Origin of the sequence: Flavobacterium sp. FlaQc-30, assembly GCF_044005885.1 — a bacterium.
Classification (GTDB): Bacteria; Bacteroidota; Bacteroidia; order Flavobacteriales; family Flavobacteriaceae; genus Flavobacterium.
In genome coordinates this window covers 461,373-502,266 of record NZ_JBIPCO010000003.1, presented here as the reverse complement: position 1 = coordinate 502,266, position 40,894 = coordinate 461,373, and the positions used below count along the sequence as shown (strand labels likewise).

Annotated in this window: 38 protein-coding genes (1 of these 38 running past the window's edge); 14 read left to right on the top strand and 24 right to left on the bottom strand. The window is 32.0% G+C overall.

Going from position 1 to position 40,894, the window contains the following annotated elements:
- Positions 1-738 precede the first annotated feature (738 nt).
- Positions 739-1,422 carry a DUF4294 domain-containing protein gene (locus ACHRV0_RS10235; RefSeq protein ID WP_395440775.1) on the bottom strand — a complete coding sequence of 228 codons (684 nt, stop codon included), beginning with the start codon at positions 1,420-1,422 and terminating at the stop codon, positions 739-741.
- An 81-nt stretch (positions 1,423-1,503) separates the two neighbouring features.
- Between ACHRV0_RS10235 and ACHRV0_RS10230 the strand changes: the two genes are divergently transcribed.
- The 6 genes from ACHRV0_RS10230 (at position 1,504) to ACHRV0_RS10205 (ending at position 10,231) form a co-directional block, all read left to right on the top strand.
- Positions 1,504-2,592, top strand: a complete 1,089-nt coding sequence (locus ACHRV0_RS10230; protein ID WP_129057009.1) for a M42 family metallopeptidase — start codon at positions 1,504-1,506, stop codon at positions 2,590-2,592.
- Positions 2,593-2,660: 68 nt separating this feature from the next.
- Positions 2,661-3,341, top strand: coding sequence for a response regulator transcription factor (locus tag ACHRV0_RS10225; protein WP_089055984.1), 681 nt, complete (start codon positions 2,661-2,663; stop codon positions 3,339-3,341).
- Entirely contained in the window at positions 3,338-4,696 is a 1,359-nt protein-coding gene (locus ACHRV0_RS10220; protein WP_395440774.1) for an ATP-binding protein, read from the top strand. The genes ACHRV0_RS10225 and ACHRV0_RS10220 overlap by 4 nt, the downstream gene beginning before the upstream one ends.
- 87 nt (positions 4,697-4,783) lie before the next feature.
- The gene (locus ACHRV0_RS10215) at positions 4,784-6,031 is read left to right on the top strand and encodes a TolC family protein (protein ID WP_395440773.1); all 1,248 of its coding nucleotides are present in this window, start codon (positions 4,784-4,786) and stop codon (positions 6,029-6,031) included.
- Between the two features lie 12 nt (positions 6,032-6,043).
- Complete coding sequence (locus tag ACHRV0_RS10210; protein WP_089055981.1) at positions 6,044-7,129, top strand: efflux RND transporter periplasmic adaptor subunit; 1,086 nt, start codon at positions 6,044-6,046, stop codon at positions 7,127-7,129.
- 3 nt (positions 7,130-7,132) lie between these two features.
- On the top strand, positions 7,133-10,231 hold the full coding sequence (locus ACHRV0_RS10205; RefSeq protein ID WP_129024298.1) for an efflux RND transporter permease subunit: 3,099 nt from the start codon (positions 7,133-7,135) through the stop codon (positions 10,229-10,231).
- Positions 10,232-10,394: 163 nt separating this feature from the next.
- Here ACHRV0_RS10205 and ACHRV0_RS10200 read toward each other — a convergent pair whose 3' ends face one another.
- Positions 10,395-10,775 (bottom strand): ankyrin repeat domain-containing protein, encoded by a 381-nt coding sequence (locus ACHRV0_RS10200; RefSeq protein WP_089055979.1) that lies wholly within the window; start codon positions 10,773-10,775, stop codon positions 10,395-10,397.
- Positions 10,776-11,124: 349 nt separating this feature from the next.
- Between ACHRV0_RS10200 and ACHRV0_RS10195 the strand changes: the two genes are divergently transcribed.
- Complete coding sequence (locus tag ACHRV0_RS10195) at positions 11,125-11,667, top strand: SRPBCC family protein (RefSeq protein WP_395440772.1); 543 nt, start codon at positions 11,125-11,127, stop codon at positions 11,665-11,667.
- A gap of 127 nt (positions 11,668-11,794) precedes the next feature.
- On the opposite strand, the gene ACHRV0_RS10190 is transcribed toward ACHRV0_RS10195, so the two are convergent.
- From ACHRV0_RS10190 to ACHRV0_RS10165, 6 genes are all read right to left on the bottom strand, one after another.
- Positions 11,795-12,748 carry a phosphoribosylaminoimidazolesuccinocarboxamide synthase gene (locus ACHRV0_RS10190; RefSeq protein WP_395440771.1) on the bottom strand — a complete coding sequence of 318 codons (954 nt, stop codon included), beginning with the start codon at positions 12,746-12,748 and terminating at the stop codon, positions 11,795-11,797.
- A gap of 143 nt (positions 12,749-12,891) precedes the next feature.
- Positions 12,892-15,240, bottom strand: a complete 2,349-nt coding sequence (locus tag ACHRV0_RS10185) for a prolyl oligopeptidase family serine peptidase (protein WP_395440770.1) — start codon at positions 15,238-15,240, stop codon at positions 12,892-12,894.
- Positions 15,241-15,433: 193 nt separating this feature from the next.
- Positions 15,434-16,270, bottom strand: a complete 837-nt coding sequence (locus ACHRV0_RS10180) for a Cof-type HAD-IIB family hydrolase (RefSeq protein WP_395440769.1) — start codon at positions 16,268-16,270, stop codon at positions 15,434-15,436.
- 138 nt (positions 16,271-16,408) lie between these two features.
- Entirely contained in the window at positions 16,409-16,771 is a 363-nt protein-coding gene (locus ACHRV0_RS10175) for a DUF1801 domain-containing protein (RefSeq protein WP_395440768.1), read from the bottom strand.
- A complete protein-coding gene (locus ACHRV0_RS10170) occupies positions 16,755-17,246 on the bottom strand; it encodes a hypothetical protein (RefSeq protein WP_395440767.1) in 492 nt (163 codons plus the stop codon). Before ACHRV0_RS10170 ends, ACHRV0_RS10175 begins: the two co-directional genes overlap by 17 nt.
- Positions 17,247-17,382: 136 nt before the next feature.
- Positions 17,383-18,333, bottom strand: coding sequence for a PhoH family protein (locus ACHRV0_RS10165; RefSeq protein WP_089055972.1), 951 nt, complete (start codon positions 18,331-18,333; stop codon positions 17,383-17,385).
- 280 nt (positions 18,334-18,613) lie between these two features.
- Here ACHRV0_RS10165 and ACHRV0_RS10160 point away from each other — a divergent pair, with 280 nt between their 5' ends.
- The 6 genes from ACHRV0_RS10160 (at position 18,614) to ACHRV0_RS10135 (ending at position 24,531) form a co-directional block, all read left to right on the top strand.
- Positions 18,614-19,441 (top strand): S-adenosyl-l-methionine hydroxide adenosyltransferase family protein, encoded by an 828-nt coding sequence (locus ACHRV0_RS10160; protein WP_129024307.1) that lies wholly within the window; start codon positions 18,614-18,616, stop codon positions 19,439-19,441.
- 215 nt (positions 19,442-19,656) lie between these two features.
- Positions 19,657-19,953 carry a putative quinol monooxygenase gene (locus tag ACHRV0_RS10155; RefSeq protein ID WP_370433715.1) on the top strand — a complete coding sequence of 99 codons (297 nt, stop codon included), beginning with the start codon at positions 19,657-19,659 and terminating at the stop codon, positions 19,951-19,953.
- 234 nt (positions 19,954-20,187) lie between these two features.
- Positions 20,188-21,549: an exonuclease domain-containing protein gene (locus ACHRV0_RS10150; RefSeq protein WP_129024309.1), complete on the top strand. Its 1,362-nt coding sequence runs from the start codon at positions 20,188-20,190 to the stop codon at positions 21,547-21,549.
- 29 nt (positions 21,550-21,578) lie between these two features.
- Positions 21,579-22,418 carry an ion transporter gene (locus tag ACHRV0_RS10145; RefSeq protein WP_129024310.1) on the top strand — a complete coding sequence of 280 codons (840 nt, stop codon included), beginning with the start codon at positions 21,579-21,581 and terminating at the stop codon, positions 22,416-22,418.
- A gap of 155 nt (positions 22,419-22,573) precedes the next feature.
- Entirely contained in the window at positions 22,574-23,494 is a 921-nt protein-coding gene (gene miaA / locus ACHRV0_RS10140; protein WP_395440766.1) for a tRNA (adenosine(37)-N6)-dimethylallyltransferase MiaA, read from the top strand.
- Between the two features lie 290 nt (positions 23,495-23,784).
- On the top strand, positions 23,785-24,531 hold the full coding sequence (locus ACHRV0_RS10135) for an acyl-[acyl-carrier-protein] thioesterase (RefSeq protein ID WP_395440765.1): 747 nt from the start codon (positions 23,785-23,787) through the stop codon (positions 24,529-24,531).
- Positions 24,532-24,735: 204 nt separating this feature from the next.
- Here ACHRV0_RS10135 and ACHRV0_RS10130 read toward each other — a convergent pair whose 3' ends face one another.
- From ACHRV0_RS10130 to ACHRV0_RS10055, 16 genes are all read right to left on the bottom strand, one after another.
- A complete protein-coding gene (locus ACHRV0_RS10130; RefSeq protein WP_395440764.1) occupies positions 24,736-25,263 on the bottom strand; it encodes a hypothetical protein in 528 nt (175 codons plus the stop codon).
- Positions 25,250-25,939, bottom strand: a complete 690-nt coding sequence (gene prfH, locus ACHRV0_RS10125; RefSeq protein ID WP_395440763.1) for a peptide chain release factor H — start codon at positions 25,937-25,939, stop codon at positions 25,250-25,252. The genes ACHRV0_RS10130 and prfH overlap by 14 nt, the downstream gene beginning before the upstream one ends.
- Positions 25,927-26,538 (bottom strand): hypothetical protein, encoded by a 612-nt coding sequence (locus ACHRV0_RS10120; protein ID WP_395440762.1) that lies wholly within the window; start codon positions 26,536-26,538, stop codon positions 25,927-25,929. The genes prfH and ACHRV0_RS10120 overlap by 13 nt, the downstream gene beginning before the upstream one ends.
- Before the next feature lie 10 nt (positions 26,539-26,548).
- Positions 26,549-27,940 (bottom strand): RtcB family protein, encoded by a 1,392-nt coding sequence (locus ACHRV0_RS10115; protein ID WP_395440761.1) that lies wholly within the window; start codon positions 27,938-27,940, stop codon positions 26,549-26,551.
- Positions 27,941-28,560: 620 nt separating this feature from the next.
- Positions 28,561-29,277: a response regulator transcription factor gene (locus ACHRV0_RS10110; RefSeq protein WP_071637402.1), complete on the bottom strand. Its 717-nt coding sequence runs from the start codon at positions 29,275-29,277 to the stop codon at positions 28,561-28,563.
- 3 nt (positions 29,278-29,280) lie between these two features.
- The gene (locus ACHRV0_RS10105) at positions 29,281-30,867 is read right to left on the bottom strand and encodes a sensor histidine kinase KdpD (RefSeq protein WP_089055961.1); all 1,587 of its coding nucleotides are present in this window, start codon (positions 30,865-30,867) and stop codon (positions 29,281-29,283) included.
- Between the two features lie 59 nt (positions 30,868-30,926).
- The gene (gene coaE, locus ACHRV0_RS10100) at positions 30,927-31,523 is read right to left on the bottom strand and encodes a dephospho-CoA kinase (protein WP_395440760.1); all 597 of its coding nucleotides are present in this window, start codon (positions 31,521-31,523) and stop codon (positions 30,927-30,929) included.
- Positions 31,524-31,526: 3 nt separating this feature from the next.
- The gene (locus ACHRV0_RS10095; protein WP_129024318.1) at positions 31,527-32,525 is read right to left on the bottom strand and encodes a glycosyltransferase family 2 protein; all 999 of its coding nucleotides are present in this window, start codon (positions 32,523-32,525) and stop codon (positions 31,527-31,529) included.
- 121 nt (positions 32,526-32,646) lie between these two features.
- On the bottom strand, positions 32,647-33,837 hold the full coding sequence (gene fabV, locus ACHRV0_RS10090) for an enoyl-ACP reductase FabV (RefSeq protein ID WP_089055958.1): 1,191 nt from the start codon (positions 33,835-33,837) through the stop codon (positions 32,647-32,649).
- A gap of 106 nt (positions 33,838-33,943) precedes the next feature.
- Positions 33,944-35,596, bottom strand: a complete 1,653-nt coding sequence (gene recN, locus ACHRV0_RS10085) for a DNA repair protein RecN (RefSeq protein ID WP_395440759.1) — start codon at positions 35,594-35,596, stop codon at positions 33,944-33,946.
- Between the two features lie 51 nt (positions 35,597-35,647).
- Positions 35,648-36,532, bottom strand: a complete 885-nt coding sequence (locus ACHRV0_RS10080) for a DUF4835 family protein (RefSeq protein WP_395440758.1) — start codon at positions 36,530-36,532, stop codon at positions 35,648-35,650.
- Between the two features lie 68 nt (positions 36,533-36,600).
- Positions 36,601-37,812, bottom strand: a complete 1,212-nt coding sequence (coaBC, locus tag ACHRV0_RS10075) for a bifunctional phosphopantothenoylcysteine decarboxylase/phosphopantothenate--cysteine ligase CoaBC (protein ID WP_395440757.1) — start codon at positions 37,810-37,812, stop codon at positions 36,601-36,603.
- A 9-nt stretch (positions 37,813-37,821) separates the two neighbouring features.
- Positions 37,822-38,139 (bottom strand): DNA-directed RNA polymerase subunit omega, encoded by a 318-nt coding sequence (locus ACHRV0_RS10070; protein WP_008463064.1) that lies wholly within the window; start codon positions 38,137-38,139, stop codon positions 37,822-37,824.
- Between the two features lie 8 nt (positions 38,140-38,147).
- Positions 38,148-38,942 (bottom strand): outer membrane protein assembly factor BamD, encoded by a 795-nt coding sequence (locus ACHRV0_RS10065; protein WP_129024323.1) that lies wholly within the window; start codon positions 38,940-38,942, stop codon positions 38,148-38,150.
- A 139-nt stretch (positions 38,943-39,081) separates the two neighbouring features.
- Positions 39,082-39,960 carry a 4-hydroxy-tetrahydrodipicolinate synthase gene (gene dapA / locus ACHRV0_RS10060; protein ID WP_129024324.1) on the bottom strand — a complete coding sequence of 293 codons (879 nt, stop codon included), beginning with the start codon at positions 39,958-39,960 and terminating at the stop codon, positions 39,082-39,084.
- Positions 39,961-39,973: 13 nt separating this feature from the next.
- The gene (locus ACHRV0_RS10055; protein WP_395440756.1) at positions 39,974-40,486 is read right to left on the bottom strand and encodes a DUF6913 domain-containing protein; all 513 of its coding nucleotides are present in this window, start codon (positions 40,484-40,486) and stop codon (positions 39,974-39,976) included.
- Between the two features lie 47 nt (positions 40,487-40,533).
- On the opposite strand from ACHRV0_RS10055, the gene ACHRV0_RS10050 reads away from it, so the two are divergent.
- Positions 40,534-40,894, top strand: the beginning of a protein-coding gene (locus ACHRV0_RS10050; RefSeq protein ID WP_129024326.1) for a 5'-nucleotidase C-terminal domain-containing protein. It continues 419 nt past the right edge of the window; only the first 361 of its 780 coding nucleotides appear in the window; its start codon is at positions 40,534-40,536; its stop codon lies beyond the right edge, outside the window.

The following is a 40,894-nucleotide window of genomic DNA, read 5'->3' as shown; positions in this document are numbered from 1 at the left end:
TTCGTTCCCTTTTTCTCATTTTCCTTACCAGTCTTTCAAATAACTTTCCGCATTTTGCGGGGTGCAAATGTAATATCCGTTTTCCATTCTCACAAGCTTTTTCTAATCTTTTTTTTGAAAATTTCTTTTCTCAATAATTAAAACTCTTGTCAGTATTTCGGTGAACGTTTATCGCTGTTGCGGGTGCAAAAGTACCACCTTTATTCAGTTAAACAAGCTTTTTAACCGCCTTTTTTTACTCTTTTTTCAATCTTTTTCTTAACTCACTGATAACAGATTATTTACAGATCAACTTTTTTTCAATACTTGTGAGGCTTTTCCTCGTTTCACTGCACTTTCTTTATTTTGCCGCGAAGGTGCCAAGCCGAAAAGTCTTATTTTCTGCTCTTTTTGACCTAACAGAGTCGCCAAGATGCTGAGTTTTTAATTTTATCTCTTATGAAAACGGATGCCCTAGCCCCGATAGCAGCGGAAATCCTTTTGCTTTTTCCTTTAAAAAGCAAAAGATTGCAGCGGATAGCGGGATTTAGCTCCTTATACATACTAAAATTCCAAATCCCAATTCTGATCATTTAAATCAAATTTTCAATTTTATCTATCTTATACATTAGACGCACTGCGGTGCATCTTTACAAGAAAATTAGAATTTGATTAATCCTATACATATATATGTATACAAAAAACAAACCCGGCAGGTTTCGAAAACCTGCCGGGCTGTGATTACTATATATAATAGTATTAGTTTTTATTGACTGCTTTTGCTTTGGCTTCCCAATGCTCCATCAAATTATCATAATTTACAGGATTAGCTGGTGTTTGATTCAGCAAACGTCCAGATTCAAAAGCACGAACCAGAATTGTTTCTATTAGATAGTCTTCATTTACTCCATATGGCTTATACTCGGTTTTCAAGCTTATATCAAATAAATTCGCAGTTGTATTTGACACAAATGCTTTGAAACCACTTTTTAATGTCTTTATCAGCTCATAGGTTGTTATCCCAGTTTGGCGATGAATCAATTTTACAAGAATCTGACCTTGCTTTCTGGATAACTTCTTTAACCTGTCTTCAAATTCATTATTAAGATAGTCCTCAACAATCTTAAAATACTTTTTCTTTTCGCGATTGCTACTCAAACGAGCCATACCTTTATTTAATGCAGTTAGTCTATCTGATGCTAATTTTGCATAGGGGTAAACTTTATAAACTCTATTCTGAAGAATCTGAAATTGCTTTTGCTCTTCGGGACTTAATTTTTGACCTTTTGAAACAATAATTTCAGGTAGTTGTATTGTATCGTTAAGAATAGAATCTTTCTCGGTTAATATATAACCCATTTCTTGATTTTCTTTCGGAGTAACTTGTGCAATACTGGAAAACGAAATCATTAATAAAAATAAAATACTGCAGGTAAATCTCATGGAGTCTTAATTTAAATGTAAAATTATATATTTATATACAACTCTAATACCAAATTTATAAATTAGCGCAAAAATATTTTTATGAGTACAAAATCTATCTTAAATGATGCCTCTCTTTCTTTCTTAGAAAGTTATCTAAATAATGCTTCTCCGACGGGTTACGAAAGTGAAGGACAAAAGCTTTGGATGAATTATTTAAAACCATATGTAGACACTTTTATAACTGATACATATGGCACAGCAGTTGGAGTTATTAACCCTGATGCTCCTTTTAAAGTTGTTATTGAAGGACATGCTGATGAAATTTCATGGTATGTAAATTATATTACTGATGATGGTTTATTATATGTAATTAGAAATGGTGGTTCTGATCATCAAATTGCGCCATCGAAAAGAGTTAATATTCATACTAAAAAAGGAATTGTAAAGGGTGTTTTTGGCTGGCCGGCAATTCATACTCGTTTACGAGACAAGGAAGAAATTCCAAAATTAAGCAACATTTTTATTGACTTAGGCTGTGAAACAAAAGAAGAAGTCGAAGCGATGGGCGTTCATGTTGGCTGCGTAATAACGTATCCTGATGAATTTATGGTTTTAAATGAAAATAAATTTGTCTGCAGAGCGATCGATAATAGAATGGGCGGCTTTATGATTGCCGAAGTTGCTCGTTTATTGCATGAAAACAAAAAAACACTTCCTTTTGGATTGTATATTGTAAATTCTGTTCAAGAAGAAATCGGTTTGCGTGGTGCTGAAATGATTGCCCAAACTATTAAACCAAATGTTGCAATTGTAACTGATGTTTGCCATGATACTACTACTCCAATGATTGACAAAAAAGTTGAGGGAGATCTAAAAATGGGTAAAGGTCCTGTTATTGCTTACGCTCCAGCAGTTCAAAATAAATTACGTGACTTAATTGTTGATACGGCTGAGGAATGTAAAATTCCTTTTCAACGTCATGCAACTTCAAGAGCTACAGGAACGGATACTGATGCATTTGCATACAGTAACGGCGGTGTAGCATCTGCATTAATCTCACTGCCTTTACGTTATATGCATACAACTGTAGAAATGGTGCACAGAGAAGATGTAGAAAATGTAATTCAGCTGATTTACGCTTCAATATTGAAGATTGAAAACAATGAAACTTTTTCTTATTTTAAATAAGAGAACCTACAAAATGTCAATTTGGTTGCTTCAAAAGCAGCCAAATTGACTAATACTTAAAAAACATCATGAAAATTTTACTACTCGAAGACGATTTTACTTTATCTAAAGAAATTTCAGCATTTTTCGCCACAAAAAAAATCGAGTGTTTTCCATTCTATGACGGAACTTTACTTCTTAAAAAATATTTCCCTTATGAATATGATTTAATCATTCTTGATATAAATGTTCCAGGAACAAATGGAATTGAGGTTTGCAAAGGTATTCGTGAGGTTGATAAAAAAACACCAATAATAATGCTTACGGCATTTAGTGAAATTGAAGATAAATTAGCTTCTTTTGACAATGGTGCTGATGATTATCTGGTAAAACCTTTTCATTTTGAAGAATTATACGCGAGAATTTCCTCTTTATTAAGACGAAAGGAAATTCCGCAGCAAACAGAACAAAAAATTCTTATTGAAGATTTAGAAATTCAAGAAGATGAAATGAAAGTTTTTCGTGCTGGAGAAGAAATTAAACTGACTCCGAAAGAATTTAATCTGATTCTAATTCTAGCTCATGCTAAAGGTAAAGTATTATCAAAGCAGTTTATTGCCGAAAAATTATGGGATTATCATATAGAAACGAATCAAAACACGATTGAAGTTTACATCAATTTTCTGCGTAAGAAAATCGATAAGGATCATGAAGTAAAACTTATACGAACTAAAATTGGTTACGGGTACTATTTAAGCAATCAAGAATGACTTTAAAAAACAGAATATCACTTTTAGTAAGCTTGTTGTTTACAATCCTTTTTGGATTGGCTTCAACTGTGATATTTGTTTTATATTCTAATTTTAGAAAAGAAGAATTTAGAGATCGACTAGAAATAAAAGCGCTTTCAAACATTAAGTTATTGGTTAATGTTAAAGAAGTTGATGACCAACTTTTAAAAATGATCGATCAAAATTCTATAAATAAACTGTATGACGAAAAAACACTGGTATTTGATTCGCAATTTAAACTCATTTACAGCAGTATTGATGACGCTAAAATTAATTGGTCTGTTGATGATTTAAAATATCTTAAAAAGCATAAAACCTTCTTTAAACAACAAGGGGACTATGAGGTATACGGTGTTTTCTATGATACTAAAGATAAAGATTTTTACGCTCTAATATCAGCAACAGATGATTACGGTAAACGAAAATTGCTTTTTTTACGATATACCTTAGTTATATCTTATATCTTCTTTACTTGTCTTTGCTGGGTATTAACCTCTTTTATGGTTAAAAAAGCGATGAATCCGTTAGGTTTATTTCATCAAAAAATAAAAAACATCAACGAGAACAATCTCGATACTCGCATAAAATCAAAAAGTAATAAAAATGAAATTGATTTAATTGCCAATGAATTTAATTTCATGATGGATCGAATTGAAATTTCTTATCAAAAACAAAAAGAGTTTACTGCGCACGCATCGCATGAACTTAGAACGCCATTATCTAGAATTACATCTCAAATAGAAAATGTAGTTGCAGATCCTAAAACAACTCCTGAAAATAAAAGCTTCTTAAAAACAATTTTATCAGATGTAAATCAACTGACAGAGTTAATTACTTCATTACTTACTCTTTCTAAAATTGATACCAAAAATCAGGAAAATAATGAAACTCATCGTTTAGATGAAATTTTGTTTTCGGCAATTGAAAATCTAAACAAAAGCTTTCCTGACTTTGTTATTCTTTTTGAAATGGAAGAAAGCGAAAACTTAGATTCTGCATTGGAAATTAAGGGAAATAAAAACCTTTTAGAAATTGCGATAAGCAATGTTTTAAAAAATGCCTGTGTTTATTCGGATAACAAACAGGCAAAAGTAAAAATAAGTACAGTAGGCGATTCTCTAGTTATTTCGATTTCAAACACTGGAAAAACGCTGACTGAGAATGAGCAGAAAAATCTTTTTCAACCTTTTATGCGCGGGGAAAATTCAAAAGGAACAACAGGATTCGGACTTGGTTTACGCATTGTAAACCGTATCTTAAACTTGCACCAATCAAGCATAACTTACAGTGTTACAGACGAAAACATGAATTTATTTCGATTAATTTTTCATTAATAATTTATTTTAAGGTATTTTTAAGGTAGATTTTAAGGTGTCTTAAAGTCTACTGATAGCATATTTGTATAAAATAAATTTGATACAATGAAAAAACTATATGCATTGCTGTTACTTGCATTCTTCAATCAAGTAATTGTGGCTCAGAAAACAGTTACTCTTCAAGACTGTGAAAGCCAATTTCTTACAAAGAACCTTTTTTTATTGGCATCTCAATACAATATCGATGCCTCGAAAGCACTGACCATCCAGGCAAAAATTTGGGACAACCCAACTATTACTGCGGAATTAAATGCTTATAATCCTGAAAGGAATCAGTATTTTGATATAGGAAAAGATGGTCAAAAAGCATTTGGTATAGAACAGTTAATTTACTTGGGCGGAAAAAAACGCAATGAAGTAAAACTGGCAAAAACTAATGAACAATTAGCAGAACTCCAATTCAACGATTTGCTTCGAACATTAAAGCTGCAGCTGCGTAAAAGTTTTTACACTGTTTACTACAATACAAAAAGCCTTGAAACGACAGATAATCAGCTTGCACATATTGAAGACTTAATCAATTCATATTCTGTACAAGTACAAAAAGGAAATATTGCATTAAAAGATCTTGTTCGTTTACAATCACTTTATTTAAACTTTAAGAATGAAAGAATGGAAGTTGTAAATAATAGTATTGAAGAGCAAGCGAACTTAAAATTGCTATTAAACGAAACTGAAACTATTATTCCAAATGTTTCAAAAGATGATTTCAATAAATACTTAAAAACAATACCATTTGATTTAAAATCTTTTCAAGATGAAGCAATTGCAAACCGTCCTGATTATTTAGCTCAGCAAAAAGAAATTGAAGCAAATGAATTAAATGTCAAATGGCAAAAATCACTTTCTATTCCTGACATCACTTTAGGTGCAAACTATGATCAACGAAGCGGCGCTTTTGAAAAAGAAGCAAATCTATCAATTGGAATTCCGCTCCCACTTTGGAACAAAAACAAAGGAAACATTAAATACGCGCAAACCATTCTGGCGCAGTCAAAAGTAGAAAAGCAAAATTTTGATCTGCAACTGCAAACTGAAATTACATCGGCTTGGAATAAATGGAATGAATCTAGAAAAAATTATACTGTAATTAAACCAACTGTTAACTCCGATTTTGAAGCTGTTTACAACGGAATTTTAGCCAATTTTCAGAAAAGAAATATCAGCTTATTAGAATTTACGGATTTTATGGAAAGCTACAATCAAGCAAATCTTCAAGTTAACGAACTAAAGAAAAAACTAGCCCTATCTGGAGAAGAATTAAACAGTACAATCAACAAGGATTTATTCTAAAACTAAATAATAATGAAACATACACTAATTATAGGAATTGCAATTGTTAGTTTATCACTGACAAGCTGCAAAAAGGAAGTAGAGAATCCTCAAACAAATTCTTCATTTGCTCTAAGCGACAGCATGCTTAAAACCACAAGCACTGCAACTGCAACGACTCAAATTGTAAAAAATGAATTAAGCTTTTATGGAAAAATTACGGCCGACAATAATAAAATGATAGATGTTTACCCTCTTGTTGGCGGTAATGTAATCAAAGTTAATGTAGAGCTTGGTGACTATGTACATAAAGGACAAGTTTTGGCTATTATAAAAAGTACTGATGTAGCTGATTTTGAAAAGCAATCTATAGATGCTAAAAGTGATTTATTAGTCGCTAAAAACAATTTAAAGGTGGCGCAGGAATTATTTGACGGAAAGTTAAATTCTGAAAGTGACGTACTTCAAGCAAAATCAGAAGTTAACAAAGCACAATCGCAACTAAGTAAAATTCAAGAAACTTATAAAATCTATAATATAAAAGCAGGTTCAATTTACGAAGTAACTGCTCCAATTAGTGGTTTTATTATTCAAAAAAGCATTAATCAAGATATGCTTTTAAGATCTGACCGCTCTGAAAACATTTTTGACATTGCAGAAATCAGTGAAGTTTGGGCAATGGCAAATATCAACGAGATTGATATTAATAAAGTAAAACTAGGTATCGATGCCAGCGTTACAACTTTAAGTTATCCTGATAAAATCTTTAAAGGTAAAGTAGATAAAATATTCAATGTAATTGATCCGCAAACTAAGGCGATGCAGGCGCGAATAAAACTTCAAAATCCAGGATTTTTGCTAAAACCTGATATGAATGCAAACATAAAATTATCTTTTAATGAGGATAAATCAATGATAGCAATTCCTAGTGATGCCATTGTTTTTGATAAAAGTAAAAACTTTGTTATGATATTTAAAGATCGTCATAATATTGAAACCAGACAAGTTGAAGTTTTTAGAGTCGTAGGCGATACAACTTACATCTCAAGCGGTTTAAAGGAAAATGAAAAGGTCATTACTAATAATCAGTTATTTATTTATCGCGCATTAAACGATTAAGACATGAACAAATTCATAAGAAACATTATTGCTTTCTCTCTTAAGAACAAAGCATTTACCTTTTTTTGGGTGGGAGTACTGGCCGTTGCAGGATTTATTTCCTTCAAAAATATGCCAATTGATGCTTTTCCTGATGTAACCAATACGCAGATTATTATCATCACACAGTGGAATGGAAAAAGTGCCGAAGAAGTTGAACGTTTTGTGACTTCGCCTATCGAAATTTCGATGAACTCGGTTCAAAAAAAGACTAGTGTACGAAGTATTACAATGTTTGGTTTATCTGTTATCAAAATTATTTTTGATGATGGTGTAGATGATACTTTCGCTCGTTTTCAAGTAAACAATCTACTTAAAAATGTAAAACTTCCCGATGATGTTGAACCTGATGTTCAACCTCCGTATGGACCAACTGGAGAAATTTTTAGATATATTGTAAAAAGCGACAGCAGAGACAGCCGTGAATTACTAACCTACCAAAACTGGATAATTGATAAACAATTGCGTGCAGTTCCAGGTGTTGCCGATTTAAATGTTTTTGGAGGTCAAGATAAAACGTATGAAGTTGGTGTTGATCCTATAAAACTGGCAAAATACAACATTACACCACTTCAAGTTTACAATGCTGTAAATGCAGGAAACTTGAATGTTGGAGGAGACATTATTGAAAAAAACGGACAGGCATTTGTAGTTCGAGGAGTTGGTTTACTAAAATCTATTTCTGATATCGAAAACATAATTGTCGACGACGCTGGAGGAAATCCTATTTTGGTAAAAAATGTAGCATCTGTTTACGAAAGTGCGATGCCTAGAGTTGGTCAAACCGGTATAGGCAAAAATGATGATGCTGTTGAAGGTATTATTGTAATGCGAAAAGGTGAAAATGCACAAGAAACACTAGCCTTAATTAAAGACAAAATAAAGGATTTAAATGAAAATGTACTTCCTAAAGATATAAAGATAGAAACTTTCTATGATCGTGATAATTTAATGAATTTCACTACCGAAACGGTAATGCATAATTTATTTGAAGGAATCATACTTGTTACTTGTGTTGTATTTCTTTTTATGGCCGATTGGCGAACAACTTTTACGGTTTCAATTGTAATTCCGCTTTCCTTATTGTTTGCCTTTTTATGTCTAAAAATGATGGGAATGAGTGCCAACCTGCTGAGTTTGGGAGCGGTCGATTTTGGGATAATTATTGATGGCGCGGTGGTAATGGTTGAAGGATTGTTTGTAGTGTTAGACCACCGTGCGCATCAATTAGGAATGACTGCGTATAATAAAATTGCCAAAGGAAGCATTATTAAGAAAACGGGAACTGAAATGGGTAAAGCCATCTTTTTCTCTAAATTAATAATTATTACAGCTTTACTTCCAATATTCTCTTTCCAGAAAGTAGAAGGAAAAATGTTCTCTCCTCTAGCCTATACATTAGGTTTTGCTTTAATGGGGGCATTACTTTTCACGCTGACTTTAGTTCCAGTTTTATCTCATATTTTACTGAACAAAAATGTAAAAGAAAAGAATAATCCGTTTGTGAACTTTTGGGATAGAATTGTAGGTAAAGGATTTGCATGGACATTTAAACACAAAGTAAAAACATTAGTTCTATCAATAGGAATTATTGCTGCTACATTTTTTTCAGCTACTTTTTTAGGAACTGAATTTCTACCTCAATTAAATGAGGGTGCTTTATGGGTAACTGCCGAATTACCAATGAGCACATCATTACCAGAAAGTGTAAAAACTGCTGCAATGATAAGAAAAGATCTAGAAACTTTTCCTGAAGTTAAAAAAGTACTGTCGCAAACAGGTCGAAGCAATGACGGAACAGATCCTAATGGTTTTGGATTTATTCAGCTACAAGTTGATTTAAAACCAAAAGCCGAATGGAAGCGAAAAATTACAATGGATGATTTAATTAATGAAATGGACGAGAAACTAAAAGTTCACCAAGGAATTACCTATAACTATTCGCAGCCTGTTATTGACAACGTAGCAGAATCTGTCGCTGGTTTTAAAGCTTCGAATGCGGTGAAAATTTATGGAGATGATTTAGATAAACTTGACGAGCTTTCTAATCAGGTTTTAGCAAAAATTAAAGACATTCCAGGAATCAAAGATGTTGGAATTCTGCGAAATGTAGGTCAGCCAGAAATAAGCGTCGTTTTAGATCGCGAAAAAATGGCAGCATATGGCGTAACTTTAAGTGATGCTCAAGCTGTTTTAGAATTAGCTTTTGGAGGAAAAACGGCAACAGAAAAATATGAAGATGAGAAGAAATTTGATGTTCGAGTACGTTTTTCTAAAGAGTATCGAAAAGACGAAGAAGATTTAGCCGAATTAAAAGTTCCAACTATAAACGGTGTAAAAATTCCATTGAAAGAAATCTGCGACATTAAAACGATTACAGGACCTGCTTTTATCTATAGAGATAATACAAAACGTTTTATAGGAGTTAAATTTTCTGTGAGAGATCGAGATTTAGGAAGTACAATTGCAGAAGCACAAAAGAAAGTAGCCGAAGTAAAAATGCCAACTGGTTATACAACTGGCTGGACTGGCGAATTTGAAAATCAAGTTCGTGCAAGTGCACGTTTAGCGCAAGTTGTACCAATAAGTTTAATTGGAATATTTGTACTGCTGTTTATTTTGTTTGGAAATCTAAAAGACTCACTGCTTGTATTGGCAAATGTTCCCTTTGCCGTAATTGGAGGAATTATTGCTTTGCATCTTACAGGTATGAATTTCGGAATTTCTGCCGGAGTTGGATTTATCGCTTTACTCGGAATTTGTATTCAGAATGGAGTAATCTTAATATCTGAATTTCATCACAATATCAAGGCAAAATTCTCACTCGAAGAATCGATTTTTAGAGGTGTAAAAGCACGAACAAGAGCGGTAATTATGACAGCATTAATGGCATCAATTGGTTTAATGCCAGCTGCAATCTCAACTGGAATTGGATCTGAATCTCAAAAACCTCTTGCGATTGTAATTATTGGAGGATTAGTTACAGCAACAATTCTAACGCTGTTGGTCTTCCCTATCTTATTCTGGATTTTTAATCGCAGAAAACATGCGCCTATCGAATAAAGATTTTAAAATTAATTAGTGGTTAATTAAATACGTTCAAAAAGAAAAAGCATCATTTTTAATGATGCTTTTTTGATTTCTAGGTACAAAAAAAAACGACCTTCTGCTCAGGAAGGTCGTTTCATTTACTAACTCAAACTCTTTAAACTTTTAGAACAAATGTTTATTTTGCTTCTTTCAAAATAGCGATAGCATCTGTCGCATTTGATAATTCAGCATATTTTAATGCTGTATAACCTTTTTCATTTTTTTCGTTTATGCGAGCTCCATTTGCTATTAAAACTTTCATAATTTCAGCTTTGTTATAGCGTGCTGCTGTCATTAAAGGTGATAAATCTTCAGACATTTCGTTTACATCTGCTCCGTACTCAATAAGTTTTTTTACAAATGCAAGATCTCCTTTACTAACTGCCACATTTAATGGCGAAGAGAAAATTTTTGTAATTTCCATTTGTGGTTTTACAAGTGATGTTTGATTTGATGCCATTGAAACATTGGCAAACGCTACTAAAGCAACTCCTAAATAAATGATTGAATTTTTCATAATGATTGATTGTTAATTGATTGATATTGATGATTTTTAAATTCTATGTAAATGTAAGTAATTTTATGTATTATGTATTACAAGGTAATATGTTTTAACAAATTACTAACATTCAGTTAATGAAAGGCTTATAAATTTAATCTAATTGTTATTAAACTTATTTGCCTACACTTATATAGACGCAGAGATTACAAAAATGTTACACTAAAAATGAAATTTTATAAAAAAAATCTTCAAAAAAAATTAAACGTGTTAAAATACAGCGTTTTACTTTTATAACTTTACAATCATTAATGCTTATTATTTAACTAATTTTCAAAAAAGTAATTAACTATCTAAACCAAAGATTATGGGACTTATCAAAAAAATTCTGGTTATCTTAATTTTAGTTTTTTCTATTGTACTAATTGCAGCTTACTTCATGCCAAAAAATTATGCGGTCGAAAGAGAAATTACGATCAACAAACCTGTTGATACCGTTTTTAATTATGTGAAATATCTAAAAAATCAAAATCGATTTAGTGTCTGGGCAAACATTGACCCAAAAATGAAATCAACTTTTAAAGGTGTTGATGGAACAGTCGGTGCAATTTCAGCATGGGAAAGTAAAGTTAAAGAAGTTGGTGTTGGAGAACAGGAAATAACCAAAATTATTCCTAACTCACGTCTTGAATTTGCACTTCGTTTTAAAGAGCCAATGGATGACACCGCCAATGGTTTCATGTCAACCGAAAGTTTGGGCGGAAATCAAACTAAAGTAAAATGGGGAGTCAATGGTGTTATTCCTTTTCCTATGAATATAATGCTGCCAATGATGAAAATGGATCAAATGATTGGAAACGATTTGCAAAAAGGTCTTGAAAATTTAAAAGATCAAATGGAACAAAAATAAAATCTAATTCTAATTTCGTAGAAAAATAGTCTTTTAAAATATAAAAAATGCCTTGCGATCATAAATCTGCAAGGCATTTTTAGTTTGAGAAGCCTGGTTTAAAAATAAATTAAAAACCTTTGACTTATTATTTATTACTTAGATAATCTAATACATTTTTATTAATACGCTGATCAATATTGTCGATATCAGCTTTAACAAATTTTTCTCCCAAAATATTTTCGTATAATTCGATATATCTTTCAGAAACTGATTCAATATAAGCCTCTGTCATATCAGGAATCTGTTGCCCTTCTTGTCCTTGAAAACCATTTTCAATCAACCAGCGACGAACAAACTCTTTAGATAATTGTTTTTGCTCCTCCCCTTTATCTTGTCTTTCCTGGTATCCATCAGCATAAAAATAACGAGAAGAATCTGGTGTATGAATTTCATCAATTAAAACAATAACTCCGTCTTTTGTTTTTCCGAATTCGTATTTTGTATCTACTAAAATCAAACCGCGAGAAGCCGCAATTTCGGTTCCTCTTTGAAATAACGCTCGTGTATATTTTTCTAAAACCAAATAATCTTCTTCAGAAACAATTCCTTTAGATAAAATATCCTCACGAGAAATATCTTCATCATGTGAACCGTTATCAGCTTTTGTAGTTGGCGTAATAATTGGCTCAGGAAATTTGTCATTTTCTTTCAAACCTTCGGCCATTGTTACACCGCAAATTTGTCTTCTTCCTGCAGCATATTCACGTGCAGCATGACCAGAAACATAACCACGAATAACCATTTCAACTTTAAAAGGTTCGCATAAATGTCCAACAGCAACATTTGGATCTGGAGTAGCAATTAACCAATTTGGAACAATATCAGCTGTAAGCTCCATAAATTTTGTTGCAATTTGATTCAAAATTTGTCCTTTGTATGGAATCCCTTTTGGCAAAACCACATCAAAAGCCGAAAGTCTATCTGTTGCGACCATTACCAAAAGCTCGTCGTTGATATTATAAACTTCTCTAACTTTTCCGCGGTAAACTGACTTTTGATTCGGAAAATTAAAATTTGTAGTTGTGATTGTATTACTCATTATCCTAAGTTGTGTTGTTTTTTATGAATGCAAATTTAAAACTAAATAAAAGAGCAAGCAAATGTTTATTGTTTGTAGTTGATGGTTTTTGGTTGATGGTTGGTGATTTTCACACTAACAACCATAAACCAAAAACTAAACAATTATTTCTTCAGCAAAGTCGAATTGAATAAATTCAGAATTCTGCTGTACTCATCTATCCAAGAATAAGTTTCCTTAAATCCGTGTGCTTCAACAGGGAAAGAGGCTAATGTCCAATTCTTTTTCTCCAACTCTATAAAACGTTGTGACAAACGAACAATATCTTTGTACTCTACATTATCATCAACCATTCCGTGAAGCATCACTAAGTTTCCTTTTAAATTATCTGCAAAATAAATAGGAGAGCTTTTTTTGTAAGCAACTGGATCTGTTTCTGGGAAATTCAAAATATTCCCTGTATATCCGTGATTGTAATGTGCCCAATCTGTAACCGAACGTAAAGCTGCGCCTGAAGCAAATTCGCCAGGAGTAGTAAGCATTCCCATTAAAGTAATAAAACCTCCATAAGACCCGCCGTAAATACCAACTCTATCCGCATCAATTCCGTACTTCTCTACCAAATATTTTTTACCATCCAATTGATCGGTCAAATCTTTTCCGCCCATAAAACGATAAATTCCAGTTCTAAAATCCCTTCCATAACCATCACTTCCTCTATAATCAATATCTAGAACGGTATAACCTAAATCAGTCAGCATATTATGAAACATATACTCTCTATAATAATTACTCCAATAATTATGAGCATTTTGCAAATATCCTGCACCATGAACAAAAATAACCGCAGCTTTATTCGAAGTTTCCGTTTTTGGCGTATATAATCTAGCGTATACAGGAGTTCCGTCTTGTGCTTTAAAAGTTACAACTTCAGGCTCTCTCCATTTATAATTTTTGAAACTTTCAGAAACCGAAGAAGTAATCTGTTGCAGTGAAGTATTTTTTTTGTTATCAGCGATGTATAAATCCCATGGAATATTTTTATATGAATAACGTACTAGCAGCGTTTTTTCATCTGGTGAAACTACTACTTCATGCGCTCCATCTTTAGTTAAAACAGGCTCTAAAGCACCGCCAGAAGCAGCTAGTTTATAATAATTCCTATTTCCTGGATGTGTGGTATTGGTTGTTAAATAAAATGTTTTTTTATCGTTAGACAGTGTCACATCGCGAACTTCCCAATTGCCGCTTGTAAGCTGTGTTTTTTTATTCGATTTAAAATTATAAGTGTATAAATGTGAATATCCTGTTACTTCAGATTGGAAATACAGCGTTTCATTATCTGCTAAGAAACCTAAAATTCCAGAATCAAAAGAATAAGATGGTATTCCTGGTCCTGCAATCCAAGCTTCGTCATGCTGATGCTCAATTTCTTTAAATGTTCCATTCTCAAGATTTAAACTCACCAGCCATCTATCTTTGTTATCTTGGCTTCTGATTTCAACAATTCCAATTGAACCGTTTTCGTTGTAAACTGGAGCCTGAGCCACAATTAACTTATCCTCTTTTGCCTTGCTTTTCAAGTTATCGTACGATTCATAATATTTAGGAACATCATGAATGTGGCTCAATTTTGAAAAATCGACAAAATAAACAGAATCCTTAGCAACAGAATAAATTCCGAATTTTGTTTTAACCAAATTTGCCGTAGATACTTTTTCCTTTGTCTCAGGTGATTGGTTATAACCGTCACTAGTTACAAAAACTTCCATTTTTTCTTTTTTAACATCTGCTTCTTCTACTAAACAAAACGTTGCAAAATTCCCGTTTGGATTCGCTTTTAGATTGTAAAAATTATCCTTTCCATAAAAATACTCTTTAGCAAAATCAGATTTAACAGCTTTGTTTTTGGCTAGATTCCACTGTTTTTTTGCTTCAGCATCTCTAATAAACTGAAATAATTCTTTCTGTTGTGTTTTTAAGAAAGAATCTTTCTCAGGTGTTTTACTTTTTTTCTCTCCTTTACTAAAATTGGTAATTTGCAAAACACTTCCCTCTTTTGCATTGTATTTAAAAATATTATCATTTTGCTCAAAAAATACTATTCCAGATTCGCTGCCTAATTCAAGATTTGAAATTGGTGCATTTTGCTGATAGATTTTTTTTGTTGTTTTTGAAGCAATAGAGTACGAAAACAATCTTCCGCTATCTAAATAATAAACTAAATCTGATCCCGGTTTTCTTTTAAAATCAAGTTTAGAAAAAGCGGCTTCCTTTGGTTCAACCAAAACTGGCTTTGCAGCTCCTTTTTGCCAAGAATAAGTACTTGCGCCTAAATCATTAGTTGGATTCCAATCAAAATAAACTTTTTTGCTATCTAAAGACCAGCGTCCGTTTGTGGGTTGATTTCCTATAAAAGATTCGCCCTTCATTATTTCCTCTAATTTCAATGTTTGGTTATATCCTTTTACTGAAAAAATTAGAAAGGCAGCAATAAAAATGTTTTTTGTCATGGTATTAGTTTTTATGAGAAAACAAAAATACACGTTGAAAATTACTAAAAAAACATTTTTGTAATTTCCTTGCAAAATCTTCTACATAATATCCATTTAACAATAAAATCCTTGAAGAATTACCTTCAAGGATCTTATTTTTATCAAAAGTCTAAAATTCAAAATTCTAAACCTTGTATATCTATTTTAATAATTACGCTTCGTTTGCAGCAAATTCTTTATTCAATATTTTTGAAGCAATATACTTTGCCACACCATCTTCGGCATTTGCAGTTATCACTTCTAAATTAGGCAATGTCTCTTTTAATAAAGCTGGAGCGTTGCCCATAATTAATCCTTTTCCGGCTGCTGCCAACATTTGTACGTCGTTAAAACCATCACCAAATGCAACTGCCTGATCTAAAGTAAAGCCTTCTTTTTCTAGAACTTTTTCGATTGCAACAGCTTTGTCTACAGATTTATCCATAAACTCTAAGCAAGTAGGCAAACTAAAAGCATGATGAAGATTATCTGAAGAATTAGCCAAAACAGCATCTTTTAATGCCACTAATTTTTCGTGATTGTCACATGAAAAGAAAATTTTAATTGCGCTAAAATCTTCAAGAATTTTGTAATCAACCAATTCAGGACGATATTTCAATTCAGCCTGAAAAGCATTTAACCTTTCATTTACTCTATTAGTCTGCCAAACATTTTCTTTGAATAAAACTACTGTAATTTCAGGGTCGATTTCAACATTTAAGGCTGCTTTAACTACATCGCTTTCTAAATCAAAAGCAAAAAGTTCTTCCTTTTCCGGCGAATGAATTCTAGCTCCATTTGAACTTACTAAATAAACAGGAACTTCAAGAGTTTCGATAATTGCCATTGCATCAAGATGATGACGCCCTGTAGCCACTACAATAAGATAATTTTGATTGTGAAGTTCTTGAAAAATTGATTTTGTATAATCTGAAATTCGGTGTTGAGGATTGAGTAAAGTTCCATCTAAATCACTTACTACAACTTTTATATTTTTAAGATTTGTCATATTAATAATCAAATATTTATGATGTGCAAATTTACGGCTTTAAGCCCAGCCACACAAAGTTTAAAGGGTTCTAAAGCCCAAAATAAGGTAAGTTTATTATTTATTTAACTATTTCGTTAAATAATACTATTTAAGCATTTAAACTTTAATAATACCCGTTTTATATAAATTTAAAGCTTTCTGAATTACTGATTCAATCTGCTCCAAAGGCAAATCTTCATCCGAATTAAGCATCATAATTTTCATTCTCGACCGTTTTTCCTGAAGCAAAAAAGGTTCATCAAAATGTTTTCCTTCTACAATTCCTATGTAGGGTTGCTTATTCTTTTTATGCTTCCATAAGTAGCAGAACATTTTTCCTTTATAGCAGAAAAAAGGCATTCCGTATTTTAGAACGTGCGTAATGTCTTTGTCTTGTTTTAAGATGATTTCTTTTAATGCTAGAAATGCCCCTTTTATGGGTTCTTCTTGGTTTAGGTAGAAATCATCTAGTTCTTTCATTTTTTTGAGTTTTAGCAAAAACAATTTTCAAAGTGTCACTACATTTTGATTCTGGCTTTACTTTGAAAATTAAAGAATCATTTTTAAGATAAAATTTTTCCTTTGAAAAAAGACAAAAACTTTTCAATTCATTAGGTTCGCAATTAGGAATTGTTAGCAAAGTTTTTTTTTCTTGTCTATCAAAAAAAATACAATCAGCAAAAGGGAAGGCTATATAACAAGTATCTATTTTTGTGCTATTTAATTCGATCGAATCTCCAACAATTTTCCATTTTCCTATAGAAAAAACTCTCCAATCGCAACCTGCACTTCCATAATCAAAAGTACTATCTGCATTTATTTTAATACTCGATTTTCCTGGAACTATATACTCTGTATCATACCAAGTTCCGATAAATTTACTAGGCAGACTTTCTGATTTTTTACACGAAATCAAACAGATAAACAATAAGAGACTAAATTCTTTACATTTCATTCATAACTTATTTGAAATTCAAAAAAATATTCGTTTTACTCACTTCTAAATTAATTAGAATTATGAATAAAACGAATATCAATAAATGTTAAAACACACTTTACGATTTACATTTAACATTTCACAAAAATTAAACTTAATCGTGATTTTCTATTTGCTTGTAAGCATCGATTACCTTTTTCACTAATCTGTGTCGAACGATATCTTTATCATCCAAGTAGATAATTCCAATTCCGTCAATATCTTTCAGAACCAAAATCGCTTCTTTAAGTCCCGAAATAGTGCGTCGCGGTAAATCGACCTGCCCAGGATCTCCCGTAATCATAAACTTAGCGTTTTTTCCCATACGAGTCAAAAACATCTTCATTTGTGAATGCGTCGTATTCTGCGCCTCGTCTAAAATTACAAAGGCATTATCAAGCGTTCGTCCGCGCATAAAAGCTAAAGGCGCAATCTGAATAATTCCTTTTAAAATGTAATCTTCGAGTTTTTCATTGGGTAACATATCGCGCAAAGCATCATAAAGCGGCTGCATGTAAGGATCCAGTTTTTCTTTCATATCGCCGGGTAAAAAACCAAGATTTTCACCTGCTTCTACCGCCGGACGAGTCAAAATTATCCTTTTTACTTCTTTGTCTTTAAGCGCTTTTACCGCCATTGCAACACCCGTATATGTTTTACCTGTTCCAGCTGGACCAATGGCAAAAACCATATCATTTTTTTTGATCGTATCCACCAGCAATTGCTGATTTGGCGTCATGGCTTTAATTATTTTACCGCCAACTCCGTGAACTAATATTTTGTCATGATCGTATGCTTTTTTTTCATCCTGACCATCACTCATAATTACGCGTTCAATTACATTATCATCAATGTTGTTGTATCTGGTAAAATGAAGCATAAGCCTCTGAAATCTCTTTTCGAATTCATCTAAAACTTCTTTTTCGCCAAAGGCTTTCAAAGTGGTCCCTCGCGCTACGATTTTAAGCTTTGGGTAATACTTTTTAATAATTTCAAGATGAGAATCCTGCGCGCCCCAAAAGTCTTTTGGAGCGATGTCTATTAGCTCGATAATTCTTTCGTTCAAAGGAGATAAATTTAAATTAAAAATAAATTTGTTTTGTAAATCTATTGCTGTCGGGTATTTTTTTATGTTATGGTTTTCAGCTGTACCTGTACTTTTAAATACCAATTAAAATAACTTTTTGTTAAAAGACTGAAAACTGAAACTGAAAATTGAGACTCTATATATTTTATTACAATTTGTCTTTTCTTTCTTTCAATTTGTTTTTACTATTCTTAGATTTGCATTTCTCAAATTTAATGAAAATTAGATTTAAATACTACCAATAGTTATAAACAAAATGATGTCAATAATTACCCTTACTACTGATTACGGCTTAAAAGACCACTTTGTTGGTTCGCTGAAGGGTAAAATACTTTCAGAGCTTTCTGAGGCAAAAATCATTGACATTTCGCACGATATTGATCCATTTAACACTGCCGAAGCAAGTTATATAATTGGAGCATCGTATTTAAGCTTTCCAAAAGGCACCGTTCACTTGATTGGTGTTGATATTGAACGCAACAAAGAAAACCAGCATATAGCCATGCAATGGAACGATCATTTCTTTATCTGTGCAGATAATGGAATTTTAAGCATGCTTACGCAAAAAATCGTTCCGCAGAAAATTGTAGCTATTAATATTCACGATCGTTTCCCAACGGAATATACTGATTTAGATGTTTTTATACAAGTTGCCTGCCACATAGCAAAAGGCGGATTACTAAACGTTATTGGCAAGGAAATCCCTGCTGTTAAAGAAGTAACCGAATTACAGGCAATTGTATCTGCCGATGGAAATACACTGAAAGGATATGTTATTTATATCGATCATTTTGGAAATGTCGTTACCAATATCTCTAAAAAACAATTTTTAGAAGTTTCACGCGGACGCCCATACGAGATCGTCATGAAACCAAAAAGTATCAAAACAATTCTGCCCAATTATTCAGATATTGCAACTTCAGACAAATATCCTATAAAGACCTATGAAGGCGAAAAACTAGCTATTTTTAATGAAGCAGGATTTCTCGAAATAGCCATTTTTAGAAGTAATCCATCAAAAGTAGGTTCAGCAAATAGTTTATTAGGATTGAATTATCGCGATGTAATTACTATTGTGTTTTCTTGATTATATATCAAATTACACAACGATTTTGCTGATTAAGTAAATTTACGCGAAGACTTCTGTTGTTTTTTATCAGAAATGACAATATTGTAAAAAACTATGATTTTATAATATTTTACTTTTTCCTAAAAAGAACAATCCCTTTTGGTATTTTTGCCCACCTATAAGCTTTCAGATTTTCAATAAATCTAAAAAACAACAATCTAAAATTTGAATACATGTTTGTCAGAATAGTAAAAATGAGTTTTCATGAAGACAAAATCTCTGATTTTCTAGAGAATTTTGAATCTGTTAAAGACAAAATACGCAATGCGGAAGGAAATCGTTTTTTAGAATTGTATCAAGATAAAAACGATAAATGTATCTTTTTTACCTATAGTTATTGGGAAACAGAAAGCGATTTAGAAAATTATCGACAATCTGAACTTTTTAGCAGTGTCTGGACTTTTACAAAAAAACTATTCAATGCCAAACCAGAAGCTTGGAGCGTCGACAAAATTGTGACTTTAATTTAGTTTAAATTCGATTTTCAATTTTAAACTTACAATAATTTTAAAAAAAAGAATGGTTTTTCGAGTACTATTTTCTATCTTGAAACCTGAAAAAATATTATAATTAAAGAATAGATATTCTCTAATAAAAGAGAATACAGAAGCAAATAAACCAACCGTTTTTAAAGTTCTTTTTAAAGGATAAAAAAACAAATTATTTGATTTTCATTTTTATTCATTGACCATTGACATTTAAGAATGTACGCAATACTAGACATAGAAACTACCGGAGGCCAGTTTAATGAAGAAGGAATTACTGAAATTGCCATCTATAAATTTGATGGTCATGAAGTAGTTGATCAGTTTATCAGCCTAATTAATCCCGAAATTCCAATTCAGCCATTTGTGGTTAAATTAACTGGAATCAATAACGCTATGTTGCAATCAGCTCCAAAATTTTTTGAAGTTGCCAAGCGAATCATCGAAATAACTTCAGACTGCATTATTGTCGCTCACAATGCATCGTTCGATTACCGTATTTTACGCACAGAATTTAGACGTCTGGGTTATGACTTTCAAGCAAAAACACTTTGTACTGTTGAACTTGCAAAAAAACTAATTCCAGAACAGCCTTCATACAGTTTAGGAAAACTAGTGCGCGCTCTTGGAATTCCAATGGCAGACAGACATCGCGCCAGCGGAGACGCAATGGCAACTACAAAGCTGTTTAAAATGCTTTTAGAAAAAGACTTAGAAAAAACAATCGTAAAAGATTTTATAAAGCTGGAAGTAGAAAAAGGAATTGCACCAAAATTTCTAGATCTATTAAACCAAATGCCTGCTAAAACCGGCGTATACTATATTTACAACGAAAGCGGGACTTTAATATACATTGGCAAAAGTCAAAACATTAGAAAAAGAATCAATCAGCATTTTACAGGAATCACAACAAAAAGTAAAAAAATTCAAGCCGAAGTTTTTACTATTACATACGATGAAACCGGAAGTGAATTAATTGCTCTTTTAAAAGAAAGCGAAGAAATAAAAATAAACAGACCTCGATACAATCGTGCTCAACGCAAAACAATTTTTCAATATGCCTTATATTCTGAGAAAGATTCTAACGGCTATATTAATCTAAAAATTGAAAAAACCGATGGTCGCAAACGAGAAATTACTTCATTTGTTACCCTGCAAGAAGCGAAAAATGCTCTTTTTAGATTTACCGAAAAATATCATTTGTGTCAAAAACTGACAGGACTTTATCAAACTAAAAAAGAGTGTTTTCAATATAAAATAAAACAATGCGACGGAGCTTGTATTGGCGAAATTACTCCAGAAGTTTACAATGCCCGAGTGCAGCAGTTTATCTCTGAAAATAGTTTTGAGAATAAAAGCATGATTTTAAAAGACAGAGGCCGAAATGTAAATGAAAGAAGTGCCGTTTTAATCGAAAATGGCATCTACAAAGGTTATGCATATTACGATCTAAACTATCAAATTACGAATATCGAAATTCTAAAGAATATTTTAATACCAATGCAGCACAATCGAGATGTAAAAAATATTATACAGAACTACATCCGTAAAAACAAGAACCTCAAGATTCTTCATTTTTAACGCTCGAAACTATCATTAGCTTCGCTGATATGAAAAACAAAAAAACGAACTACGAAATATTCAGAGAACGAATAAAAATCATTCTATACGGTACTAATACCATATTAGGACGAATGTTCGATTTGGTTTTATTGGGATTGATATTACTAAGTGTCCTACTTATTATGCTTGATACCGTCGAAGGAATCAGCCAAAAATATCATAACCAGCTGCTTATTTGCGAATGGATAATTACAGTATTTTTCACAATAGAATATATCTTAAGAATCATCTCCATTCAAAAACCAGTTAGATACGTATTCAGCTTTTACGGAGTAATTGATTTACTTGCCGTTTTACCTATGTATTTATCAATATTTTTTCCCGGAGCAAGTGTTTTATCCGTTGTCAGAGCGCTGCGTTTTTTCCGATTGTTCAAAATATTGCATATTCCCCAAATATCGCATCAATCTGCCCAACTTAAAGACGCAATAGAAGCCAGCAAAGAGAAAATTTTAGTTTTCATCTATTTTGTACTTATCAGCACGGTAATCATTGGTACAATTATGTATTTGGTCGAAGGCAAAGAATCAGGATTTACAAGTATTCCGATGGGAATTTACTGGACAATCGTAACCCTGACAACAGTTGGGTACGGCGATATTTCGCCACAATCTCCTTTAGGACAGTTTATCGCTGCATTTGTAATGATTTTAGGTTACGGAATCATTGCTGTTCCAACAGGAATTGTAACCGCAGAATTTGCAAAAAGCAGTCTAAAAAGCAGTTCCGTAAACACTAAAAAAACATGCAAAAAATGTCAATCGCAAGTTCACTTCGATAACGCCAAATATTGTTACGAATGCGGAACTCGATTGCCAAATAGTTAAATTTAAGAAGCTGATCCGGCTGTACATTACAACTCCTCCTTATCTTTGTTGTTTTTTAAAGGCATAAAAAGAGCTTCTGAAGTCGCTTTTTTATCCCCAAAAAAACGAACAAACATAAGTCCGGGGTTTTCATTTCCATCCGGGCTAAAAATAATATGAAATACCTAATTACCATTGTCGGACCAACAGCAATAGGCAAAACAGCCTTAAGTATTGCTTTGGCACAACATTTCAAATGCGAAATCGTTTCTTGCGACAGCCGTCAGTTTTTCAAAGAAATGACCATTGGAACCGCAGTTCCTAATCAAGAAGAATTAAGTGCTGCCCAACATCATTTCATTCAAAATAAATCTATTTTCGAAAATTATACCGTAGGCGATTACGAAAAAGAAGCTTTATCCAAAATTGAAGAACTATTTCAAACCAATGATTTTGTCATTCTTATTGGCGGTTCAGGTTTATATGTTGATGCCATTTTAAAAGGTTTCGATGAATTTCCTGAAATCGATCCTCAAGTTCGTTCTCAAATAAATTCTAACTATGAAAAACTTGGAATTGAGTATCTTCAAGAACAACTGAAAAATTTAGATCCTGAATATTATCAAAAAATAACTATAGAGAACCCACAAACACTACAAAATCCACAGCGAATGATGCGTTTTGTAGAAGTTTGTATTGGAGCTCAAAAACCCTATTCATCATTTCTAAATCAGAAAAAAAACAATAGAGACTTTACTCCTATTTTAATTGGTTTAGATGCAGACAGAGAAGTTATTTACAACCGAATCAACCAGCGTGTTGATATTATGATGAACGAAGGTTTGCTAGAAGAAGCCAAAGAATTGTATCCTAATAAAGCGTTAAATGCACTTCAAACCGTTGGTTATAGAGAATTATTTAGTTATTTTGATGGAGAATTCACTTTGCCTTTTGCCATAGATGAAATCAAAAAAAATACACGACGATTCTCCAAAAGGCAATTAACTTGGTTCAAACGAAATGAAAACACAAAATGGTTTGATTACGCAACAGATAGAAAAGAAATTATAATATATATAGATTCTTTAACAAAATGAAGTTTTTAAAACTAATAGGAAATATTTTCTTTCTTTTTTGCACAATGACTCTAACTTTCATATTTTCATTGGCATTAAAAGAAAAAATTGAAAAGCCGCATTTTAAAAATTTAAACACGACAGAATTTATAGTTTTCGGAATAATTGTATTTGGTTTTATTTTCATTAGTTTTAAAATAATATCAGCATATTTCAAAAAATCTAAAATTTAAAATCTATTTTCTTTCATCTTTCTTCTATTCTCTGAAAGATGAATCTAAAATCAACAATCTAAACTCTAAAAACATCAAATGCCAATATCTCCAAATTTTACATCCGTTTTAAGTAAAGACTGGGAAATCAATTTTACACAATGTACGCCAACAGGTTTCTTAAAATATACCGATTTGTGTAATATTTTACAATTAACCGCTGCCGCACACTCTGAAATTGGAGGAATCAGCTTTTATGATATGCAGGAATTTCACCAAGCTTGGGTTTTAAGCCGAATGCGAGTTGAAGTTCACGCTTTACCAAAATGGCAAGATGTAGTAACTGTAAAAACATGGATTAATAGTCTGGAAAACTCACGCTCCGTTCGTGCTTTAGAAATGTATGTAAACGGAAAGAAAATCGTAGGCTGCGAAACCTATTGGGCAGTTTTTAATACACAATTACGCCGCCCCGAAGCTTTAGCGTTACCTTACGAACATTTCGAATTATTTCCTGAAAATAGAGCAACTGAAGAAGGCTTTTCTAAAATAAATATCAATCACGAAAAAGAAGCCGTTTTTGAAAAAATAGTTTATTTATCTGATTTAGACATTATAAACCACGTAAACAACGTAAAATACCTCGAATGGTGTCTTGATCATGTTGACCCAAAAAGAATCATGAAACAGGAAGTAAAAAGCTTCGAAATGAATTTCATGAAAGAACTTTCATTAAAAGATAATGTTGTGATTCATGAAAGCGAAGATGACGATCACACTACAGCAACATTCAGCATTACAAAAGGCGACAAAACCTGTTTTGCGTTGGAATTACATTGGAAGTAAAACAAGTTTATAAATAAGTTTTCTTTCTCCTATTTTCCCGCAATATTGTCATTTCGACGAAGGAGAAATCTTCGCAAGAAGCTCTACAAAGATTGGACATTCGTTACGGAGTTACTCGCGAAGATTTCTCCTTCGTCGAAATGACAAACTTTATCTAAAAATCAAAAAAAACGATGCAATGTTGCATCGTTTTTTTATTTAAAATCATTTCGATTTCTCTTTAGAATTCTTTTTAGATTTCCTTTTCTTCTTTAACAAATCTATTTTTCCTTGAATTCTTTTCTCTACTTCACTAATATCAGAATCAAAAGCAAACTGTAAAGTACATAATTTTGCATTTTTAATTTCTTTTAATGCTTTTTCAAATTCCTTTTGAGCTTCAAAAAGAATCGCTTTCTTTACATAAATATCAGATTTATTAATTCCTTTTATCGTCAAAGCAAAATCGATTAACTTTTGAGCTTCTTCAAAATCTTCATTTAAAATTAAAGTCTGTAAATAATGCGGGTACACTTCAAACGCATAAATATTAATAGCCAAAGCCTCCTGAAAATAGGATTTTGCATCTTCGTAATTCATTAACTGCTCAGCCTGAACTCTTCCGTACAAACACAAAACCATAGTATTTTTTGCATCATAAGAAAAAGCATAGTCCAAAGATTCAATCGTTTCTTCAAGCGAATACGGATAATTATCCAAAGCCTGAAAAAGGTATTTATCAATTGTTTTCATTGCGTAAATCGTTTTTTAATTTCTGACGAGTTCCTTTATAACTTTTCTCTATTTTATTCTTCTTAAAATCACTTCCAGCAAAAACTCTGATAGGATTCCCACGCTGAATATTCAGCTGATTTTCCCATTGTTTCCCTACATGATTTTTAAGCTGAGTTAGTTTTTCGTCTTCTAATTTTCTTAATAATCTTTCTGTTGCCAGTTTTTTGTTTTGGTGCTGCGAACGGCTGTCCATTGCCACAACTGCAATTCCTGTTGGAATATGTGTTGCACGAATTGCTGAACTTACTTTGTTTACATGTTGACCTCCTGCTCCAGAACTTCGCATTGCCTGATACTGAATATCATTTTCTGAAACTGACACATTTTTTTGCGGTTCGATTTCAAAAATCCCAATAAACCAGTTCTTCCGTTTATGCATTTTCCTAAACTGACTCTGACCAATCCACTGAATCGTACCAACCCAAGAATTCACAAAACTATCTGCATTTATTCCTTTTACGGCAATTGATGCTGTTTCAACCGTTCCATTTTCCTGACCCGCTTCTCGCTGAAGCAAAACAACATCTAATTGCTGATCTTGTGCTTCTTCCAAAACTTTTTTTAGCACTTGGGCAGCAACCCAAGTGCATTCTGCAGGTCCGCGACCTGCTGTTATTTGAATTATTCTTTCCATTTTCTTAAAATTTTAAGCAGTTTTTCTCTGTTTTTTGCTGCTTTTACAAATTGTGGCAAACGTGCCACTAAACTTGATGAATAGTTAACTTTGGAATTCCGTTCTCTCAAATCAGCTTGAATATATCTTTCTAAATAATCAATATGATCCTGATTATAAGCCCAGAAAATATTGTCGCCTACTTCTTTTTGAAACCATAGCGGTAAATTATACCAACATTCTTTAACCAAACCATCATCTTGTTTTGATTCCTTTCTAACTCTATAAGCCTTTGTTTTCCATTCTTCTTGAAAGTTACAATTCGGGCATTTGGTTTTATACATTAACGGTTTTTCCTTTAATGGCTGAGACTTATATTCAAACTTTTCAAAGCAATTATTACAATACTCTTTCCCATAAGCCACATATTGATAAATAGGCTCATCCATTTTGCAAAAGCAATGTTTACACTCAAAAGTCATTGTTATGCATTTTCCACATTCACAATTTTTCTTAGGTATGCTCTTTACAATGGCGCTAGATTCACATTTTGGGCATTTTACAAAAATCTCATTGTAGAAATTCCCTAACCATTTATTTTCATCTTGAAATCTTTCCATAATCTACTTTTTAACGATCCATTCTAACAATCTTCGGCGTAAAAGTTCCTAAAACTTCAACCAAATCAGTTTGATTTGCCATCACTTTTGTAATGTCTTTGTATGCCATTGGCGCTTCGTCAATATTTCCTCCAATCAACGTTACATCATTAGCTTTCAAAACCTTTTTAATTTCGCTTTGAGTGAAAGTACTTTTACATTTCGCTCTAGAAAATAAACGTCCAGCACCATGCGAAGCCGAATTTAAACTTTCGGCATTTCCCTTTCCTTTTACAATGTAACCTGGCGCAGTCATTGAACCAGGAATAATTCCCAATTGTCCTTTTGCTGCTGGCGTAGCACCTTTTCTATGTACAATGCATTCCTGACCGTTTACCATTTCTTTCCATGCAAAATTGTGGTGGTTTTCAATCGTTACCACTACTCTTTTTCCAATCGCTTTGGCAATTCGCCTGTGAATATCGTCATGACATGCTTTCGCATATTCTCCTGCTAAATTCATCGCCAGCCAGTATTCCTGACCATCGTGCGTATTTAAATCTAACCAAGCCAAATGCTGTACATTTTTTGGCAGCGGACACTGTTTTGTTGCCAAATACGTGTAATGCTTCGCAATATTTGCACCTAAACCACGAGAGCCACTATGCGAAAGAACAGCAAAATATTCGCCTTTATCAAGCTTCCATTCGTTCTCTGGATTTTCAATTTTAGCGATTCCAAACTCTACAAAATGGTTTCCTCCGCCTGAACTTCCTAATTGTTTATAAGCTTTTGGCAAAAGATTCTTCAGTAATGGAATATCCTGAAATTCGCTTTTATAAAACACTTCATGATCAACTCTTGAAGCATGCGTTTCATACATCCCAAATTTTGTATTGTCTTTTAAAATTGCTTCTAATTGATACTCTTTTCCTTTAAAATGACAAGCTGGCAAATCGAAAATTGAAAGACTCATTCGGCATCCAATATCAACTCCAACTCCATATGGAATTACAGCATTATCTGTTGCTAAAACGCCGCCAATTGGCAATCCATATCCCGAATGTGCATCTGGCATTAATGCTCCAGCAATTGAAACTGGCAGTTTCAACGAATCGTACAATTGAAATTTTGCCTGTTGATCTATTTCATTTTCACCAAAAATGGTAAAAGGCGCTCTTGTTGTTTTAAGCTGATGCATTCTTACTTGAACTGGTTTTATTAAACCTTCAGCCACTTTGCCCCAAGTTCCATTTCCTTCGTACTTTTCCGGATGTAACAAAACGTCTTTTGCTTCTGTTAGAATAGATTCTTTTTTTTCTCTTTTTCTATATCTGTTTATCTGCCCTAAGGCAATATTTATTGAATTATTCTTTGGAAAACCTAATTTAATCAGGTCTTTTCCAGTTAATTTATTTCCCATAAATTATTTAATTATTTGTTGTGCAAGCTCAAATCAAATCGAACTCAAAATGGTTCAAAATGAAATAAACATGCGAAATCTTTAATCCTTTCGGATAGTTGTTAAATTATTCTTTCGGGAAAATTTGAAGTGTCTAGAATAAAAAAAGCCCGAAACTAAATGTCTTCGGGCTTTTTTATATATCTAAAAATGTATTTCTAAGATTGAAATAAGCCACGAAGAGTCGCTGCACCAAATCTGTTTGGTGTGAAGCTTTGTGATGTTGATGTAAGTACAAACATTTTTCTTCGTTTTTAAAAGGGTTATTATTTTTTCGTCTGCAAATATTCAGAATTGTTTTTTGAATTTCCAAATTTATTTTAAAGAAAATTCTTTAAAATAAATATTTCCGCTCTTTAATGCTACTCAAAAATGAAGTTATTATTTTAATAATAAACACTTTAACTCCAACACTAAATAATTAGTTTCTTATCGATATTGCCAACTATTTCAATCGTTGATGCGTAATGAATTATCGTAATCCGTCTCTCAAGGTTGAAACCTTCGCTATATAAATTCTAGTTTTAAAGCATAAAAAAAGCTCTGATTACTCAGAGCTTCTATTTTTTCGGATGAATTTATTATTCAGATACTTTGCTTTTAACAACTAATCTGAAACCTTCTCCGTGAATATTTAAGATTTCTACATCTTCATCTGCTTTTAGATATTTTCTAAGTTTTGCGATGTAAACGTCCATACTTCTTGAAGTAAAGTAATTGTCGTCTCTCCAAATCTTAGTCAAAGCTAATTCTCTTGGCATTAAGTCATTTTCATGAAGAATCAACATTTTTAGCAATTCGTTCTCTTTTGGAGATAATTTTATTGGTTCTTCGTTTTCAAAAGTTAAAAATCTAAGTTTAGAATTAAGGTGGAATTTACCAATATTAAACTCAAATTGAACTTGTTCTGCTTTTGTATCAGCAGATTTTCTTTGAATAATAGCTTTTATTTTCATCAATAAGACTTCTGAATCAAAAGGCTTATTCAAATAATCGTCAGCACCAGCTTTGTATCCTTTTAACACATCCTCTTTCATAGATTTTGCTGTTAAGAAGATAATAGGCACTTCACTGTTTTTTTCTCTGATTTCTTTGGCTAAAGTGTAACCATCTTTATAAGGCATCATTACATCCAGAATGCATAAATCATATACATCTTTTTTGAATTTCTCGAAACCTTCCATACCGTTTTTAGCTAAAGTAACTTCAAAGTCATTTAACATTAGATAATCTTTAAGAACTGCCCCAAAATTAAGGTCATCTTCTACTAAAAGTATTCTTTTGTTATTATTTTCCATATTTTAATTTATTAATGGTATTTTTATTATAAAGGTGCTACCTTTTCCTTTTTCACTTTCAACATATACTTGACCATTGTGGTCTTCTACAATTCTTTTTACGTAAGCAAGACCTAAACCATGTCCTTTTACGTTATGTAAATCTCCTGTATGTTCTCTGTAAAATTTCTCAAAAACCCTTTTCTGAGCAATTTTACTCATACCTAATCCATTGTCTTTTACTTTTATCAGAATCATGTCTTTAACATTCTCTGTAAAAATTTCAATTTCAGGAATATCTGGTGAATATTTTATTGCATTTTCTAAAATATTAACCAATACGTTTGTAAAATGTACTTCATTTATCAAACAAGTGGTTCTGGCCGCATTATAATGTCTTACAACAGTCCCTTTTCTATCTTCTAAAATTAAATTTACGTGCTCAATTGCATCATCAATTATCTCAGTAATTACAGTTGGCTCTTTTGTAATATCTAATTCTCGTTTTTCAAGTTTAGAAATACGCAATACATTCTCAACTTGCGCATGCATTCTCTTATTCTCATCCCGAATCATTTGAAGATAGCGATAAACCTTTTCTTTATCTTCAATAATTTTTGGATTCCGAATTGCATCTAATGCTAAATTTATTGTCGCAATTGGAGTTTTAAACTCATGCGTCATGTTATTTATAAAATCAGTTTTAATTTCAGAAATATGTTTCTGACGCAGCAACTGATTTAATGCACTAGTATAAGCTATTATAATAATTAATGTAAAAACGATTGATAATATCGTAATGCTTAACAATTCAGATAATAAAAATTTCTTTTTATGAGGAAATGTAACCGATAACTGATATTTACTATTTCCTTCGTTATCTGTAAAAATTGGAATACTGTACGTTGCCTCTTTGTCGTAATGAAATCCATCCGACTTTATTTTAGTTGGAACGCCGCTGCTGTAAACTCCAAATTCAAATTTGGTTTTAACGCCGTATTCTTCTAATTCTTTCCTTAAGAGTTTATAGAGTTTATCTTTTGTAATTCTGCCATCAATTGGGGTTAATGACGCAATATCTTTATATTGAATTTGCTGTTGAACTTTATTAAGAATATCTAAACTACCTGATTTTTCAATCTTTAGATCAGGTATTAAACTCTGTCCTAAATTATTATTATCAATACCGTTATTATTGTTATAAACTTCAGTTACTCTTTTTGTACTAAAATTTTTAAATCGTTCACTGCTGAATTTTTTATTAAAAAGCGAACCGCTTATATCATAATCTTCAGAAGTTAATGTATTCGAGTATATAATAGTTTTATTCGTCTTTGCATTTCTCTGAACATAAAAAACCTGCAATAAATCTTCTTTTTTTGGAATTTTTCCGGTACTGTCTTTAATGCGATTATATTTATCGTAAAAACTGTACTCTTCTTGCTGTTCAAGCTTATCGGCAACATTCCCGATTACCTGTGTAACGTGGTATTTAAACTGTTCTTCGTTATTTTTAAACGAAGAATTGAACCAAAATACCTGTACTAGAATTATCCCTATTAAGGACAAGCTCATCAATAAAACAAGTATTCTAAAAAATAATTTATTCATCGAAACAAAATTAATATTTTAACAATATACTAAATAATACATTAACCAAATATTAACATTTAAGACTGATTTTGTTTTATATTTAAAATTTTAAGAATTTTAACAACTTCTTCGTTAGCAATTTTAAGATTACTGTTATTAATAACAAAATTGCTCAAAGAAATTCGTTTTTCATCATTCCACTGCATTTCCATTCGACTTAAAACCTGTTCTCTTGTGGTATTGTCGCGTTTCATTACTCTTTCAATACGTACTTCGATTGGGGCTATTACAGTAACAATGTAATCACACTCTTTATATCTTCCGCTTTCAAATAAAATAGCTGCTTCATAAACCACAAATTGATCGTTTTTATGCTGCTGGAGCCAATTTTCAAAATCCTTTTTAACAGCTGGATGCACAATAGCATTTAGCTGAGCGAGTTTATCTGCATTATTAAATACGATTTCAGCAAGTTTTGCTCTATTTAAAACATTGTTTTCAAAAAGAGTTTCACCAAAAGCGCTTTTTATTTTATCGATAATTTCAATCGACTGCATTACTTTTTTGGCTTCGTCATCGGATATATAAACCGGCACCCCTTTTTCTTTAAAAAAATTGGCAATTGTAGTTTTACCGCTTCCAATTCCGCCCGTTAAACCAATGACTTTAACCATGAATTATACTTTAAAAAACATACGAGGAAAAGCTTCTTGTGGTTTTCTTTTTAACAAACCAACTTTTATGAAAGACTCTAAAAAACCTCTTCCGTAGCCGTAAAACTGTTTCCAAACTGCAATTACAGATAGATACCCAATTTTAATGCTTTTATTCTGAATAGTTGCTGTAAGAAAAATTATAACGAAATATACAAAATATAATTGTAATAAAATATCAATATTGAATATTAATAGTAAAAAAGCTAATAATAGACCTAATATAAATAAAGTCGGAAACCAGAAAGTCAGCTTTTTATGCTCTGGATACCAACTGTTTAATATTGGACGGGCTTTTCCGAACTTATTAACTTGTATCGAGAATTTTTCCCAATCGATTCTTCGCTTATGATACACATAGGCATCTGGAAATAATCGAGTTTCAAATCCTAAATTCCACAAACGAATGGATAAATCTGGATCTTCTCCCGGATGTATATTACCAAATCCTTTAGAAGCTTCAAATGCTTTTTTCGAAATTCCCATATTAAAACTTCGAGGCTGAAACTTATTAATTTTTTCAGAACCACCGCGAATTCCTCCTGTTGTCAGGAAAGAAGTCATGGCAAAATTGATTGCTTTTTGTATGTCTGAAAAACTATCTAATGCTTTATCTGGACCACCAAAACAATCCACATAATCTTCATTTAAAGCTTTACGAACTTCACTTAGATAATTTGGCGGAATTATACAATCTGAATCGAATATGATAAAATAATCTCCTCTAGCCTTCTGCATTCCAAAATTTCTAGAATCACCCGGCCCGGAATTTTCTTTAAAATAGTATGAAATATTTAATTTTCCTTGATAAGTCATTACAACATCTTTACAAGGAATTGTCGACCCGTCTTCAACAAGGACAATCTCAAAAGCTTCATTATAATCAGATTTTGAAAGACTTTCTAAAAGTTCATCTACTTCATCTGGACGATTATACACAGGTATAACTAAAGAAAAAATCATAATGGGAATGCGGTATTAAATTGTATATTTTAAACTTTAAAAATTTTAACAAAGATATGCTATATTCATAAAAAAACCATCAACTTTTGGTTGATGGTTTTTTACTTATGTTAATTTTTATTTATTTGATACTTTCAATATTAACTATCTCATTTGCTTCAGCTTTGTAGTCAACTCCAGCAAATTCAAATCCAAATAAATTTAAGAAATCATTTCTATAACCTGCTAAGTCTCCAATAGCTGGTAATGTTTCTGTCGTAGCTTCTTTCCAAAGTTCAGCAACTTTTGCCTGAACATCTTCACGCATTTCCCAATCGTCAATTCTAATTCTTCCTTTTTCGTCTGTTGGAACTTCAGAACCAGAATACAATCTATCTTGAAATAAACGCTGAATCTGCTCGATACAACCTTCATGAATACCTTCTTCTTTCATGATTTTATAAAGAAGCGAAATATACAACGGAATAACTGGAATTGCAGAACTTGCTTGTGTAACTAATGCTTTGTTTACAGAAACATAAGCCTTTCCTCCTATAGATTTTAAACTGTCTGTAATTGTAAATGCAGTTGCTTCTAAATGATCTTTTGCGCGACCAATTGTACCTTTACGATAAACAGCTTCTGTAAGTTCAGGCCCAATATAAGAATAAGCAATTGTTGTAGCGCCGTCTGCCAATAAATTTTCATTTTTTAAAGCATCCATCCACATAGCCCAGTCTTCACCACCCATAACTGCAACTGTATTTTCAATATCTTCCTCGTTTGCAGGAGCGATTGAAACTTCGGTTACATTTCCTGTATGAAAATCAACTGTTTTATTTGTAAAAGTTTGTCCAATAGGTTTTAAAACCGAACGGTGTAAAACTCCTGTATTAGGATTTGTACGCACTGGTGAAGCTAAACTATAAATTACAAGATCTACTTGTCCTAAATCAGCTTTTATTAAATCTAATGTTTCTCTTTTTATTTCGTTTGAAAAAGCATCTCCGTTAATACTTTTTGCATATAAACCTGCTTTATGAGCTTCTGTTTCAAATGCAGCAGAATTATACCAACCTGGAGAAGCTGTTTTTCCTTCAACCGGCGGTTTTTCAAAAAACACTCCAATTGTCGCAGCATCAGATCCAAAAGCACTTGTAATTCTTGAAGCTAATCCAAAACCTGTTGAAGCACCAATAACTAGTACTTTTTTTGCACCAGCGATTGCGCCTTTTGATTTGATATATTCTATTTGATTTTTAACATTTTGTTCGGCTCCCTTTGGGTGGGCTGTCAAACAAATAAATCCTCTCATTCTAGGCTCTATAATCATACTTTTTTTTATTTATTCGTAAATCAGCTTCTCATAAATAATCACAAATGATAAACTGATTTCGTTTGTTTAATACGTTTTTAGATGGCAAATATAAATTATTTCTTTAGTTCAACAAGGCTTTGGCATGATTTAAAGCTGAATCTGAAACTACTGCCCCAGATAACATTTGCGCAATCTCTATAACTCTTTCGTCCTGAGACAAAAGCTTTAATTCTGACTGTGTTGCATCATCAATTATTGATTTAAAAACTTTAAAGTGCGAATCGCCTTTTGCAGCAATTTGAGGTAAATGCGTAATGGCAAAAATTTGCATTTTTAAACTCATTTCTTTCATGATTTCACCCATTCTAATAGCTATTTCTCCAGAAACTCCGGTATCAATTTCATCAAAAATTAAAGTCGGTAATTTTGAATACTGAGCTAATATTGCTTTTACTGCAAGCATAATACGAGACATCTCTCCTCCTGATGCTACTTTTTTCAGTAATCCAAAATCAGTTCCTTTATTGGCTGCGAACAAAAACTGCAATTCATCTTTTCCATTCTGAAAATAAGTTTCTGATGGAATCAATTCAATTTTAAAGCGAACATTAGGCATTCCTAATGTATCTAAAATAGTTATTAATTGATTGGATAAAACCGGGATTGCATCAATTCTATTTTTATGAATTACAGTTGCAAATTCATTCAATTCTACCGCTTTTTGTTCTATTGCTTTTGAAAGAGATTCTATTTCTTCTTCAATATTATCCAATTCAAGCAATGTATTTCCTAAATCTTCCTGAATTTGAAGCAATTCTTCTACAGTAGCTGCGTGGTGCTTTTTCTGTAAATTAAAAATTAACTGCAATTTTTGACTTATTGCTTCTAATTGCTCTGGATCGTTTACTAATTTTTCAACGGCATTTTGTAACTCTTTAGAAATATCATCAAACTCAATAGATAAACTTGTTATCCTTTCGAATAAATTTTGATATTCAGATGAAAAAGGTGCAATTTTTTGCAATGATCCTTTAATCTCATTCAAATTATGAAAAACGCCAAATTGCTCTTCGTTTGCAATAACAAGCGATTTATCAATTGATTCTTTAATAATTTCGACATTATTCAACTTTTCAAAATCAGATTCTAATTCTGCTTGTTCACCAGATTTTAATTTAGCCGAAACCAATTCATTCAGTAAAAAAGTATTATACTCTTGTTCTTTTCCTGAATCGCTTTGTTTTTTAAGCAAAGCATTAAGTTTTGACTTATCTGATTTATAAACTTTTAATAAATCTTGATACGCTGCAATTGTATCTCCATTATTCGCAATCGCATCAATAATTTTAAACTGAACGCTTTCCTCAGATAATTCCTGAGTTTGCTGCTGCGAATGAATATCTATTAAAAATAAACTTAAATCTTGTAATTCCTGCAAATTCACAGGACTGTCATTTATAAAAGCGCGAGATTTTCCAGAAGGTAAAATTTCACGACGAATTATGGTTTCGTCTTCGTAATCTAGATCATTTGTCTCAAAAAACTCTTTTAGATTGTATTTAGAAATTTCAAACTGAGCTTCTATGACACATTTTTCTTCTTTATTTTTTAACGAAGTAAGATCTGCTCTTTTTCCTAAAACCAAACCAATTGCACCTAGTATTATAGATTTACCAGCTCCTGTTTCTCCTGTAATTATAGAAAATCCTTTTGAAAAATCAATTGAAAGCTTTTCAATAAGGGCATAATTTTTAATTGACAGTGAAGTTATCATAGGGGGAATTTATAAATATTTAAGCTAATGAAAAAACAAGAAATAAAGCTATTAAAACTTTATTTGAGACCATTTTGAAGAATTTAATGGCGAAACTTTATTTAAAACATCTGTTAAATCAGAAATTGGAATACTTGGACCTCCAGAGAAAATAGAAACAATTTCATCTGATTTTGCATCAAAAAATATTCTAGTTAAAAAAGCATTTGGTTTAACTGTATTTAACCTTCCAATAATTAAAATTGAATTTTTCACTTTCTCTTTTGACGTTTTCAAATCAAGACTCATTCCATCTAAACCAGTGTGATATGCATAAGTTACCTGACGCAAATCACTAAACATTGGAGAAACCATATCATTAATTAAATAATAACGGTTTTGAAGTCCATCAGACTGATTCCATCCTTTAAATCCTCCTTGCTGCGCAACGTTTGCAATATTTTGAGCGGTTTCAAGGTATTGATTTCCTGCTCCCATTTGAAACGTATCTGCATCCATTCCTAAAATTAAATAACTGTAAAATGATATTACAGAAACTAAATTAGATTCATAAACAGATGGATTAAACAATAAAGGTTCGTATTCTGTGTATTTAAAGTTGAAATCTTTATCATTATAATTCAGAACTGGTGAAGAATAGGTTGAATTAAAAATCAATCGAGAAGACTGTACTTGTATTGTTCCTGTAAATTGATCTGAGCTGTTAGATGAAAGCGTAATATACATTGAACAGTTAATTCGCTCATTCTGCTTTAAAACAGAACCAGTCCAATCTGTTTTGTTTACAAATTCGGACAAAGCTGTTTGAAGGGTTTTAAAAACCTGCTGATTGGGATTTGGCAGTCTTTCAGTATTAATAGTTACTATACAATTTAGTTGTTGTGCTTGTGTAAAGCCAAAAATTAAAAACGCTAAAAGAGTAACTATTTTATTCATATAAAAAAATATTAACTGCTATAAACAGTAATCTCAAATTTGCTTTAAGATGCTGTATTAAATCCTAACTATTTAGAGAAAAACGAAACTACTTTCTTTAAAATATCGATTGCTACAAATTCCTTAGATTTTAATTCCATTGGCTCGATCTTGAAGTTTTTATCAATAAAAGTAACTTTATTGGTTTCTTTTTTAAATCCAGCTCCTTCATCTTGTAAGGAATTTAAAACAATCAAATCTAAGTTTTTTTTCTGAATTTTCAGCTTAGCATTTTCAATTTCATTTTCAGTTTCTAAAGCAAAGCCAATTAAAAACTGTTTTTCTTTAGCTGCTCCCAAAGATGACAATATATCTTTTGTTTTTTCCAGCTCGATAGAAAATTCGTCTGAATTTTTCTTTATTTTCTGTAAAGCTACTTCCTTTGGTCTATAATCCGCTACAGCTGCCGCTGCAATTACTACATCAGCGTTTTTAAAATGCAAATGACAAGCATCATACATATCTTGTGCAGACGTAACGTTTACAACTTCAATAGACTGGTTTTTAACCTTTAAATGTGTTGGCCCCGCAACTAAAACAACTTCGGCTCCAAGTTTTGAAGCTTCATTTGCAATATCAAACCCCATTTTTCCTGAGGAATGGTTTCCTATAAAACGTACAGGATCTATTGCTTCGTATGTTGGTCCAGCAGTTACTAGTATTTTTTTTCCTTTCAAAGGCAATTTACTTTCTAAATCAGCCTCTAAAAAAGCGATAATATTTTCTGGTTCAGCCATACGTCCTTCACCAGACAAACCACTCGCAAGCTCACCATTTTCAGCAGGAATCATAATGTTTCCAAACTGTTTTAAAGAGGCAAAACTAGACAATGTAGATTGGTGTTTATACATATCTAAATCCATTGCCGGAGCAAAATAAACAGGACATTTGGCTGACAAATAGGCTGCGATTAAAAGATTATCGCAATTTCCATTAGCCATTTTCGACAATGTATTTGCAGTTGCGGGCGCAATCAACATTAAATCAGCCCAAAGAGCTAATTCTACATGATTGTTCCATACAGCATCTTCATCGTCCTGATTAAAGAAATTAGAATGTACAGGATTTTTTGATAAGGTAGATAATGTAAGCGGGGTTACAAAATCCTTAGAAGCAGGTGTCATTATCACTTGGACATGTGCACCTGCTTTTATAAAAAGTCGTACTAATGAGGCTGTTTTATACGCTGCAATTCCACCAGAAACTCCTAGTAAAATTTTCTTCCCGTTTAAAACTGACATTATACTATATTATTTATTTGAACTTCTATGGTAAGTTTTACCATCTAACCATTCTTGAACAGCTAGAGCGTGTGGTTTTGGTAATTTTTCGTAAAATTTAGAAACTTCAATTTGCTCTTTATTTTCAAAAACTTCTTCAAGACTGTCATTGTAAGTAGCAAACTCTTCTAATTTCTCAGTTAATTCTTTTTTAATTTCAGAATTAATTTGATTTGCTCTTTTAGCCATAATGGTAATTGCTTCATACACATTTCCTGTTGGCTCTTCAATAACTGTTTTATTGTAAGTTATTGTGTTAACAGGAGCATTCGTCTTTTTTAAATCCATGACTTTATTTATTTAGTAAATTTTTGTAAATCTGTTTCAACTCTGGCATTCATTTCTTCTGCCTTCTCTTTGTACTTTGTATCGCTTTTAAACTTTATCAAATTATTGTATGCAACTTTCGCAACGTTTAAACGTTCTTCCATTTTTGATGGAATACTATTAATTGCTAATTGATATGCTGAATCGTATTTGTAAAACAAAGCATCTTCTTTAAATGGTGTTCCAGGGAAATCTGCAATAAAATTATCAAATGCAACTAATGCTGATTTGTAATCTGAAATTGTGTTATATCCTTTAGCATTCTCGTAGGCTTTTTTCTCTAACTTTCCATTTAATATCTTCACAGCATCATTTGCTTGAGCAAGATATTCTGAGTTTGGATAATTATCAATAAAGGCTTGTAATTTCTCTAATGCTTTTACTGTATCTGCTTGATCTAAACTGTAAACCGGCGCTAATTTTGAGTAGCTGAAAGCACCTAAGAAAGCTGCTTCTTGTACTTTTTCACTTCGTGGATAACCTGATACAAAACTTTCGAATTGATATCCTGCTAAATAATATTGTTTTGTTTTATAGTAAGACTGTGAAAACATATAAAAAAGCTTTTCTGCTTGAGGTTTTCCTCTATATGTAGGCGCTAACTGCTCAAAAAGACGAATTGCTTTTGAATATTTTCCAGCATCATACATTTTTGTCGCCATTTCAAATTTTGCTGCGACGTCTTCATTTTTTAACACTTTTTGGTATTCACTACAAGAACAAAAAAGGGCAACAATAATTAATAGAGATACTAGTTTTTTCATTTTCTTACTTTTATTATGATTCCTTAGACGTTATGCCAAAGCAAAATCACACCGAAGTTTCGGTGGCAAATTTAGTTATTAATTTAGCGAATGCAAAATATTTTTTTCGTATAATAAAATACCGATAATCTTAGAGTTACTAAATACTCGCTTTTACAAAATCATTTAATCTTTGAGCTAATGAATCATCAACAGTTACGAGGGGTAAACGCACTGTATTGTCAGCAATACCAAGAGCTTGAAAGATTTGTTTAATTCCTGCTGGATTTCCCTGCTCAAAAATCATATCGATACAATCTGACAATAAATATTGTGTTTTAAACGCTTCGCTTACTTTTTTATTCAATCCTAAACGAATCATTTCTGAAAATTCTTTAGGAAAACCTTGTCCAATTACTGAAATTACTCCTGCTCCTCCTGCTAAAACAATCGGTAAAGCAATCATATCATCTCCTGAAATTACCAAGAAATCTTTTGGTGCATCTTTGATAATCTGCATTGCTTGAGCCATATCTCCGGCAGCTTCTTTTATGGCAACTACATTGCTAAAATCATTTGCTAAACGAACTACTGTAGACGGCAGCATATTACTTGCTGTTCTTCCTGGTACGTTATACAAAATTACAGGCACTGGAGATGCTTCTGCAATTGCTTTAAAATGCTGGTAAATTCCTTCTTGCGTTGGCTTATTATAATATGGCGAGACAGAAAGTATCGCTTCAAAAGCTGAAAAATCTCTTGTTTTTAATTCTTCTACAATCTGCAGAGTATTGTTTCCTCCTACTCCAAGAACTAGAGGCAGTCTTCCTTTATTAACATCGATAACGGTGTTTATAACTAACTCTTTCTCTTCTTGTGTTAAGGTAGCGTTTTCTGCTGTTGTTCCCATAACTACAAGATATTCAACTCCTCCGTCTATCGAAAAATTAACGATACGCTGTAAGGCTTCGATATCTATTGAAAAGTCTTTTTTAAATGGAGTTACAAGTGCAACACCAGTTCCTATTAATGATTGCATATTAATTTATAATTTATTTTATACTTTTTAAATACTTAAACAATTCTTTAATGAATAGTTTATAATTTTCAATTTCGGTTTTAATCATCCAGCGATTTAATCTATTATCTACTGAAGCAAATCCTACTTTAAACTTAGCTTTTGAGCTGTTGGTTATCATCATCAAAATCGCTTTTTCGATTTCGTAGTAACTAATCAAAAGATCAAATTCTGTTTCGATAAATTCGTTTAAAAATTTTTCTGTAATCTCTCCTTTCCAATTGATATGATTTTTACCAAAAGCGGGGTCTGAATACGTTTCTTTTACTTTAAATTTATCTCTGTACGCAACAATTTTTATGTTTTCAGGAGCAATTCCATAAAGGGTTAATTCTTTTACTAACTCTTTAGAATACTGAAATTTGCTTTCATCAACCAATAAACCAATCGTTTGTACATTGCTTGTAAAGACTTCGTTTTTGAGATTATTCAAGTTATTTTTTAATGATTTTTTTACAAAAAATTCCTTTATATAATTTAAAAACATAGTACTTTTACCAAATTACAAAATTAATTATTTAAGCCGCATTTAAAATGGTAAAACTAAAAAAGTATAACCGATTTTTAAAACTTTTTGTTATATTCTTAACACTATTTTCAATATTTTCCTGCAGTACTAAAAAATACAATCTAACAAAAATAGAAGGAAAACAAATTCCTGTTACAGAAAAAAGTGCACAAACACCAGAAATTGAGTCTTTTGTAAAGCCTTATCGCGATCATATAAATAAAGACTTAGACAGTATTCTAGCTTATTGCCCTGAAACTCTTGACAAAAGTACTGGCAAATGGCAAACGAGCATAGGCTGCTTAATGGCTGATGTTTGTTTAGAGAGAGGAAATCTTGTTTTTAAGGCTCGTGAAAAGAAAGATATTGATTTATGCTTTTTAAATC

Excerpts from the sequence above, each read along its gene's own strand:
- fabV (WP_089055958.1), bottom strand. The coding sequence starts at position 33,837 with ATGATTATAGAGCCTAGAATGAGAGGATTTATTTGTTTGACAGCCCAC.
- ACHRV0_RS10080 (WP_395440758.1), bottom strand. The coding sequence starts at position 36,532 with ATGAATAAAATAGTTACTCTTTTAGCGTTTTTAATTTTTGGCTTTACA.
- coaE (WP_395440760.1), bottom strand. The coding sequence starts at position 31,523 with ATGGTTAAAGTCATTGGTTTAACGGGCGGAATTGGAAGCGGTAAAACT.
- coaBC (WP_395440757.1), bottom strand. The coding sequence starts at position 37,812 with ATGTCAGTTTTAAACGGGAAGAAAATTTTACTAGGAGTTTCTGGTGGA.
- ACHRV0_RS10220 (WP_395440774.1), top strand. The coding sequence starts at position 3,338 with ATGACTTTAAAAAACAGAATATCACTTTTAGTAAGCTTGTTGTTTACA.
- ACHRV0_RS10205 (WP_129024298.1), top strand. The coding sequence starts at position 7,133 with ATGAACAAATTCATAAGAAACATTATTGCTTTCTCTCTTAAGAACAAA.
- ACHRV0_RS10195 (WP_395440772.1), top strand. The coding sequence starts at position 11,125 with ATGGGACTTATCAAAAAAATTCTGGTTATCTTAATTTTAGTTTTTTCT.
- ACHRV0_RS10185 (WP_395440770.1), bottom strand. The coding sequence starts at position 15,240 with ATGACAAAAAACATTTTTATTGCTGCCTTTCTAATTTTTTCAGTAAAA.
- ACHRV0_RS10145 (WP_129024310.1), top strand. The coding sequence starts at position 21,579 with ATGAAAAACAAAAAAACGAACTACGAAATATTCAGAGAACGAATAAAA.
- ACHRV0_RS10135 (WP_395440765.1), top strand. The coding sequence starts at position 23,785 with ATGCCAATATCTCCAAATTTTACATCCGTTTTAAGTAAAGACTGGGAA.
- ACHRV0_RS10130 (WP_395440764.1), bottom strand. The coding sequence starts at position 25,263 with ATGAAAACAATTGATAAATACCTTTTTCAGGCTTTGGATAATTATCCG.
- ACHRV0_RS10170 (WP_395440767.1), bottom strand. The coding sequence starts at position 17,246 with ATGAAATGTAAAGAATTTAGTCTCTTATTGTTTATCTGTTTGATTTCG.
- prfH (WP_395440763.1), bottom strand. The coding sequence starts at position 25,939 with ATGGAAAGAATAATTCAAATAACAGCAGGTCGCGGACCTGCAGAATGC.
- ACHRV0_RS10215 (WP_395440773.1), top strand. The coding sequence starts at position 4,784 with ATGAAAAAACTATATGCATTGCTGTTACTTGCATTCTTCAATCAAGTA.
- ACHRV0_RS10190 (WP_395440771.1), bottom strand. The coding sequence starts at position 12,748 with ATGAGTAATACAATCACAACTACAAATTTTAATTTTCCGAATCAAAAG.
- ACHRV0_RS10225 (WP_089055984.1), top strand. The coding sequence starts at position 2,661 with ATGAAAATTTTACTACTCGAAGACGATTTTACTTTATCTAAAGAAATT.
- ACHRV0_RS10200 (WP_089055979.1), bottom strand. The coding sequence starts at position 10,775 with ATGAAAAATTCAATCATTTATTTAGGAGTTGCTTTAGTAGCGTTTGCC.
- ACHRV0_RS10095 (WP_129024318.1), bottom strand. The coding sequence starts at position 32,525 with ATGATTTTTTCTTTAGTTATACCTGTGTATAATCGTCCAGATGAAGTA.
- ACHRV0_RS10160 (WP_129024307.1), top strand. The coding sequence starts at position 18,614 with ATGTCAATAATTACCCTTACTACTGATTACGGCTTAAAAGACCACTTT.
- miaA (WP_395440766.1), top strand. The coding sequence starts at position 22,574 with ATGAAATACCTAATTACCATTGTCGGACCAACAGCAATAGGCAAAACA.
- ACHRV0_RS10210 (WP_089055981.1), top strand. The coding sequence starts at position 6,044 with ATGAAACATACACTAATTATAGGAATTGCAATTGTTAGTTTATCACTG.
- ACHRV0_RS10115 (WP_395440761.1), bottom strand. The coding sequence starts at position 27,940 with ATGGGAAATAAATTAACTGGAAAAGACCTGATTAAATTAGGTTTTCCA.
- recN (WP_395440759.1), bottom strand. The coding sequence starts at position 35,596 with ATGATAACTTCACTGTCAATTAAAAATTATGCCCTTATTGAAAAGCTT.
- ACHRV0_RS10230 (WP_129057009.1), top strand. The coding sequence starts at position 1,504 with ATGAGTACAAAATCTATCTTAAATGATGCCTCTCTTTCTTTCTTAGAA.
- ACHRV0_RS10110 (WP_071637402.1), bottom strand. The coding sequence starts at position 29,277 with ATGGAAAATAATAACAAAAGAATACTTTTAGTAGAAGATGACCTTAAT.
- ACHRV0_RS10120 (WP_395440762.1), bottom strand. The coding sequence starts at position 26,538 with ATGGAAAGATTTCAAGATGAAAATAAATGGTTAGGGAATTTCTACAAT.
- ACHRV0_RS10070 (WP_008463064.1), bottom strand. The coding sequence starts at position 38,139 with ATGGATTTAAAAAAGACGAATGCTCCTGTTAACACAATAACTTACAAT.
- ACHRV0_RS10175 (WP_395440768.1), bottom strand. The coding sequence starts at position 16,771 with ATGAAAGAACTAGATGATTTCTACCTAAACCAAGAAGAACCCATAAAA.
- ACHRV0_RS10180 (WP_395440769.1), bottom strand. The coding sequence starts at position 16,270 with ATGACAAATCTTAAAAATATAAAAGTTGTAGTAAGTGATTTAGATGGA.
- dapA (WP_129024324.1), bottom strand. The coding sequence starts at position 39,960 with ATGCAATCATTAATAGGAACTGGTGTTGCACTTGTAACTCCATTTAAA.
- ACHRV0_RS10155 (WP_370433715.1), top strand. The coding sequence starts at position 19,657 with ATGTTTGTCAGAATAGTAAAAATGAGTTTTCATGAAGACAAAATCTCT.
- ACHRV0_RS10055 (WP_395440756.1), bottom strand. The coding sequence starts at position 40,486 with ATGTTTTTAAATTATATAAAGGAATTTTTTGTAAAAAAATCATTAAAA.
- ACHRV0_RS10105 (WP_089055961.1), bottom strand. The coding sequence starts at position 30,867 with ATGAATAAATTATTTTTTAGAATACTTGTTTTATTGATGAGCTTGTCC.
- ACHRV0_RS10065 (WP_129024323.1), bottom strand. The coding sequence starts at position 38,942 with ATGAAAAAACTAGTATCTCTATTAATTATTGTTGCCCTTTTTTGTTCT.
- ACHRV0_RS10235 (WP_395440775.1), bottom strand. The coding sequence starts at position 1,422 with ATGAGATTTACCTGCAGTATTTTATTTTTATTAATGATTTCGTTTTCC.
- ACHRV0_RS10150 (WP_129024309.1), top strand. The coding sequence starts at position 20,188 with ATGTACGCAATACTAGACATAGAAACTACCGGAGGCCAGTTTAATGAA.